This window comes from Acinetobacter sp. YH12254, assembly GCF_013417415.1.
Classification (GTDB): Bacteria; Pseudomonadota; Gammaproteobacteria; order Pseudomonadales; family Moraxellaceae; genus Acinetobacter; species Acinetobacter pseudolwoffii.
The window spans coordinates 229583-287253 of the sequence record NZ_VPEB01000001.1; the positions used below are offsets into that span (position 1 = coordinate 229583).

The 57671-nt window shown below is 45.3% G+C and carries 44 protein-coding genes (1 of these 44 cut by a window edge); 20 read left to right on the plus strand and 24 right to left on the minus strand.

What is annotated here, in order from left to right; all coding sequences use genetic code 11:
- Positions 1–52 precede the first annotated feature (52 nt).
- From rplK to rplL, 4 genes are all read left to right on the plus strand, one after another.
- Entirely contained in the window at positions 53–481 is a 429-nt protein-coding gene (gene rplK, locus FTV29_RS01075) for a 50S ribosomal protein L11 (RefSeq protein ID WP_004278614.1), read from the plus strand.
- A 3-nt stretch (positions 482–484) separates the two neighbouring features.
- Positions 485–1180: a 50S ribosomal protein L1 gene (gene rplA, locus FTV29_RS01080; protein ID WP_005095271.1), complete on the plus strand. Its 696-nt coding sequence runs from the start codon at positions 485–487 to the stop codon at positions 1178–1180.
- Between the two features lie 300 nt (positions 1181–1480).
- Positions 1481–1987, plus strand: coding sequence for a 50S ribosomal protein L10 (gene rplJ, locus FTV29_RS01085; protein ID WP_005095272.1), 507 nt, complete (start codon positions 1481–1483; stop codon positions 1985–1987).
- Positions 1988–2035: 48 nt separating this feature from the next.
- Positions 2036–2401 carry a 50S ribosomal protein L7/L12 gene (rplL, locus tag FTV29_RS01090; protein ID WP_005095274.1) on the plus strand — a complete coding sequence of 122 codons (366 nt, stop codon included), beginning with the start codon at positions 2036–2038 and terminating at the stop codon, positions 2399–2401.
- Positions 2402–2464: 63 nt separating this feature from the next.
- Here rplL and FTV29_RS01095 read toward each other — a convergent pair whose 3' ends face one another.
- Positions 2465–2716 (minus strand): hypothetical protein, encoded by a 252-nt coding sequence (locus tag FTV29_RS01095; RefSeq protein ID WP_034608820.1) that lies wholly within the window; start codon positions 2714–2716, stop codon positions 2465–2467.
- Between FTV29_RS01095 and rpoB the strand changes: the two genes are divergently transcribed.
- The 3 genes from rpoB to FTV29_RS01110 all read left to right on the plus strand — a co-directional run bounded on the left by rpoB (position 2710) and on the right by FTV29_RS01110 (position 11744).
- Positions 2710–6798, plus strand: a complete 4089-nt coding sequence (rpoB, locus tag FTV29_RS01100; RefSeq protein ID WP_005095277.1) for a DNA-directed RNA polymerase subunit beta — start codon at positions 2710–2712, stop codon at positions 6796–6798. The genes FTV29_RS01095 and rpoB overlap by 7 nt on opposite strands.
- Positions 6799–6975: 177 nt before the next feature.
- Positions 6976–11166, plus strand: coding sequence for a DNA-directed RNA polymerase subunit beta' (rpoC, locus tag FTV29_RS01105; protein WP_005173031.1), 4191 nt, complete (start codon positions 6976–6978; stop codon positions 11164–11166).
- 212 nt (positions 11167–11378) lie between these two features.
- The gene (locus FTV29_RS01110; protein ID WP_005095281.1) at positions 11379–11744 is read left to right on the plus strand and encodes a hypothetical protein; all 366 of its coding nucleotides are present in this window, start codon (positions 11379–11381) and stop codon (positions 11742–11744) included.
- Positions 11745–11801: 57 nt separating this feature from the next.
- Here FTV29_RS01110 and FTV29_RS01115 read toward each other — a convergent pair whose 3' ends face one another.
- Positions 11802–12296: a DUF4442 domain-containing protein gene (locus FTV29_RS01115; RefSeq protein ID WP_218208693.1), complete on the minus strand. Its 495-nt coding sequence runs from the start codon at positions 12294–12296 to the stop codon at positions 11802–11804.
- A gap of 117 nt (positions 12297–12413) precedes the next feature.
- On the opposite strand from FTV29_RS01115, the gene FTV29_RS01120 reads away from it, so the two are divergent.
- The 5 genes from FTV29_RS01120 (at position 12414) to htpG (ending at position 18320) form a co-directional block, all read left to right on the plus strand.
- Positions 12414–13295 carry an alpha/beta fold hydrolase gene (locus tag FTV29_RS01120; RefSeq protein ID WP_180071883.1) on the plus strand — a complete coding sequence of 294 codons (882 nt, stop codon included), beginning with the start codon at positions 12414–12416 and terminating at the stop codon, positions 13293–13295.
- 100 nt (positions 13296–13395) lie between these two features.
- Positions 13396–14760 carry a Na+/H+ antiporter family protein gene (locus tag FTV29_RS01125; protein WP_005173021.1) on the plus strand — a complete coding sequence of 455 codons (1365 nt, stop codon included), beginning with the start codon at positions 13396–13398 and terminating at the stop codon, positions 14758–14760.
- A gap of 331 nt (positions 14761–15091) precedes the next feature.
- The gene (locus FTV29_RS01130) at positions 15092–15715 is read left to right on the plus strand and encodes an OmpW family protein (RefSeq protein WP_180071884.1); all 624 of its coding nucleotides are present in this window, start codon (positions 15092–15094) and stop codon (positions 15713–15715) included.
- Between the two features lie 182 nt (positions 15716–15897).
- A complete protein-coding gene (locus tag FTV29_RS01135) occupies positions 15898–16242 on the plus strand; it encodes a lysozyme inhibitor LprI family protein (RefSeq protein WP_005095291.1) in 345 nt (114 codons plus the stop codon).
- A 158-nt stretch (positions 16243–16400) separates the two neighbouring features.
- A complete protein-coding gene (gene htpG / locus FTV29_RS01140; RefSeq protein WP_074383935.1) occupies positions 16401–18320 on the plus strand; it encodes a molecular chaperone HtpG in 1920 nt (639 codons plus the stop codon).
- A 428-nt stretch (positions 18321–18748) separates the two neighbouring features.
- On the opposite strand, the gene FTV29_RS01145 is transcribed toward htpG, so the two are convergent.
- From FTV29_RS01145 to FTV29_RS01160, 4 genes are all read right to left on the minus strand, one after another.
- Positions 18749–19870, minus strand: coding sequence for a hypothetical protein (locus FTV29_RS01145; protein WP_180000155.1), 1122 nt, complete (start codon positions 19868–19870; stop codon positions 18749–18751).
- A 92-nt stretch (positions 19871–19962) separates the two neighbouring features.
- Positions 19963–21357, minus strand: a complete 1395-nt coding sequence (locus FTV29_RS01150) for a hypothetical protein (protein ID WP_180074970.1) — start codon at positions 21355–21357, stop codon at positions 19963–19965.
- A gap of 9 nt (positions 21358–21366) precedes the next feature.
- The gene (locus tag FTV29_RS01155; protein ID WP_005095300.1) at positions 21367–21546 is read right to left on the minus strand and encodes a hypothetical protein; all 180 of its coding nucleotides are present in this window, start codon (positions 21544–21546) and stop codon (positions 21367–21369) included.
- A 267-nt stretch (positions 21547–21813) separates the two neighbouring features.
- Entirely contained in the window at positions 21814–21981 is a 168-nt protein-coding gene (locus tag FTV29_RS01160) for a hypothetical protein (protein ID WP_171063334.1), read from the minus strand.
- Between the two features lie 400 nt (positions 21982–22381).
- On the opposite strand from FTV29_RS01160, the gene FTV29_RS01165 reads away from it, so the two are divergent.
- Positions 22382–22582 (plus strand): dodecin family protein, encoded by a 201-nt coding sequence (locus tag FTV29_RS01165; protein WP_005095303.1) that lies wholly within the window; start codon positions 22382–22384, stop codon positions 22580–22582.
- 109 nt (positions 22583–22691) lie between these two features.
- On the opposite strand, the gene FTV29_RS01170 is transcribed toward FTV29_RS01165, so the two are convergent.
- The 4 genes from FTV29_RS01170 to ompR all read right to left on the minus strand — a co-directional run bounded on the left by FTV29_RS01170 (position 22692) and on the right by ompR (position 27780).
- Complete coding sequence (locus tag FTV29_RS01170) at positions 22692–23342, minus strand: DsbA family oxidoreductase (RefSeq protein ID WP_005095305.1); 651 nt, start codon at positions 23340–23342, stop codon at positions 22692–22694.
- Between the two features lie 229 nt (positions 23343–23571).
- Positions 23572–25089 (minus strand): acetyl-CoA hydrolase/transferase family protein, encoded by a 1518-nt coding sequence (locus tag FTV29_RS01175; RefSeq protein ID WP_005095307.1) that lies wholly within the window; start codon positions 25087–25089, stop codon positions 23572–23574.
- Positions 25090–25294: 205 nt separating this feature from the next.
- Positions 25295–26755, minus strand: coding sequence for an ATP-binding protein (locus tag FTV29_RS01180; RefSeq protein ID WP_180074971.1), 1461 nt, complete (start codon positions 26753–26755; stop codon positions 25295–25297).
- A gap of 260 nt (positions 26756–27015) precedes the next feature.
- Positions 27016–27780: a two-component system response regulator OmpR gene (gene ompR, locus FTV29_RS01185; protein ID WP_004278590.1), complete on the minus strand. Its 765-nt coding sequence runs from the start codon at positions 27778–27780 to the stop codon at positions 27016–27018.
- Positions 27781–28116: 336 nt separating this feature from the next.
- On the opposite strand from ompR, the gene FTV29_RS01190 reads away from it, so the two are divergent.
- On the plus strand, positions 28117–30471 hold the full coding sequence (locus FTV29_RS01190; RefSeq protein ID WP_180074972.1) for a Tex family protein: 2355 nt from the start codon (positions 28117–28119) through the stop codon (positions 30469–30471).
- Between the two features lie 54 nt (positions 30472–30525).
- On the opposite strand, the gene FTV29_RS01195 is transcribed toward FTV29_RS01190, so the two are convergent.
- The 7 genes from FTV29_RS01195 to FTV29_RS01225 all read right to left on the minus strand — a co-directional run bounded on the left by FTV29_RS01195 (position 30526) and on the right by FTV29_RS01225 (position 36686).
- Positions 30526–30843 carry a hypothetical protein gene (locus FTV29_RS01195; protein WP_005095313.1) on the minus strand — a complete coding sequence of 106 codons (318 nt, stop codon included), beginning with the start codon at positions 30841–30843 and terminating at the stop codon, positions 30526–30528.
- Between the two features lie 60 nt (positions 30844–30903).
- Positions 30904–31983: a patatin-like phospholipase family protein gene (locus FTV29_RS01200; RefSeq protein ID WP_159138683.1), complete on the minus strand. Its 1080-nt coding sequence runs from the start codon at positions 31981–31983 to the stop codon at positions 30904–30906.
- A gap of 90 nt (positions 31984–32073) precedes the next feature.
- On the minus strand, positions 32074–32496 hold the full coding sequence (locus tag FTV29_RS01205) for a hypothetical protein (protein ID WP_159138684.1): 423 nt from the start codon (positions 32494–32496) through the stop codon (positions 32074–32076).
- A 72-nt stretch (positions 32497–32568) separates the two neighbouring features.
- Positions 32569–34188 (minus strand): AarF/ABC1/UbiB kinase family protein, encoded by a 1620-nt coding sequence (locus tag FTV29_RS01210; RefSeq protein ID WP_005095319.1) that lies wholly within the window; start codon positions 34186–34188, stop codon positions 32569–32571.
- Between the two features lie 12 nt (positions 34189–34200).
- On the minus strand, positions 34201–34878 hold the full coding sequence (locus FTV29_RS01215) for an SCP2 domain-containing protein (RefSeq protein WP_159138685.1): 678 nt from the start codon (positions 34876–34878) through the stop codon (positions 34201–34203).
- A 12-nt stretch (positions 34879–34890) separates the two neighbouring features.
- Entirely contained in the window at positions 34891–35835 is a 945-nt protein-coding gene (gene ubiE, locus FTV29_RS01220) for a bifunctional demethylmenaquinone methyltransferase/2-methoxy-6-polyprenyl-1,4-benzoquinol methylase UbiE (protein WP_005095322.1), read from the minus strand.
- Between the two features lie 146 nt (positions 35836–35981).
- Positions 35982–36686, minus strand: a complete 705-nt coding sequence (locus FTV29_RS01225; protein WP_100329316.1) for a hypothetical protein — start codon at positions 36684–36686, stop codon at positions 35982–35984.
- A 205-nt stretch (positions 36687–36891) separates the two neighbouring features.
- On the opposite strand from FTV29_RS01225, the gene FTV29_RS01230 reads away from it, so the two are divergent.
- Positions 36892–38310: a phosphate--AMP phosphotransferase gene (locus FTV29_RS01230; RefSeq protein ID WP_159138701.1), complete on the plus strand. Its 1419-nt coding sequence runs from the start codon at positions 36892–36894 to the stop codon at positions 38308–38310.
- A gap of 53 nt (positions 38311–38363) precedes the next feature.
- Here the strand turns inward: FTV29_RS01230 and FTV29_RS01235 are convergent, their stop codons facing one another.
- Positions 38364–38864 (minus strand): hypothetical protein, encoded by a 501-nt coding sequence (locus FTV29_RS01235; RefSeq protein ID WP_005095328.1) that lies wholly within the window; start codon positions 38862–38864, stop codon positions 38364–38366.
- A gap of 175 nt (positions 38865–39039) precedes the next feature.
- Between FTV29_RS01235 and FTV29_RS01240 the strand changes: the two genes are divergently transcribed.
- The 5 genes from FTV29_RS01240 to pnp all read left to right on the plus strand — a co-directional run bounded on the left by FTV29_RS01240 (position 39040) and on the right by pnp (position 52238).
- Positions 39040–42744, plus strand: a complete 3705-nt coding sequence (locus tag FTV29_RS01240) for an exodeoxyribonuclease V subunit gamma (protein WP_159138686.1) — start codon at positions 39040–39042, stop codon at positions 42742–42744.
- Positions 42745–42748: 4 nt separating this feature from the next.
- Positions 42749–46870 (plus strand): UvrD-helicase domain-containing protein, encoded by a 4122-nt coding sequence (locus FTV29_RS01245; RefSeq protein WP_159138687.1) that lies wholly within the window; start codon positions 42749–42751, stop codon positions 46868–46870.
- A 71-nt stretch (positions 46871–46941) separates the two neighbouring features.
- Entirely contained in the window at positions 46942–48723 is a 1782-nt protein-coding gene (gene recD / locus FTV29_RS01250) for an exodeoxyribonuclease V subunit alpha (RefSeq protein ID WP_159138688.1), read from the plus strand.
- A gap of 898 nt (positions 48724–49621) precedes the next feature.
- Entirely contained in the window at positions 49622–49891 is a 270-nt protein-coding gene (gene rpsO, locus FTV29_RS01255; protein ID WP_004637724.1) for a 30S ribosomal protein S15, read from the plus strand.
- 259 nt (positions 49892–50150) lie between these two features.
- Entirely contained in the window at positions 50151–52238 is a 2088-nt protein-coding gene (gene pnp, locus FTV29_RS01260; RefSeq protein ID WP_171063368.1) for a polyribonucleotide nucleotidyltransferase, read from the plus strand.
- A gap of 197 nt (positions 52239–52435) precedes the next feature.
- On the opposite strand, the gene FTV29_RS01265 is transcribed toward pnp, so the two are convergent.
- From FTV29_RS01265 to FTV29_RS01290, 6 genes are all read right to left on the minus strand, one after another.
- Positions 52436–52699 carry a YdcH family protein gene (locus tag FTV29_RS01265; RefSeq protein ID WP_005095339.1) on the minus strand — a complete coding sequence of 88 codons (264 nt, stop codon included), beginning with the start codon at positions 52697–52699 and terminating at the stop codon, positions 52436–52438.
- Positions 52700–52787: 88 nt separating this feature from the next.
- Positions 52788–53120, minus strand: coding sequence for a chaperone modulator CbpM (locus tag FTV29_RS01270; RefSeq protein ID WP_005095341.1), 333 nt, complete (start codon positions 53118–53120; stop codon positions 52788–52790).
- 459 nt (positions 53121–53579) lie between these two features.
- Entirely contained in the window at positions 53580–54041 is a 462-nt protein-coding gene (locus FTV29_RS01275; protein ID WP_005095344.1) for a DUF2147 domain-containing protein, read from the minus strand.
- 323 nt (positions 54042–54364) lie between these two features.
- A complete protein-coding gene (locus FTV29_RS01280) occupies positions 54365–55240 on the minus strand; it encodes an Hsp33 family molecular chaperone HslO (RefSeq protein WP_005095347.1) in 876 nt (291 codons plus the stop codon).
- A 50-nt stretch (positions 55241–55290) separates the two neighbouring features.
- Entirely contained in the window at positions 55291–57144 is a 1854-nt protein-coding gene (locus FTV29_RS01285) for a cation:proton antiporter (protein WP_159138689.1), read from the minus strand.
- Positions 57145–57219: 75 nt separating this feature from the next.
- On the minus strand, positions 57220–57671 hold the final stretch of the coding sequence (locus FTV29_RS01290) for a primosomal protein N' (protein ID WP_180074973.1). It continues 1771 nt past the right edge of the window; 452 of the gene's 2223 nt are visible here — the last part of the coding sequence; its start codon lies off the right edge, out of view; it ends in the stop codon at positions 57220–57222.

The window sequence follows — 57671 nt, forward strand, 5'->3', positions numbered from 1 at the left end:
TTGAAATCATTGGGGAGCCTTCACCGGCGTTTGCACCCAGAGGTAATTTGAAATGGCTAAGAAGATTGACGGCTATATCAAGCTGCAAGTTCCAGCTGGTAAAGCGAATCCATCTCCACCGATTGGTCCTGCACTAGGTCAACGTGGTGTGAACATCATGGCATTCTGTAAAGAATTCAATGCTGCGACACAAAAAGTTGAAGCTGGTCTACCAATTCCAGTCGTGATCACTGTGTACAACGACAAGTCGTTCACATTCATCATGAAAACTCCACCTGCTGCTGTTCTTCTTAAGAAAGCTGCTGGTATCCAGAAGGGTTCAGCTGTACCTAACAAAACTAAAGTTGGTAAGTTGACTCGTGCTCAAATCGAAGAAATCGCGACTACTAAAGAACCAGATTTGACTGGTGCTGATTTAGACGCACGTGTACGTACCATTGCTGGTTCTGCGCGTTCTATGGGCTTGGAAGTGGAGCTTTAAGACATGGCTAAATTAACTAAACGTCAAAAAGCGATCGTAGCTGCTGTAGAAGCGCACAAAGTTTACACGCTAGAAGAAGCTGTTGCAGTTTTAGAGAGCCTTCCAGCTCCTAAATTCAAAGAATCTTTGGATATCGCGGTAAACCTAGGTGTTGATCCTCGTAAATCTGACCAAGTTGTTCGTGGCGCGACTACACTTCCTGCAGGTACGGGTAAAACTGTACGTGTAGCTGTATTCGCTCAAGGCGCTGCTGCTGAAGCTGCTAAAGCTGAAGGCGCAGACGTTGTTGGTTTCGATGATCTTGCTGAAAGCATCCAAGCGGGTAACCTTGACTTTGACGTTGTAATTGCTGCTCCAGATGCAATGCGCGTTGTAGGTAAACTTGGTACGATCCTTGGTCCACGTGGCTTAATGCCAAACCCTAAAGTGGGTACGGTAACTCCTGACGTAGCAACTGCAGTTAAAAATGCAAAAGCTGGTCAAGCACGTTACCGCGTAGACAAGGCGGGTATTATCCACGCTGCGATCGGTCAAGTAGGTTTCACTGCTGAAGCTGTTCGTTCAAACGTTGAAGCACTCGTTGCTGACTTGAAACGTTTAAAGCCTGCGACTTCTAAAGGCGTATACATTCAAAAGATCACTTTGAGCTCAACTATGGGTCCTGGTTTGATCGTTGATGTAGCAAACGTTTCTAAATAAGTCTCGACTTATACAGAATTTTAAAGCCCTGAGTAAGTTTTAAAGCACTGCTTTAAAACTTACGCAAGAAACGCTCCGTCGTATTTTGCAAACTTAGGCAAACTTTGAATTGATAAATGAAAATTTATCAGCGTCAAAGACCGCGGGCGAGGGGAGTTTTATGCTTCGCTCTTAATCGTCCAGCCTGCGTAGACGCGGTGGTGTGATTTGTTCATCCTCCGCGTGTTAGTCCAGTGATGGATTAACGAATTGGGAGTGTACTTCGCGTAAGTACATAAATCACCGTTAGGAGGTTTTACAATGGCTCTTCTTATCGAAGGCAAAAAACAGATCGTAGCTGAAGTAACTGAAGTTGCTTCTACTGCATTTGCCGCTGTTGTTGCTGACTATCAAGGTTTAACTGTTGAGCAATTAACTGCTCTTCGCGTTGAAGCTCGTAAACTAGGTGTTCACACACGTATCGTGCGTAACACTTTGGCTAAACGCGCTCTTCAAGATACTCAATTCAATATCTTGAACGACAACCTTGTTGGCCCAACAATCTTAGCTTTCTCGACTTCTGAAGACGACATGGGTGCTGCTGCACGTTTGTTCGAAGAATTCGCTAAAACTAATAAAGCATTTGAACTTAAAGCTGCTGCATTTGATGGCAAACTTTATCAAGGCGAAGAAGTTAGCGTTATCGCGAATCTTCCGAACCAAGAGAAAGCGCTTACTATGCTTGCAAACGTTCTTCAAGCTCCTATTTCGAAATTGGGCCGCTTACTTACAGCGCTTCAAGAGAAAAACGAGTCAGAAGCTGCTTAAGCTCAAACTTACACACACATCATTCAATACCCATTTGGAGTTAATCTCATGGCTTTAACAAACGAAGAAATCCTAAACGCAGTTGCTGAAAAAACTGTTCTTGAACTTGTTGAACTTATTTCTGCTTTCGAAGAGAAATTCAACGTTTCTGCTGCTGCTGTAGCTGTTGCTGCTGGTCCTGCTGCTGCTGCTGCTGAAGAGCAATCTGAATTCAATGTTGAATTGACTTCTTTTGGCGCAAACAAAGTTGCTGTAATTAAAGCAGTTCGTGAAGCAACTGGCCTTGGCTTGAAAGAAGCTAAAGACATGGTTGAAAGCGCTCCTACAGTTCTTAAAGAAGGCGTTTCTAAAGAAGAAGGCGAAGAACTTAAGAAGAAACTTGAAGAAGCTGGTGCTACAGTTACTCTTAAGTAATAGCTTAAGGGAGCCGGTTTTTTTATAATCAGCTCCAAAAATTGGCTGATGGCTCTTGGGTCATCAGCCTTTTTGCGTTACAATAATCGGCTCGATTTTTGTTTGCATGATATAAAAATCATACAAATTAAAAATAAACATAATGAACAAACGTTTACCAATATTTTTCAGTAAAAAAATATTGATAAGCGTTTTAATACCACTAAAAATTGCAGCATTTGTAAAGAGTGGTGGCCATATCGGCCAGCGTAATTCCTTCTGAGCCCGTTCTGCAGGCGGGCTTGGTTTACACTTTCCGAGGACTCCAGATGGCATACTCATATACCGAAAAGAAACGGATCCGTAAGAATTTTGGTAAATTGCCTAGCGTTATGGATGCTCCGTACCTGCTCGCGATTCAAGTCGACTCGTACAGAACGTTCTTACAAGATGGCAAATCACCAAAAAACCGCGAAGATATCGGTCTCCAAGCCGCATTTCGTTCAGTTTTTCCTATAGAAAGTTATTCTGGCAATGCTGCTTTAGAATTTGTTGAGTATAGTCTTGGTAAGCCTGAGTTTGATGTACGCGAATGTATTCTTCGTGGCTCAACTTATGCAGCACCAATGCGTGTAAAAATTCGTTTGATCCTGAAAGATCGTGAAACGAAGTCAATTAAAGACGTACGTGAACAAGAAGTCTATATGGGCGAAATGCCATTGATGACGGATAACGGGACCTTTGTAATTAATGGTACCGAGCGTGTAATCGTATCTCAATTACACCGTTCACCAGGCGTATTCTTTGACCACGATAAAGGTAAGACTCACTCAAGTGGTAAAGTCCTTTATTCAGCGCGTATCATTCCTTACCGTGGTTCATGGTTAGATTTTGAATTCGATGCCAAAGACCTGGTCTATGTACGTATTGACCGTCGTCGTAAATTACTTGCGACTGTGGTGCTGCGTGCGCTGGGTTATAGCAACGAAAACATTCTCAACATGTTCTACGAGAAAGTCCCTGTATATCTTGACATGGGTAGCTATCAAATTGACTTGGTGCCGGAACGTCTGCGCGGCGAAATGGCACAATTTGACATCTTGGATAAAGATGGCAAGGCAATCGTTGAACAAGGTAAACGTATTAACGCGCGTCATGTACGTCAGATGGAAGCTTCAGGTCTTGAAAAACTTGCAGTGCCTGATGAGTATTTGTATGAGCGTATCACGGCTGAAGACATCGCATTAAAAGATGGCGACGTGATTGCTGCAAATACCGTATTGAGCCATGAAGTCATGGTGAAAATTGCAGAAGGCGGCGTGAAGCAGTTTAATGTTCTGTTCACCAATGATATCGACCGTGGTTCATTCGTTGCAGATTCTCTACGTGCAGATACTACGACCACTCGTGAAGAAGCATTGGTCGAAATCTACAAAGTCATGCGTCCGGGCGAGCCACCAACCAAAGAAGCAGCTGAGAACCTGTTCAATAACCTGTTCTTCTCTTCTGAGCGTTATGACTTGTCTCCAGTCGGTCGTATGAAGTTCAACCGTCGTTTGGGTCGTCCTTATGAAGTGGGTACAGACCAGAAGTCGCGTGAAGTTGAAGGTATTCTCTCGAACGAAGATATCACTGATGTATTGAAAACATTAGTTGAAATCCGTAACGGTAAAGGTGAAGTCGACGATATCGATCACTTGGGTAACCGTCGTGTTCGTTCTGTGGGCGAAATGACAGAAAACCAATTCCGTGTCGGTCTGGTTCGTGTAGAACGTGCTGTTAAAGAACGTTTATCTCAAGCTGAAACAGACAACCTGTCTCCGCAAGATCTAATCAATGCGAAGCCTGTTGCTGCTGCAATCAAAGAATTCTTTGGTTCAAGCCAGTTGTCTCAGTTCATGGATCAAAACAACCCGTTGTCTGAAATCACGCACAAGCGTCGTGTATCAGCACTTGGTCCCGGTGGTTTGACGCGTGAACGTGCGGGCTTTGAAGTACGTGACGTACATCAAACGCATTACGGTCGTGTATGTCCAATTGAAACGCCGGAAGGTCCAAACATTGGTTTGATCAACTCGCTTTCTGTATATGCTAAAGCGAACAACTTCGGTTTCCTGGAAACGCCTTACCGTAAAGTAGTTGATGGCCGTGTAACCATGGACATTGAATACCTGTCTGCGATTGAAGAAGTGGGTACTGTGATTGCACAGGCCGATTCTGCAGTAGATGCTGATGGTAATTTATTAGAAGAAGTTGTATCTGTACGTCACCAAGGTGACTTCGTACGCATGCCGCCGGAAAAAGTAACGCATATGGATGTATCTGCTCAGCAGGTTGTATCTGTGGCTGCGTCACTGATTCCGTTCCTTGAACACGATGATGCCAACCGTGCATTGATGGGTTCAAACATGCAACGTCAGGCTGTTCCTACGTTAATCGCTGACAAACCACTCGTAGGTACGGGTATGGAAGCGAACGTAGCACATGACTCTGGTGTATGTGTGATCGCTCAGCGTGGTGGTCGTATCGAGTTTGTTGATGCATCTCGTGTAGTCATTCGTGTGAACGAAGAAGAGATGATCGCAGGTGAGGCAGGTGTAGATATCTATAACCTGATCAAATACACCCGTTCAAACCAAAACACCTGTATCAACCAGAAAGTTCTGGTGAACCTGGGTGATAAAGTGGGTCGTGGTGACGTATTAGCTGATGGTCCATCGACTGATGGCGGTGAGCTAGCGCTTGGTCAAAACATGCGCGTCGCATTCATGACCTGGAACGGTTACAACTACGAAGACTCGATCTTACTTTCAGAGCGTGTACTTCAAGAAGACCGTTTAACCTCGATTCATATCCAGGAATTGTCATGTGTCGCACGTGATACTAAGCTTGGTGCTGAAGAAATCACGGCCGATATCCCGAATGTGGGTGAAGCAGCGCTTTCTAAACTTGATGAATCAGGTATTGTTTACATCGGTGCTGAAGTAACAGCAGGTGATATTCTTGTTGGTAAAGTGACGCCTAAAGGTGAAACGCAGCTAACGCCGGAAGAAAAATTGCTTCGTGCAATCTTCGGTGAAAAAGCAGCTGACGTTAAAGATTCATCTTTACGCGTTCCATCTGGTACCAAAGGTACTGTGATTGATGTTCAAGTGTTTACACGTGATGGTCTTGAAAAAGACGAACGTGCTCAAGCAATTGAAAAAGCTCAGCTTGATGCTTACCGTAAAGACTTGAAAGAAGAGTTCAAGATCTTTGAAGAAGCAGCACGTGAACGTGTAATTCGTTTGTTGAACGGTCAAGAGTCGAATGGTGGCGGTACCACTAAACGTGGCGACAAACTGTCTGAAGACGTGTTGTCTGGTTTAGAGCTTGTTGATCTTCTTGAAATTCAACCGGTTGATGAAGCAATCGCTGAACGTCTAACGCAAATTCAAGTGTTCTTGAAAGAGAAGAGCTTCGAAATTGACGAGAAATTTGCTGAGAAAAAACGCAAACTTTCTACAGGCGATGAGCTGACCACTGGCGTATTGAAAGTAGTTAAAGTTTATCTTGCGGTAAAACGTCGCATCCAGCCGGGTGATAAGATGGCCGGTCGTCACGGTAACAAGGGTGTTGTATCAAACATCTTGCCGGTAGAAGACATGCCACACGATGCCAATGGTGTACCTGTTGATATCGTACTGAACCCGCTGGGCGTACCATCGCGTATGAACGTGGGTCAGATTCTTGAAACTCACTTAGGTATGGCTGCCAAAGGTCTTGGCGATCAAATCGACAAGATGATGAAAGAACAGCGTACTGTACTTGAGCTTCGTGATTTCCTGGACAAGATTTATAACAAAGTTGGTGGCGAGCAAGAAGATCTTGACAGTTTGACTGATGAAGAAATCTTGAAACTTTCTGGTAACTTGCGTGCTGGTGTGCCTTTGGCAACACCTGTATTCGATGGTGCTGAAGAAGGTCAGATCAAAGAATTGTTACAACTTGCAGGTCTATCAAGTACTGGTCAGACAGTATTATATGATGGTCGTACTGGTGAGCGTTTCGACCGTCCAGTAACTGTAGGTTATATGTACATGCTGAAACTGAACCACTTAGTTGATGACAAGATGCATGCGCGTTCAACTGGTTCTTATTCTCTAGTCACGCAACAGCCGCTGGGTGGTAAAGCACAATTCGGTGGTCAGCGTTTCGGTGAGATGGAAGTCTGGGCACTAGAAGCTTACGGTGCAGCATATACGCTACAAGAAATGCTGACTGTGAAATCGGATGACGTTGAAGGCCGTACCCGTATCTACAAGAATATTGTAGATGGTAACCATTATATGGACCCGGGTATGCCTGAATCGTTCAACGTATTGACCAAAGAGATCCGTTCTTTAGGTATCAACATTGAACTGAAAAATGGTGACTAATTAGTTCCATTGAATCTCCCTTGCGAAGCAATGCTTCTCACCTCTTTAAGAAAGAGGGGAAAGTCCCTCTTTATAAAGGGGGATTTAGGGGGATTCTTGGGATTCCCAATTCAGTTAAAAACAATATTTGTGACCCAGTCGAGAAGTGAAAATCTCCTCGACACACGGAGAAAAAAATTGAAAGACTTGCTCGATATCATGCGCAAAAAGACGGATTCAGACGGTCATGCTCCTGTAGAGTTTGACCGCATCCGTATTGGTCTTGCGTCACCAGAAATGATTAAGTCATGGTCTCACGGTGAAGTTAAAAAGCCAGAAACCATTAACTATCGTACGTTCAAACCTGAACGTGATGGTTTATTCTGTGCCAAAATCTTTGGTCCAGTAAAAGATTACGAATGCTTGTGTGGTAAATACAAGCGTATGAAATACAAAGGCGTCATTTGTGAAAAATGTGGCGTTGAAGTAACAACTGCGAAAGTTCGTCGTGAACGTATGGGTCACATCGAGCTAGCTTCTCCAGTTGCACACATCTGGTTCTTGAAATCATTGCCGAGCCGTATCGGTCTATTATTAGACATGACGCTACGTGATATCGAACGCGTATTGTATTTCGAATCTTATGTGGTTACCGATCCCGGTATGACGCCATTTGAGAAATACCAGCTTCTGAACGATGAAGAATACTTCAATGCGTTGGAAGAGCATGGTGATGAATTCACAGCGAAAATGGGTGCAGAAGCGGTTCAAGACTTGTTGAAAGACATCGATCTTGAAGCTGAAATTGCGCGTCTTCGTGAAGAAATTCCTGTGACAACTTCAGAAACCAAGCTGAAAAAAGCCTCTAAGCGTTTGAAGTTGATGGAAGCATTCAACGATTCGAACAACAAGCCAGAATGGATGGTGTTGACTGTACTTCCAGTTCTGCCACCAGACCTTCGTCCGTTGGTACCACTTGAAGGTGGTCGTTTCGCGACTTCTGACTTGAACGATCTTTACCGTCGTGTGATTAACCGTAACAACCGTTTAAAACGTCTTCTTGACCTTGCAGCGCCAGACATCATCGTACGTAACGAAAAACGTATGTTGCAAGAGTCTGTCGATGCATTGTTGGACAACGGTCGTCGTGGTCGTGCAATTACCGGTTCGAACAAGCGTCCGCTTAAATCTTTGGCAGATATGATCAAAGGTAAGCAAGGTCGTTTCCGTCAGAACTTATTGGGTAAACGTGTCGATTACTCAGGTCGTTCGGTCATTACCGTTGGTCCAAACCTGCGTTTGCACCAATGTGGTCTTCCGAAGAAAATGGCACTTGAACTGTTCAAGCCATTCATTTTCGCGAAACTACAGGCATCTGGTCAAGCAACCACCATTAAAGCTGCGAAGAAAATGGTTGAGCGCGAGACGCCAGAAGTTTGGGACGTTCTTGCTCACGTGATCCGTCAACATCCAGTGATGTTGAACCGTGCGCCAACACTTCACCGTCTAGGTCTTCAAGCATTTGAACCGATCCTGATTGAAGGTAAGGCGATCCGTCTACACCCACTCGTGTGTGCTGCGTTTAACGCCGACTTCGATGGTGACCAAATGGCGGTACACGTACCATTAACACTTGAAGCGCAGTTAGAAGCGCGTGCGTTAATGATGTCGACCAACAACATCTTGTCTCCAGCGAACGGTGAGCCAATCATCGTGCCGTCTCAGGACGTTGTCTTGGGCTTGTATTACATCACGCGTGATGCAATCAATGCCAAAGGTGAGGGCATGGTGTTCGCGGATACTCACGAAGTAAACCGTGCACTGGCAACAGGTCAGGTTGATCTACACGCTCGCGTTAAAGCACGTGTACACCAGACTGTCATCGATGAAGATGGCAACCGTGAACATCAAACCATTATTGTAGATACCACACCTGGTCGCTGCCTACTTTGGGAAGTTGTGCCTGAAGGTATGGATTTCCAGCAAATTAACGTTGAGATGACCAAGAAAAACATCTCTAAGTTAATTAACTCTTGCTACCGTAAATTGGGTCTGAAAGATACTGTTATCTTCGCTGACCAATTGATGTACCTAGGCTTCCGTCAGGCGACGCGTTCAGGTGTATCTGTCGGTATGGAAGACATGGTTATTCCACCACAAAAACAAGTCATTATTGGTAAAGCGGAAGCTGAAGTTCGTGAAATCGAACAACAGTTCGAACAAGGTTTCGTAACTGCCGGCGAACGTTATAACAAAGTGGTCGATATTTGGGCGCGTACCAATGACCAGGTTGCTAAAGCGATGATGGACAACTTGTCTTTCACGACTGTTAAAAACAAACAGGGTGAAGACGAGAAGCAAAAATCATTCAACTCGATCTACATGATGTCTGACTCGGGTGCCCGTGGTTCGGCAGCTCAGATTCGTCAGTTGGCGGGTATGCGTGGTTTGATGGCGAAGCCGGATGGCTCGATCATTGAAACGCCTATTAAAGCGAACTTCCGTGAAGGTTTGACTGTACTACAGTACTTCATCTCGACACACGGTGCGCGTAAAGGTTTGGCCGATACAGCACTGAAAACTGCGAACTCTGGTTACTTGACGCGTCGTCTGGTAGACGTTGCGCAAGACTTGGTGATTACCGAGCCAGATTGTGGCACCTTCGACGGTCTAGTAATGACACCATTCATTCAAGGTGGCGATGTCATCGAGAACTTGGGTGCACGAGTATTGGGTCGTGTGGTTGCTGAAGATGTGAAACGTGTCGGTACAGACGAAGTTCTGCTTCCACGTAATACTTTAATTGACGAGAAACTGGCAACGTTTATCGAAAGCCAAGGTGTCGACGAAATTAAAGTACGTTCGGTTGTAAACTGTGCGTCTACTTTCGGTGTATGTGCGAAATGTTACGGCCGTGACTTAGCGCGTGGTCATCAGGTGAACCCGGGTGAGTCTGTTGGTGTCATGGCAGCTCAATCGATTGGTGAACCAGGTACACAGTTAACTATGCGTACCTTCCACGTGGGTGGTGCTGCAAGCCGAACGTCTGCTGCAAACAGCGTACAAGTTCGTAACCAGGGTACAGTGCGTTTCCACAACGTGAAAACAGTACAACATGCCAAAGGTCACTTGGTATCGACTTCACGTTCAGGTGAAATCGGTATCGCGGATGATTTAGGTCGTGAGCGTGAGCGCTATAAACTGCCTTACGGTGCGTCTATCTTGCTAAAAGATGGCGAAGCTGTAGAAGCAGGCGGTATCGTGGCGACTTGGGATCCGCATACACATCCATTGGTAACAGAAGTTGCAGGTAAAGTGCGTTTCAGCCAGATCGCTGATGGCGTGACCGTGACTTCGAAAACTGATGATGCAACAGGTATGTCAACCATCGAAATCTTGCCAGTGACTTCACGTCCTGCGTCAGGTAAAGATTTGCGTCCTGCTGTAGTGTTAGACACAGTTGAAGGCACTGAACAGTTCTACTTCTTGCCACAAAACACCATTCTTTCTGTCCGTGATGGCGAAACGATTGGTGTCGGTGATGTCATCGGTCGTGTACCACAAGAATCTTCACGTACCCGTGATATTACCGGTGGTCTACCGCGTGTAGCTGACTTGTTCGAAGCACGTAAGCCGAAAGAGCATGCAATCCTTGCAGAAGTATCGGGCGTTGTGAGCTTCGGTAAAGAAACCAAAGGTAAGAACCGTCTGGTGATTACACCGGATGATGGCTCTGAGATTTACGAAGAGCTGATTCCGAAATGGCGTACCATTAACGTGTTCGAAGGCGAACATGTGAACCGTGGTGAAACCATTTCTGACGGCCCACAGAACCCGCATGACATTTTACGTCTGAAAGGTGAAGTGGCGCTGACCAACTACATCGTGAACGAAGTTCAGGACGTATACCGTCTGCAAGGTGTAAAAATCAACGACAAGCACATTGAAGTCATCGTACGTCAAATGCTGCGTAAAGTGGATATCACTGATGGTGGCGATACCAGCTTCATCAAAGGCGAACAAGTGGATTACATCCGTGTTGTACAGGAAAACCAAGCAGTTCTTGCACAAAACAAGTTCCCTGCGAAGTTTGAACGTCTGTTGATGGGTATTACCAAAGCGTCGCTTTCGACTGACTCGTTCATCTCTGCTGCATCGTTCCAGGAAACCACACGTGTGTTAACTGAAGCGGCTGTAACAGGTAAAGAAGATGACTTACGCGGTCTGAAAGAAAACGTGGTTGTAGGTCGTCTGATCCCAGCGGGTACAGGTTTGGCTTACCATCTCGAGCGTCGTCGTCAAGAAGCAGAAGCTGCAGAATTTGAACTGCACAATGACTTCTCTGATGTTGATCAAGCTTTAAGTCAAGCATTTAACGAAGAATTCTAATTCAAGTTAAAGCTAAAAAAGAGACGCCTTCGGGCGTCTTTTTTTGTCTTAAATACATAAAAATTAAAAGCTAATTAAAGGCTAAACAGCGGAATAATCCATTGATACTTACAAAACTCAGCAGGAATACCGAGAGAAGTAACACGCTCCATGTTTTAGTTTTATAAAATGAAGATAAGCTGAATTAAAGTATGAAAAGGAAGGCCAAAGTCATGAAAAAATTAATGGGTGTGATGGCAGTTGCAACTCTCTCCACCTTTATGCTGGCAGGTTGTGAAAGTATGTCTGCCAATGAGCAGCGTATCGGTGCTGCCGCCTTAGGTGGTGCAGTCGGTGGTGGTGTAGGTAATAGTGTCGGGGGTGGTCTTGGTTCTGCAGTCGGTGGTGGTGCAGGCGCAGCCGTGGGAAGTAAGTCCCAAGGTGGCTCAAACCGTAATGCGACCTATAGTGGTGTCGGCGGTGCTGTAGGCTCAGCTGTAGGTAAAAGCATATTCGGTGGGAATGCTGGTGCTGCGATTGGTGGTGCAATCGGTGGTGGCGCAGGTGCTGCGATCGAACAGGATAACCGCCGTCGTTAAGTCTACACTGACTTTAAATCGATTCAGATCTAAAAGCGCCCATGTGGCGCTTTTACCTTATCCAGTTTTTTGAATTTTTCCTTTGCTTTGTTTGCGCCGGATATAAACCGTTTTTTGTACTTCGGCAATTCGAACGCCAGCCTCATCATAGATATTGAGCTGGTAATGGCGATACACTGGCGCATTATCGGCTGCCAGATTGATAATCGTGGCAATTTCTTCAGCAGAAATCCGAATGTCCGCCACCACTGTGCCGCGACCCGGTGCCAAAAACTGAATGCTGGCGCCTTTATCCCAGACCAGATATTTCGGCCCCAAATGATGCATCAGCAATAACATGTAAAAGGGATCGACCATCGAATACAGGCTGCCACCAAAATGCACACCGACAATATTCTGGTTTTTACGGGTCAGCGGCATTTTGACCCGAACGTGATAATGATTAAAATCAATCTTATTAATTTCAATGCCTGCACCACGATAAGGGGCATAGCGGTTCAGAATAAATTTTGAAACCAGAGGCAGTTTTTGAATTTTCTGGAATAGGCTCATACTGACATTCTTTTTGCGGCTGTGATTATGCATACTAGAGCAACAAAAATGCGCTGGCATTGATCAATCATGCCGATTTATAAACTAAGTGGTCAATAATAAAAACAGGATCAAAAGATGGAAATGCACATGCAATGGGTCGATACCACGGATCAGCAGCGTCTCTGTGTCAAAACTTATGGACAACCAGAACAGCCGGCCTTGGTACTGGTTCATGGCTATCCTGATCATCAAGCGGTTTGGGAGCCAGTCATTGCTTATTTGAGTCAGGATTATTTTGTTGTGAGCTATGATGTACGTGGCGCAGGTGAGTCCAGTATTCCTCAAAAAATTTCGGATTACCGCCTGGCACGCTTAAGTCAGGATCTGGAAGAGGTAGTGAGTAAGGTATTGCCGAATCGTGGTTTTCATCTGGCAGCGCATGACTGGGGTTCAATTCAGTCTTGGGAATCTGTCACAGATTTAAGATTCAAAGGCCGAATTCTGTCTTATAGCACGCTGTCTGGCCCTTGTCTGGATCATGCTGCTTTCTGGATGCGCGAGCAGTTCAATCAAGACAAAGCAAAATTTTTAAAGCAAATGAGCAAGTCCTGGTATATCGCGGTATTTCAGTTGCCTTTACTAGCCCCCTTGGCCTGGAATTTTTTTAATCCGCAGCGCTGGGCCAAGATTGTCCGGCAATTAGAAAGACGGGACGATCTGCCGCTGAACCCGAAGATCGTCAAAGATGGCAAGTATGGGGTAAACCTGTATCGGGCCAATTTTTTACCGCGTTTGGCCCGACCACGGCAGCGCTTTGCCATCTGTCCGGTACAAGCGATTGTACTGAAATATGACCAGTTTGTCGGGCCTGATCTGGTCGATGAGATGGCAAAATGGGTCGATAATTTCTCTAAAGTGGAACTGGACGCCAATCACTGGGCAATTCTGAGCCAGCCAGAACAAGTGGCTCAATTAATTGATCACTTTATTCAGCGTCAATCTGCTGAAGTCGTCTAATCAGCCTCAGCACTGAACATGACTGCTGAAAGGAAAAGTGGCGGAATTTTTATCCGAATTTTCTGATAAAATAGCCGCTTTCTCTCTATTCCGATTCATTATGTTCGCAATTCTTGCTGCTATTGGAGTCATGTTCGGACTCTCATTGGCACGTGTACCTGTGGTTTTTGCCCTGGTCATTGGTGCTGTTACGGGTGGTTTACTGGCAGGTCTTGGCCTTCAGGGAACCTTGGACGCGTTTAACAATGGCTTGGGCGGCGGTGCCAAAATTGCCTTGGCTTACGGTATTTTAGGTGCATTTGCTTTGGCGTTGGCACGTTCAGGTTTGCCGGATTTGTTGGCGTATAAAATGATCAACACCTTAAAAGGTGAGGCTGATTTTAAAGCACAAAACCGGGTGAAATATCTGATCTTTTTTACAGTAGCCATTGCTGCGGTATTTTCCCAGAACGTGATTCCGGTACATATCGCCTTTATTCCAGTCCTGATTCCACCATTATTGACTGTATTTAACCATTTAAAGCTCGACCGTCGTTTGATTGCCTGTTTGCTGACATTTGGTCTGGTGGGAACCTATATGCTGATTCCAGTCGGTTTTGGTGCAATCTTCCTGAATGACATTCTGGGTCATAACATCAATACCTTTGGTAAGCCATACGGATTTGAAATTAGCTATGACCAGATTCCATCTGCGATGGCAATTCCAGTATTCGGGATGTTTGTAGGCTTATTGGTGGCGATCTTTATTAGCTATCGCAAACCACGTCAATATCAAGATATTCATGTCCAGGAACAGCAAAGTATTTCCGCTGAATTGGGTGTGGCTGAGCAGGTTAAACCGCAGATTGCCAAATTTACCATCTGGATGGCAGGTCTTGCAGTTATTGCCACATTGGCGGTACAGCTTTATTCAGACTCGATGATTCTGGCTGGTCTGGTCGGTGTCGCGATCCTGAGTTGTGCCGGGATCTTTAAATGGAAAGAAGCGGATGATGTGATCATTACCGGTATGCGCATGATGGCGCTAGTTGGCTTTATCATGATTGCGGCACAAGGCTTTGCCGCGGTGATTGAAGCGACTAATCAGGTACCAACCTTGGTTGAAGCATCAGTAAACTGGATTGGTAATAGTCAGGCACTGGCCGCATTTCTGATGCTGTTGATTGGTTTGCTGATCACATTGGGCATTGGTTCGTCTTTCTCGACTATTCCTATTCTGGCGATTATTTATGTTCCGCTGTGTATCCAGTTTGGTTTCAGCCCGGCTGCGACCATTGCCATTATCGGGACTGCGGCGGCTTTAGGCGATGCCGGCTCTCCAGCGTCAGATTCAACTCTAGGCCCAACATCCGGTCTGAATATGGATGGTCAGCATGACCATATGAAAGACAGTGTGGTTCCAACTTTCATTCATTTTAATATCCCGCTGATGATTTTTGGCTGGATTGCGGCGATGGTGCTGTAATTTAATTATACGGACTTGAGTGAATATTAAATTCACTCAAGGAGTATTTTAAATAGCTTTATAATATATATTTAAAATACATGTTTTAATAGTTTTAAATATAAAAATGAGTTTATTTCTTTAAATAACCTTATTTAAATCTGATTGGATTAGTTGGTATTAAAACCAACCAATTTAGTATATTTAAAATAAATAATATATAAAAACAATAACTTAAATAATATTTGTAATTTAGTTTTATAATCTCTATTGCATATTAAATCCCTCCACGTTTATCATTAAATTAATATTTAAATTCTTAATAAATAATCTTCCAGTGGGGTATTTTAAAATGTTAAAACAAGTTGCTATAATTGCATTAATGGGTCTTTCTGCATCTGCGATGGCAGGTCAATGGCAAGTGAAAGTCGGTGGTTCTGTATTGGCGCCACAGAATGACGACAACGGGACATTGAATATTGCTGGAAAAGCAGAAGTAAGTAATGAAATTGGTTTTACTCCATCTGTTGAGTATTTTTTTGAAAATTCACCTCTGTCAGTAGAAGTTCTTTTAGCAACGCCATTTACGCATGATGTTGCAACTGAAGCTTTTGGTGAGAAAACAGCTGAGTTTAAGCACTTACCACCAACGATTACTGCTAAATACAACTTTAAAAATTCAACTCGCTTTACTCCTTATGTCGGTATTGGTGCAACCGTAGTGGTTCCTTGGGATGAGGAAATTGCATTACCAGGTCATAAGCTTGATGCAGATGTCGCTTATGGTGTAGCCGGTCAGGTTGGTTTTAACTTCCAGCCAGCCGATGCTAAAAACTGGGGTGTATTTGCAGATGTTCGCTACGCTCAAGTTGAAACAGATCTTACTTTGACAACGCCTGATGGTACAAAAGTCGACTTGGGTGAATTAAAGGTAAATCCTTGGGTATATACAGTCGGCTATAGCTATAAATTCTAAGCTTTCATATTTCTGGATTGATTTTCCAAAGGCCTCATCTTGTATGAGGCTTTTTTTTCAAAATAACAACGATTTATAACCTATTGAAATTGAGCAGATTGGCAATGTTCAAATATATTAAAACGAATAAAGTAAATATTAATTGAATACGACTTAATAATTGAATAATAAGGAAGATCAGCATGAGATTTTTAATGAAGAGTATTGTGATCTTCTGCGGCCTGTTGGTCGCACCTGCCTATGCCGCAAGTTTTGATTGTCAGAAAGCTGAAACCGTGACCGAAAAAGCCATTTGTGAACATCGTCTGCTTAATGATGCCGATGTCAAAATGAGTACCAGCTATCATATCTTACGGCGTATGGTTCCCATGGGCACGCGTTCAGTGATACAGCGCGATCAGGTCAAATGGTTGCAGTTTCGCGACCAGTGTCTGGAATCGGTCTCTTGCCTGAACCAAGTCTATAATATGCGTCAACAGCAACTGGACTTGCAGTTTCAGCGCATTTATAAGCTTGGGCCTTATTAAGTCTGACAGTCGGTCTGGCAAAGATTAAAACCCTGCCAGATCAAGTGCTCAAAAATATCTTGTGAAAAAATATACCACTGACTATTGAAAATTGAGGAACTCACTCCATTCATATAGGCAACAGTATTGACCTGTATTTAAAATAAAAGGAGTGATTAATGAGTGAGTCTAACGCACAAAAACATAGTTTCCAGGCTGAAGTGGCTCAGTTACTACATCTCGTGACCCATTCGCTTTATTCAAACCCTGAAATTTTTCTGCGCGAACTGATTTCGAATGCCTCGGATGCTTGTGACAAATTGCGTTTTGAAGGGATCAATCATCCCGAATTTTATGAAAATGATCCGGATTTACGTGTTCGTGTCAGCCTTGATGCAGAGAATAAGACCATTACCATTTCAGATAACGGAATTGGTCTAAGCGAACAGGAAGCTATTGATAATTTAGGCACCATTGCCAAATCGGGCACCAAAGACTTTATGTCTAAACTGACCGGTGACCAGAAGGCCGATGCCCAGCTGATTGGCCAGTTTGGGGTCGGTTTCTATTCAGGTTTTATTGTGGCAGACAAGATCACGGTAGAATCACGTCGTGCCGGTGCAGATGCATCTGAAGGTGTACGCTGGATTAGTGGCGGTACTGGTGAATTTGAAGTTGAACAAATTCAAAAAGCAGGTCGTGGTACCGATATTATTCTGCATCTGCGTGACGATGCGCTGGACTATTTGCAAAGCCATAAGGTTAAGCAAATTATTAATAAATACTCAGACCACATCAGCCTGCCAATCCAGATGCAAAAAGAAGTCTGGCAGGAGGAAGAAGCGGCTGAAGGTGAAACACCGAAAGGTGGCCAGTATGTCAAGACTGATGAGTGGGAAGCGATTAACTCGGCCAGCGCACTCTGGACACGGAGCAAGTCTGAAATTACTGAAGAACAATATGTCGAGTTCTATAAAAACTTAAGCCATGATTTCACGGCGCCATTGGCTTGGGCGCATAACCGGGTGGAAGGCAGTACTGAATATACCCAGTTATTGTATATTCCAAGCAAAGCCCCACATGACATTTTCACCCGTGAATCAAAAGCCGGCATCAAGCTGTATGTGAAACGCGTCTTTATTATGGATGATGCGGATAATCTGATTCCGAATTACCTGCGCTTTGTACAAGGCGTGGTAGACAGTGCCGATTTACCACTGAACGTCAGCCGTGAGTTACTGCAAGAAAGCCGCGATGTGAAAACCATCCGTGACGGGAATGCCCGCCGTATCCTGACGATTCTGGATCATCTGGCCAAATCTGAAGATGAAAAAGATCAGGAAAAATTCAAGACTTTCCATCAGGAATTTGCTTCAGTGTTGAAAGAAGGCCTGGGTGAAGATTTTGCCAACCGTGAACGTATTTTGAAACTGCTGCGTTATGCAACCTCGAACAATGATGAAGTCAGCACGTCATTGGCAGACTATAAAGCAGGCATGAAAGATGGCCAGAAAGCCATCTATTATGTGACTGCAGACAGCCTGAATGCTGCAAAGAATTCACCGCAGCTGGAACTGTTCAAGAAGAAAGGCATTGAAGTTCTGCTCATGACCGAACGCGTAGATGAATGGGCGATGAACTTTGTGAATGAGTTCGATGGCACGCCGTTGCAAAACGTGTCTAAGGGTGCAGTTGATTTGGGCGATCTTCAGGATGCTGAAGAGAAAAAAGCACTTGAAGAAGCCGCAGCCCAGTTTAAACCGGTGGTCGAGAAGCTGACTGATTCACTCAAAGACAAGACCAAAGAAGTGCGCGTGACTACGCGTCTGGTCGATTCACCGGCCTGTCTGGTGACTGGAGAAGGGGAACTATCTCCACAATTAATCCGTATGCTAAAAGATGCAGGTCAGCCTGTACCGGATATGAAGCCGATTCTGGAAATCAACCCGGAACATCCTTTGGTGAAAAAACTGGATGGCTCAGCGCAGTTTGACGATCTGGCCAATGTGATCTTTGATCAGGCGGTGATTGCAGAAGGCGGATTACCAGAAAATCCTGCTGAGTATGTGAAGCGTATCAATAGCTTGTTGCTTGCTTAATACATGATGCTCTAAGCTAAAAAATCCCTCTACGGAGTAATGCCAGTCAGTTAAGGAATTGACTGGCATTTTCTTTTTCAAATTCATGATTATATCTGATAGATAGAAAAGTCATCCGCAACTGTTTAAGGCATGAGGTGTATTGCACTGCAAGATTTAAAAATGATTGTTTCTGCGACAAATTTACTAATCGATGGTGGTTGACGAGTTTTGCGGTGAGGAGTGTTGCTTCGCAAGATGCCTTCCTTGCGAAGCTTCGCTTCTCATTTGGGCGAAACCAAAGTAACAAATTATTTTTAAGTATTTGATTTATAAATTTAAGACTCCGTCGTGAACGACTAAAAAGTTAAAGAGTCTATTTCTAAACTCCTTAACTGATCAGCATTACCTCTACGGAGGGATTTTTTAGCTTTGCACCGCGCTTGAGTTTAAAACAATGCCTCTAAACGCACCAAAGCACCAACATAGTGATCACGATCTTCGCGATGATCATTCAGATAGTTGAGGTCGGTCTGGACAAAAAACCATTCACGTAAAAAAGGCTGTCTCCAGGACACATACGGTCCCCAGCGATTCAGACGCAGATCCTTGTCATTTAGATAACCGCCAGTATAAATACCATAGCTAAAACGGTTGTCCTGAAAAAACTGATGTTGCCTAAAGGTATAGTTGTCCCAGGTCAGATCATCATCTTGATCATCTGCATAGGTCAGACTGAGCTGATTGGAAAAAAATGCCTGATTGGGACGGGCATGGATCAGTTCCAGATTGGTACGCAAATAGTTTTCACTTTGAATCCCGTAGCGATAAATCTGTTCGGCATGAAAAAAGTAGTCATTTTCCAGTGTCCAATCTTTACTGGCTTTGACGCGCAGGTAAATATCATCTCCGGAGCGTAAACCCAGATCCAGATCGGTTTCAAAAGGAATCCGGTCTGACCATTCCGACCAGCGTAAGGCGAATGAGCTGTTATCCTGGCGTGCGCGCTTGGTATCGAGACGCTTATCTCCAGATGTTGCCGGATTTTCATTGGTAATCGCGACATTACTGTCTAATTCATTGTCCAGACTGTCATCACCGAAGACCAGACTCAGCTTTTGCTCTAAAGTGGGAAGTTTGATTCTGCCACGGATACGGGGCTTAATCTCATAACCCTCATATTCATCCCAGCGATTATCCAAAATGACACGCAGTGTGGCGGCAGCCGGCTGATCCGGATCAGTTTCACCAAACCAGTTATCAATTTTATGCGCAGTACGATCTGCCCATTCTCGGATGCCTTTCTGTTTCTGATCGGCCCATGAATGATTTTCCGTTTCTAACGTTGGCGGGACGATGGCGGTATTCGACTGCTCTGGAAGAATGGTTGGTGTTGCATCAATCAAACGCGGAATTTGATCCAGCAGTCCTGAACGTGCCGGCTCAACACTCTCCGAGTTTTTTTCCTGGTCTGAAGAAGCATCTTTTACTGAATTTGCCCAAGACATGCTACTGCTGATTCCCATGCCAAGAGAGAGCAGGAAGATCTGAGTAATTCGATTTATTTGCATGAGATATTTATTACTCTTGTATTCTTTTATTCAGCTGTAGTTTTCTTAAATATAGCGATAAAAAGCAAGTTAAAGCTACAAAATAACAGCAATTATTCAATGATTTGAGTCTGAATTGCCTGATAAAGCTCCATGACCTGAATGGGTTGCGACATCATTAAAATAATCGTGTGAATTTTTTGCCAGTTTAGCTGTTGATCACGTTGCAGCAAGATAGATGGATAGGCCAGTTCATCCTCTGCGAGAGACAGGCGTTTTTCACCATGAATCACGCGTATTCGCTGATGTTCTTGCAATAAGAGTATCGGTGTAGAGAAATCCGCAAGGGCTTCCTCAAATGAGATAAATTTTTGTTTCTGAATCGAATCTGCCGGAATATAAGGATAATAATCGGGTTGTGTCCAGACTATTTCTGCTTGTTGCAAATAGGCTTTTGACAACAGATGCAATTGCGTGAAACCTGTACTTAATTGAGGCCACGACAGCGATTTAATCGCAGCAGCCTGATACTGATGCTGACTCAACCAATGCTCAATACAATAGTGCGCCTGTAATTGACTTGATGCACCCAAAAGCATCAGATATTTAATAAACTGGCCTTGCAGATTCAGCTGCTCCACCAAATAAACTTGGCGTGCCTGCCAGTGATCTTCTGCGGCATAATACAGCACAATATCCAGATAGGCTGGATGCCCGACATCAGGCTCCAATTCTAAAGCACAAAGCCGCTGGAGATTGGTATCTTCCGGAGTCAAAGGCTGAACCTGTGCAATCACGTCTCCCAGTTGAATCTCGGTGGGAAAATCGATCACTTCTGGGACAATAATTTTTTCCTGCACAATCGCAGTTTCAGTGGGTAATGGATGATCTAGATACTCAGACGTGGCCTGTATCTGAATGTGTGGTTCATCTGAATGATTTAAGCTTAATGAGTTGATTTTTGCTTTTTGTCGGCCACGATGATATCGAGTCGTGGCCGCCGCTTTTAAGCTGGCTTCTGCTTCATTCAGGGATAAGGCCGGTACAGTCAATGGAGGAGCCGCTTGCAGACCGGTTGTCAATTGTTGCTGTGACAGCCAGATAGAACATTGTTGTAACTCATTCCATTCACTGTTTAGTGCAGGATGCTTCGGTGCCGGAATTAGCCAGACCTGCCAGCCACGCTCAGGATGATGTAGAACTGCCCAGCCTATATCTGGCTGGGTATACAGTGCCTTTTCCAGAGCTGGAATCTCGGTGAAATAACCACGAAAACTTAGATGATAGGGGGTACTGGCAGAAAATTGATAGGCAGCAAGTTCAGGCTGGGTCTGGGCTTTAAACGCTAAAATCTGATTTTTAAAAATAGGTTCATCACAAAGATTAAAGATATCACGAATTCTTTTTTTGAAACGGGCCACGTCGTACAGAGGTAGAGCCTGATGCTCCAGTTGCTGGATCAATTCATGTAATTCCTTGACTAAGTGTGCTTTTTTTAAAGCATTCATTTTATATCTCTAGATATGTTTTAGCGCTTTATCCAAAGTTTGGGCCAGCACCATATTCAGCGCCAACTCGATTAATTTGTATTCAGCAGAATGAGGATCTGTATGGCGTTCTGCCATTTCAATCAGAAAATCAATAGAAATGGACTGAGGTGAAATTTTGCCCTGCACCAATGCCTGAAGTCTGTTCATAACAATGCTTTTGTATTATCAGTATTTTTATATTGCTACAATTATATGCGTAGATCACATGAAATAGTGATTTATTTTAACTGTTTTATATTTATAAACTAGTAAATTTAATGACAAAAAAGCGATCAATATCAATGGAAAATAACAAAATATGAAATGATCGATAATTTTTAAAATACAGATTTTCTTCAGAGAGCAGCTAAATTAAATCGATATAAAAAAACAGGCTGAATCAATCAGCCTGTTTGCATAAAAACTTGTTGGGTATTAAGCAGTTTTTTCAGTTGCCGGCGTTGCAGTTTCTGTATTTACAGTTTCAGCAGGTGCTTTGCTTGCCGGAAAGTCTGGCAGATAAACCACTTGTGCCATTTGCGCTGATGCTTGAACAGAAAAAGCCATAACAGTTGCTGCGAAAGCAAATTTAAGAGCATTCATGGGACGACCTTTAATATCAGGGTGTTCAACAACTTGAACAGAGGGGAGAGTATTTAAACTTGATTCGGGTGAAATCATAGCAAATAAGGCTGAATAGAAAATGATAGATTCGGCAAAAGCAGCACCTAAAAATTAGAAAAATTATTCTACAAAACAATATATTAGTGTATTTGCTCTAGTCTGGGTTTCGGCTGTTTACGGGGCTTTTATGGTTGTTAGTCACAATGGAAATTTGAATATCATGAACTGCCAAAATAAGGTCAACAGATTTTCATCTGCTCAGATGAAAGCTTTGTTCAATCCATGTAAGTTTTTGCTGTCGCTTGTTTACGCGCTGCTGCAATCCTGTGGGAATGAACTAAGATGGATTTTCATTCATGTTTACAATGAGAGTTTCATTATGGCAATTGCAAAAGTGGTGGAAGTTAATTCAAGCAGTACGAAAAGCTTTGAAGATGCGATTCAAACCGGTATTCAAAAAGTCACAGAAACCATCAAAAATGTACAAGGTGCCTGGATCAATGAACAGAAGGTGGTCATCAAAGAAAATAAAATCACGGAATATCGTGTAAATTTAAAAATTAGTTTTCTGGTCGACTAAGTCAATGAGTGTAAATGACATGCAAAAAACATCCCCATCTGAAATGGGGATGTTTTTATAAATTTTCTGAGTTCGATTGCCTAGGCGTATTGCAACTCTCTGTTGAGTATTATTCAGCCGGATTTTCTGCTGCAGTCTCCAGCGCTTTCTCAAAAACCTGCAAGAACACGTCTTTAGGCTGCGCGCCTGCCAAGGCCACACGTTGATCAAAAACAAAGAAAGGTACACCAGTCACTTTGAGCTGATCCTGTGCCACTTCCTGATCAAATTTGACAAAATCGGAAAATTCATCAGAGTCCAGTAAGTCATCGACCTCGACCGGATTCAGGCCAATACGTGCTGCGACATCTTCCAGTGTTTCACGCTCTCCAATGGCCAAGCCTTGCGTCATATAGCTATAGAAGAAAGCTTCCTGTGCATCAGTACCCAAACCTTTGCTTTGCGCCAGATGAATAATACGATGCGCATTGAAAGTATTGCCTGAGTTGGCACCTTCCCAGTTAAATTCAATGCCTTCAGCTTTGGCCATCTCGGCAATATTACGCTGCATTTCTTCGACTTCAGCTACGCTACGACCATATTTTTGTGCCAGACGCTCAGAATTGGACACTTCCTGGCGCACTGGTGCTTCAGGGTCGAGCTGGTAACTGTGCCAATGCACTTCAAGTTCAATGCCTGCTTCTTGTGCAGCTGCTTCTAAACGTTTTTTACCAATATAGCAGAAGGGGCAAACCACATCTGACCAGATATCTACGCGCATGTCATGTCTCTAATTTACTCTTGTGTTTAAGTATGAGGGTGAAGAATCAGAATTTAAAGTCCTTGAGCATCAGAAGGGGATTTCTACAGCATATTGGCAGCATGAAGATTGGACGAGAATATGAATGATAGCCTGATGATTTTGTCCAGAGAGTCTGCTTATGGCTATTCAAGAAAGATAAAAATCCCATAAAAAAACGCCCCGTAGGGCGTTTTTCGAATGCAGTCAATTATGCAGTTTTTACTGCAGCTTCAACAGCCAGCATGTGACCATTTTCTTCGAAGTTTGAATGCCAAGACAGCGCTTCACGAAGCAGATGAGGCGTATGGCCGCCTTTTGCAGAAGCACGGTCAAAGTAATCATTCAGGGCATCACGATACATGGGGTGTGCACAGTGATCAATCACTGCACGGGCACGCTCACGTGGCGCTAAACCACGAAGATCTGCCAAACCTTGTTCAGTTACCAGAATATCTACATCGTGTTCCGCATGGTCGATATGTGAAGCAAAAGGCACTACAGAAGAGATGTCGCCACCTTTCGCAATAGATTTGGTCACGAAGATCGCCAGGTGCGCATTACGTGCGAAGTCACCTGAACCACCAATACCGTTCATCATTTTGGTACCGCAGACGTGAGTCGAGTTCACGTTACCGTAAATATCAAACTCAAGTGCCGTGTTGATACCGATAATACCTAAACGACGTACCAGTTCAGGATGGTTCGAAATTTCCTGTGGACGTAATACCAGTTTGTCTTTGTATTGTTCCAGGTTGTTAAATACTTTCTCGCCATATTTAGCAGACAGGGTAATCGAAGAACCTGAAGCAAACTTCATTTTGCCTGCATCAATCAACTCAAAGGTACAGTCTTGTAGTACTTCTGAGTACATGATCAAGTCTTCGAAGTTCGAATCTTTCAGACCGGTCAATACTGCGTTGGCAATTGAGCCAATCCCCGCCTGTAATGGACCTAAGTTTTTCGGTAGACGCTCTTCAGCCACTTCTTTTTCAAAGAAAGCGATCAAATGATTGGCGATGCTTTGCGTCTCATCATCTGGTGCAGTCACTGTAGATGGTGAGTCGTGCAAGTCATTGTTGAATACGATACCGACAATTTTTGCTGGATCAATATTGATCGCATGTGTCCCGATACGCTCATCCACTTGAGTCAAAGGAATCGCTTGACGCGTTGGACGGTATGACGGGATATAGATATCGTGTAAGCCTTCAAATGCCGGGCTTAAGTTGGTATTGATTTCTACAATTACTTTTTCAGCAAAGATTGCAAAGCTTGCAGAGTTACCTACAGATGTGGTTGGAATGATGCCGCCATCTTCAGTGATTGCAACCGCTTCAATGATCGCAACATCTGGTTTTTTCAGCTGTTGGTTACGCATTTGTTCAACAGTTTCAGACAAATGTTGGTCGATGAACATCACTTCGCCGTTGTTGATCGCCTTACGTAAAGTGTTGTCGACCTGGAACGGTAAACGACGTGCCAGTACGCCAGCTTCAGTCAGTTGTTTGTCTAGATCGTTTCCTAGTGATGCACCAGTAATTAACGTGATCTTTAATGGATTTGCTTTTGCTTGTTGAACTAAAGCTAAAGGAACCGCCTTCGCTTCACCCGCGCGAGTAAAGCCACTCATACCCACAGTCATGCCATCTTTGATGAATTCAGCCGCTTGTTCTGGACTGATGACTTTGTTGTGTAGGGAGGCTAAACGGATACGATCTAAAGACATTTTAACTCTCATTAATTCTTAAACTATGAGACGGATTGTACCGCTCAAAAAATGTATTGTGCATAGGTGTTAGGCTAAGGTCTAATTTTTTAGCTAAATGTAGGTATAATAAAAAATGATGATTTTTAAATTGTTGATTTAATGAAATATAAAATGAATTGTATAGAAAAACTAAAAAGTTGTTTGTTGGATTATTGATCACTTCTTAAAAGTGATCAGTCAAGGTTTGTCGGATTTTATCGAGTGTGGTGGCAGGGGGAGGCGTCTCTGTGCCAGCCTGATTTAAGGGCAATGAAATGATGGCTTCAAGTCCGCCTTCAGGACGATTATGAATACGCAACTGACCATGGTGAATATCGACAATCCGTTTGGCAATTGCCAGTCCCAAGCCGCTGCCTTGTACAGTCCGTGCAGAATTACCCCGTACAAAAGGCTGCATCAGGGCTTCAATCTGATCTTCCGGGATGCCTTCTCCATGGTCTGCAACACAAATCAACAGGTGCCCGTCTTCTACATGAGCAGACAGTTCAATCGGTTCTGAACCATAACGTTTCGAATTATTGATCAGATTACCAATCAGCCTTTTTAGCGACATGCTGCGTGCCTGAATGGTAGGGATGTCTTGTGGCGTAAAGCGGATATCGAGCGGTTTAAACTGCTTGACCAGTTCCTGGAGCAGCACATTGACATTGGTATCCTGCGGCTCTTCATCAGAACCATCACGCATATAGGAGATGAACTGATTCAGGATGGCATCCATATCTTCGACATCATAAATCAGGCCTTCTTTGAGAAAGTCTTCATCCGGCATCATTTCGGCACTCAGGCGAATCCGTGTTAGAGGCGTGCGCAAGTCATGTGAAATACCGGCCAGCATGATGCGGCGTTCGCGTTCAGTCTGATCTAGCGTATAAATCATCTGGTTAAAAGCATGATTGACCTGACGGATTTCCAGTGGACCATGATTGGTATCCAGATAGGGCGCCGAACCGATACGACTATAACTGTTGGCAGCATCCTGCAAACGGCGTAAAGGCCGGTTCAGCTGACGCACCAAGGTCAGGATAATAATGCCGACAATAATCGGCGTGCCCAGTAACCAGCCCAGAATCAGCTCATTACTATAATTGGCATAGGTTTTTAAAGGCTCTTGCACCCAGTGACCATTCATTTCAGGGGTCTGGATCCAGATGCGCGGGCTTGGTTTAAACTGGAAATAGACCGTGGCCTCTTCAATACGTAGTTCTTTGGCCAGCTTGGTTTCGATCTGCCGGGTAAAAAATTCTGCAATCACTTTTTCCCGGACAGTGGGATACTCTGCCGGATTGGTCACATATTCAATACCAACGCGGTTTTTTAACCAGGTATCAATATCGACTTCCTGCTGTTTATGATACAGGCGCAGATCGGGATTATTGAGAATTTCCAGTTCCATGGCCAGATAGCGCGCATGTTGCTGGATTTCAGGTAAAAATAAGGTACGCCAGAAGAACCACAAAGACATGAACAGGCTGAAACAGACCACAAAGACCACCAGAACTGTGGTACGCATGGCGGCAGAACGCGGTTTGATCTTGTCTAGAAAGCGTTCCCCACGGGTGCGTTTTTTTTCTGAGTAGGTAACAAAATCGGTAAATTTTTGTGGGTCGATGGGGTCGAGTTTCACACTGCGTCCTTTTGCTCAAAAGGGGAGGGTTCCCCTCGTAGTTGGATACACGTTAAGGTCATCCGCAACTGTTTGAGGCAGGACTCAAGATGGTCAATGATGTTTCTGCGAGAGAATTGCTTGAATGACGGAGGTTGTCGAGTTTTGCGGATGACAATGGTTTTGCTTACTTTTGTCGAAACAAAAGTAAGGCGAACCGCAGGTTAAACCCTATAAATGAGCTTAAACCATAAGACTCCGTCATGAATCAAGGTATTAATTTACTCCGCACCATCTGGAACAAACACATAACCCACACCCCAAACGGTCTGAATATAACGCGCACGCGCCGGATTTTCTTCAACCAGACGGCGTAAACGTGACACCTGAACATCAATCGAACGTTCCATGGCACCCCATTCACGACCACGTGCCAGATTCATCAGCTTGTCACGGGTGAGCGGTTCGCGTGGATGCTGAACCAGAGCTTTCAATACCGCAAACTCACCTGTGGTTAAAGTCACGACTTGACCTTCACGGGTCAATGTACGGGTTGATAAATCCAGTGACCAGGGGCCAAATGAGACCACTTCCATTTGCTGGCTCGGTGCACCCGGTACTTCACGCACTTGACGACGCAATACCGCACGAATACGCGCCAGCAATTCATTCGGATTAAACGGTTTAGGCAGGTAATCGTCCGCACCGGCTTCAAGCCCTGCAATACGGTCAGAATCGCTGCCGCGCGCGGTCAGCATAATAATGGGCGTATCGATATTGGATTGGCGTAAACGACGACAGATACTTAAACCGTCTTCGACCGGAAGCATAAAGTCGAGCACGATCAGAGAAAACAGTTCCCGCTGTAAAAGTCGATCCATCTGCGTGGCATCGTGTGCAGTTTTCACCACAAAGCCTTTATCTTCGAGAAAACGTTGCAATAGGGTACGCAGACGAACATCATCATCAACAACCAAGATGCGTTCGACTCGGTCTGTTTCGGTATGTACGGCATCGGCTTTTTCAGCAGGTACAACTAAACTCATGAGATGCTCCTTTATTCTTTATTGTCGTCATAAACAAAAAATGAAATATGCTTTGAGTATACGATTCATTGATATTAATTGACTATGCTCTAAAGCACCAAATATTGCAGTTAAAATCAAGACATAGATACCAAATATATACATCTAAATGGACAAAAAATATGATTTGGAGCAACATAAAAAGCAAAGTTCATGCAAACTATATTCAGAAAAGCTGAAAACTGTCGCACTTCATAATATAAAGTTGAGACAAATTAATAAAAACAATGGTGGATTTTATAGGCCCGGTCTTTATAATCATGCCATTTAGTACTTATCCTTGTGGGATCAAACACGATGACTGACTTAGTTCAGCAGTTGGCAAAAGAACTTGCCGTACGTCCAAACCAAGTTGAAGCTGCCATCAAGCTTATTGATGAAGGTGCCAGTGTTCCTTTTATTGCACGTTACCGTAAAGAAGTAACGCAAGGCTTAGACGATACGCAATTACGTCAACTCGATACGCGTCTATCATACTTGCGTGATTTGTATGAGCGCCGTGACAAGGTGATTGAATCACTCAAAGAACAAGATAAATTGTCTGATGATTTGTTGGCGCGTGTGAATGCAGCTGAAACCAAAAATGCATTAGAAGAAATTTACGCACCGTACCGTCCAAAACGTACCAGTAAATCATTTAAGGCCAAGGAAGCCGGTTTAGGCCCAATCGCTGAGAAAATTTTTGCTGAAGCGGTAGATCCAAGCGACGCATTGGCCGGTTTTAGCCATGACGATTATCCAGATACTGAAAGCCAGCTTGATGCGATCCAGCACATCCTGATTGATGACTGGGCACAAAATATCGCGCTGACCACTGAACTGAAAGCCACTTTTGCCAAAACTGCAGTGCTGAGAAGTTTGGTTGCTTCTGAAGAAAAGAAAGAAGTCGGTAAAAAATTCCGTGATTATTTCGATTTCTCTGAAAACCTGAACAAAGTGCCTTCACATCGTTTATTGGCGATGCTGCGTGGCCGTCAAGAAAACGTTCTGGGCCTGAAAGTGGATGGCGAAGATGCTGCACCATTGGCACGCATTGAGACTGAATACAATTTAGACACGATTCAGCCGCAAGCACGTCAGGATTTCTTGAAGCAAACCGCAAAACTGTTCTGGCTTGGCAAAGTGCGTCCAAGCATTGAACATTCATTGCTGACTGAAAAACGTCTGGCTGCTGAAACAGAAGCCATGAACGTATTTGCTGAAAACTTGCGTCATTTACTGCTTTCTGCTCCTGCAGGCGCGCGCACCACTCTGGGCGTTGACCCGGGTATCCGTACCGGTGTGAAACTGGCTGTGGTGAATGCATCGGGTGATGTGCTGGCGCACAGCACGATTTATCCATTTGCACCCAAAGATGATAAAGCAGGTTCATTGGCTGAACTGGCACGTTTATGCCGCGAGTTCAATGTTGACCTGATTGCAGTGGGTAATGGGACGGCAAGCCGTGAAACTGAAGCTTTAGTGGCTGAAATGATGGCTGCGAACAGCGATCTTAAACTGACGCGTGTATCTGTGTCTGAAGCAGGTGCCTCGGTATATTCAGCATCAGAACTGGCATCACAAGAACTGCCAGAGCTGGATGTGTCGATTCGTGGTGCAGTGTCAATTGCACGCCGTTTACAGGATCCATTGGCTGAGCTGGTAAAAATCGATCCGAAATCGATTGGTGTGGGTCAGTATCAACATGATGTGAATCAGACTGGTCTGGCGAAAACCCTTGAAGCAGTGGTAGAGGACTGTGTGAACTCGGTGGGTGTCGATGTCAACACGGCATCTGCGGCGATTTTGGGTTATATCGCAGGTCTGAATAAATCGATTGCACAGCAAATTGTGGAATTCCGTAAGGAAAATGGCCGTTTTGATAATCGCCAGTCCTTGAAGAAAGTGCCACGTTTAGGCGAGCGTACTTTTGAGCAGGCAGCAGGCTTCTTGCGTATTCAAGATGGTTCTGAGCCATTAGATGCATCTGCAGTGCATCCAGAATCTTATGCACTTGTATCTAAAATTGTTGAAGCGAAAGCGACGACAGTGAAAGATATCATTGGCAATACTGAAATCATTCGTCAGGTCAATGCTGAAGAATTTGCAGATGAGAAGTTCGGTCTGCCAACTATCAAAGATGTTTTAAGCGAACTGGAAAAACCGGGTCGTGACCCGCGTCCAGAATTCCGTACGGCGAAGTTCCGTGATGACATTACTGAAGTTGCGCAATTGTCTGAAGGCATGCAGCTTGAAGGTGTGGTGACCAATGTCACTAACTTCGGTGCATTTGTCGATGTCGGTGTGCATCAAGACGGTTTGGTACATATTTCTGAACTTGCCAATGAATTTGTCGCGGATCCGCATAAAGTGGTGAAACCGGGTCAAATCGTGCAAGTGCGGGTCTTGAATGTGGATGCTGAACGTAATCGTGTGAACTTATCGATGCGTCCTGAAGGTTCTGAAGCGCCGGCAAAAGCACCACGTCAGCCACGTCGTGAAAACAATGAACAGCGCGGTGAGCGTAAGCCTCAAGGCAAACGTCCACAGCAAGCGCGTCCGCAAGGTGAGCGTCCTCAGGGCAAGAAACCTCAAGTGGCTAAACCACAAGAGCAAAAAATTGGTGGTTTAGGCGCATTGTTATTACAAGCAGGGATTAAAGGTTCAAAGTAATCTTTAATTGCTAAAAGAAAACCTCCCATCGGGAGGTTTTTTTATATCTGATTTTTATGAATTGATCATCGGTACAATCCAGCTGGTAATAATCAGCAAAATACCCAGATGCCCCATTTTTCGTGTCACATAAACCAGTTTCGACGGTGGCTGTTCCAGTCGTTTGGCATATTCTTCCATGGTAATGCCTGCTTTGGTTTTACTGCTAAATAAAAACACGCCCAAGTCAATACAGATCAGAATCGTACCAATATCAGCGACCAGCTCCATCAGGACAAAATCTTGGTTATACAGCGACATGCTCACGCTATAAGTCAGATAGACGGCAAAGGCCAGACACAGGTATTGCAGGACCACTAAAAACTTCTGCATAAATCTCAACAGTTCACAAAATGAAGGCAATTATACAAATAATCGGGCACTCTCGGTCAATTACAAGCCTTTCATGACCTCAGCAAAATTTTGCTTCTCGACCAGTTCCAAAAATTCATCGCCTAAACGCTGACTTTCAGCAATACAGGCTTTCCATAATTTGATCCGCTCTGCCTGATCTAGGCCCTTCAGGGTAAAATCCTTACGATCCGGTAAGCGGCCTAAAGGCAAACTTTGCAGATAGTCCTGCGATGGAGAAAGCAACAAGGTGCGTGCCTGATTTTCCGGATTTGAGGTACGTTTAAATAACTTGTCAAACCAGCCGGGGGTAATGCTGTCAGTAAAATGTGGATAGAGCACAATGCCTTTGCTCTGAAAGGGCAGGTCAATGTGATAGTCAATCAGGCCACCATCGCGGTAATAACCCTGCGGTGCATCCGGAATATTGTTCACCGCTGCCATTACCCCGGGAATCGACGCCGAGGCCATCAGCCAGGACAATACACTCTGCTCGGTCAGGGCATGATAATGTGTAGTAAATCCATCTTCCGCGATTTGAAATTGTTCCCCCATATTCGGCTGGCTAATCACACGCTGCATAAAATGACGGCTGTGTTTACGTGCAACAGCAGTCGTTCCGACGATTCCGGCTACAGAAGCCAGTAAAGGCAGCGCTTTGTCACTCTGGAAAATGTGCTTGGCTTTAATTGAAATCACAGCGAGATGATAATCCGGATGATTGACCAGATCATTTTCCTTGCCTTGTACCAGGTCGAGTAGCATGCCGCGGCAAACTTCGCTGACCTCCTGGCGGGTCATTTTTTTATGGAAATAAAGGTTGGTATACAGCTCAGCTAAACGCTCGGTTCCCTGTTGAGCCCCATGTGCAGCCATACTGGCAAAACGCCAGCTACCAATCGAGGAACCAACGAGAGTACGCCGTTGTGGGGCACGTGGGAAAAACTCGCCAAAAATTGCCTGATCCAGACCCTGAATCCCGATTCCTTTTGGGCCACCTGCAGCACCGGGGATAATATCGACCTGTTCAGGTTGTAATCCTTGTTGCAGAATCAGCTCACGTGCCAGATGGCCAGCACGAATCGTCAGCGCAGGCGCCCGTTTTTGTAAAATCTGTACCATGATTCAACCCATACCAGCCAAGTGTGTGCTTATTTTAATCGATGCGTCTTTAGACCCAATGGCAAGATATGTCCTAAGGTGACTTGAGAGTCATGGCATCGGGTTGATGTAAGTGTGCATGAATTCTTTATTGCGTAAATTTAAAAAAGGTAGATTAAATGAAATAATCAAAAGCGTGGTTATAGGATAGCTTGGCCAGTAAAAAGCATGAATTAGAAAGAAACTACCTGCAATACCTATCCATATTTTTAAAGCTAGTATTAGCTGTGTTTGTCGTAGACAGAATAGAAATAACAACGGAAGCAGGTTAAAGCTGACAATGAGCCAGAAATAGTCACTATGAATCAGGAGGTAGAATGTGGTATTGGCAGCAGAGGACCATGCCAGCCAATGGGCTGTTTGGTTGATATAGAAAAAAATATCTATCCATGTTGGGAAGCTGTAAAGTAGTGCAGTGAGAAAGGTTTTTTGTCTATTCTGGCGATACAGTGCCCATAAAAAACTATATTTCATTTGGATATTCTTGTTTTATTTTTTCAATAATTTAAGCATAAAAAAGCCTGACGAATCAGGCTATTTAAAAAATTATTTCGCAATTCGCCAGACGGCAAGAACACTCGCTAGCACAATCAGAAGCACCGACACAAACCATGGTGAAATAATCGCAATCGACAGCAGAATGGCCATGATACTGCCAAACATCCAGCTACGTTTTTGCTGAAGTTCCATTTGCAGGCGCATGCTTTGCAGTTCATTGAGCTGTTTGGCATGCCAGGCTGACTGGTTTTTCAGACCGTTCAGGCTATCAATCATCAAGGTTGGTAGATCCTGTGCCCCTAATAGCAAATCCGGAATTTTTTGTCCCAGTTCTTTCAGGTTTTTCTGCGGATTCATTTGTGCCTTGATCCAGTCCGTCAGGATCGGTTTGGCCAGACTCCAGATATCCAGTTCCGGATACAGGTCGGTTCCCAAGCCTTCGACATGCACTAGTGTTTTGAGTAGCAGCATCAGTTGCGGTGGAATTTCCAGATGGAAACGACGGGCAATGTCCATCACTTCAATCAAAATACCGGCAAAATCCAGCTCATGCATTGGTTTAGAGACCATCGGCCCGACACTGCGGCGCATTTCACGAGCCAAAGCATCCTGATCGGTACCCGGTGGAATCCAGCCAGCTTGATGCACCACCTGAATCAGTTGCATGAAGTCGCTGTTCATGACCGCCAGCAGCATGCGTGCTACGGTCATCTGGTCGTGTTTGGACAGCTCACCCATAATCGCGCAGTCCAGCGCAATAAAGCGCGGATTGCTCGGATTGATGGTTTCGACAAAGACATTGCCCGGATGCATGTCGGCATGGAAGAAGTTATCGCGGAATACCTGGGTAAAGAAGATGGTCAGGCCTTTACGCGCCAGATCGGCACGATCCATGCCGAGTCGGTCAAAGGTCGCGATATCTGAAATCGGTACTCCGGTAATGCGCTCAGCCACCAGCACATCTTTGCTGTCCATATACACTTCCGGCACGTACATCATGCTCGAGCCGGTAAAGTGGTGGCGCATGCGGCGGGTATTGTCCGCTTCCAGGGTCAGGTCCAGCTCATTTAAAATGATCTGGCGGTAATCCTGAATGATTTCAGATAAATGTAAGGCACGCGCTGCTTCGAGACGTTTTTCCAGAAAGTCCCCCAGCCATTGCAGAATTTCAAAATCCTGCAAAATCTGCTGGCGAATATTCGGACGGGTCACCTTGACCACCACTTCACGGCCATCATGCAGGGCAGCGGTATGAACCTGTGCAATCGAGGCAGCAGCCAGAGGCTGGGTGTCAAAACGGGCAAACAGGGTATTCACATCGGCTTTCAGTGATTCCTGGATGCGCATCTTGGCCACGTCATTGTCAAAGGGCTTGACCTGATCTTGGAGCAAGACCAGTTGCTGTAACAGTTCAGGTGCAATCAGGTCGCGACGTGTAGAGAGTAACTGACCCATTTTAATGGCCAGCGGACCCATTTCCTCTAAAGCCAGTTTTAGCTTGAGCGGGTTTTTACGTTCACGACTGGACCAGGCCGCCGGATGCATGCGGATCAGAGACAGAATATGCCGGGCTTTTTCTGGTAATTCTTCCGCAGGAAACAACGTGTCGAGTCGATAGTGCGCGGCGATGCGCCAAAGTTCGAGTAAACGTGAAACATGCGGAATCATAAAGCGGCGTACCTAGTCTTGAGTAGAGTGATTTGAAGCATCGATCTGGGTATGAAGCTGCTGGATTTTCGCTTCAACCCGATCTAGATTTTGATTCAGGATCCGGGTGTCCTGATTCAGGTCATCCATTTGCCAGCGTGGGGCAAACAGACCGCTGTCTTCTTTTAGGGCATCTTCGGCAAAGAACAGCTGGCTTTGCAACGTGCGTTTCAGTTGCTGAGGGAGCAGTTGCAATTTGCCAATTTCATGTGCCAGTGCAGGGCCAATCCAGGGGCTTAAATGCGCCGCCAGATCCAGCTCGGCCTGTTGCATGATGCGCTGGATTTCCTGCAATAACTTGTAGTCACCTTGCAGTGGAATATTGCCGACTTCATCGGACAGCAGCAGCTTGAGTAATTCCACCACATTGCTGACCTGCAAGGTTGCAGTCGCTTCGGTGACTGTAGATGAGCCAGCATCAAATGGACGCTGTTCAAAGATTGAAGATGCTTCACTATGACCAGTCGCGGTCGGCTCCAGACGAAGCTTGTCTTTATCAAAAAACACATCGACCGAAAGCTGCGGCGAAGCAATCACCACCCGCAGCATTTTACCAGACAAGGCATTTAACTGGATGCGGGTAATCGCATCCAGATCAATGACATGGTGAATCACGCGTTCAACAGCACCGAGTGCCAGAATTGACCACATAGGGAATGAACCTTAAAGTTTAAAACCGCGGTGAACTGCAACAATCCCGCCAGTCAGGTTGTGATAGTCACAATTCTGGAAGCCGGCATTTTCCATCATGCCTTTTAAGGTGCGCTGGTCTGGATGCATACGAATCGATTCAGCCAGATATTTATAGCTTTCAGAATCATTGGCAATGATTTTACCCATGATTGGCAAGGCTGTGAATGAGTACAGATCGTAAAGCTTAGAGAATGGCTCAAATACCGGTTTAGAGAATTCCAGCACCAGTAAACGACCACCTGGCTTGAGTACGCGATACATCGATGCAAGTGCGGCATCTTTATCAGTCACGTTACGCAGACCGAAAGAAATCGTCAAAAGATCAAAACTGTTGTCTGCAAATGGTTCTAAGGTTTCAGCATTGGCCAGTACGAAATCGACATTGGTACAGCCGGCATCGATCAGACGGTCACGACCGACATTCAGCATCGATTCGTTAATATCAGACAGCACCACATGACCGGTCGGGCCCACTTCACGGCTAAACACTTTGGCCAGGTCACCGGTACCGCCGGCAATATCCAGCACCTGCTGGCCACGGCGTACACCGGACATATTGATTGCAAAACGTTTCCACAGACGGTGAATCCCGAAAGACATCAGGTCATTCATGATGTCGTATTTGCTGGCCACCGAATGGAACACTTCAGCCACTTTCTGGGCCTTTTCTTCGCTGTTTACGGTTTGATAACCAAAATGTGTGGTTGAACCCACGTTGCCGGTATTGGCACCGCGTGGCAGGTTATATTTCGGCACCGAGCCTGTGACTGGCGTATCAGTCAGGCGTTGTTCGAGGGATTGTTGCTGACCTTGCGGCGTACCTTGTGGAAGAGGTTCAGTTAAGAATGGGCTCACTTTGTCTGTCTGTTGTGCCGACTCAGGGGTAGGGGTAGGCGTTGTATTTTCATTCGACATTGGAGTCACTCCTAACATATCAATCGGGTTAATCTTGCATTGTCTGCATCATGACAGATTCTAAAGGCTTATTCAGCAATCATGATGCAATTGTTATGAATAATATACAGAAAAATGTGTGCTTGGCAGAAATACTGCGCTGCTATTTATTGAAATGGCAACGCATCGCCAGAATGCACTTTCTCAATAATCTGGCGTTCGGTTGCGGTAAATTCACGGACAAATTTTTCTGCCGATTTCAGCGGCTTCATGGCCAGGAAACCATCCTGCATAAACGCATACATCACTTGAAAGTTATATTTATTGGCCGCGCCTTTACACATCTTGAAGGCCGCATAGACCACGAAGGAGCGCATGTATTTATCCAGACTCATACCGAGCTGATCCAGCAAGGCCAGTTGTTTTAACCGTGCCTGACCCTGATCCAGTTTGAGATAGGTCAGGCGCATCATCTCATCGGTCAGTGTTTCATGCGGATGATAATCCTGTAATAACTGAATCGCGACCTGCTCATCCAGCTGTACCGCTAGAATCGCCAGTTCTACACCCAATGTCCCGGTTTTGATGGCATTTTCAGGAATCACTTTTTCTGCTTTATGGGCATATTTCATCAGCCGGGCAATCTGTGCTGCCAGTGCATCAAATTCGGCACCACCATAGAGACGGTTCAGGAAATATTCGGCCATCAACTGATTGGGTTTTTCCGCAAAATGCGCGCGATGAGTTCGCTGCATGCGAACTTTCTGCCAGGCCTGTACATCCTGTAAACGGCTCAGAATGTCCGGTTGGGTATGATAGCTCAGCTGATAATAATGCGCTAACAGATCATCGAGAACGGCAAGTTTGGACATGAGATTTCAATTATAGTTTGAGAATGCAAGAATCTTAGAGGCTGCCGGGCAATCCTGCTATGACAAATTGAACAGAGATCGGGCATTTGTCTGTCAATCTGTTGTTTAAATAGCCAATTTAATCGTGTGAAAAACGTTGCCAGAGCTATTTTTGCGCCAAAACTCATCGTTATACTGCAAACAGAATAAAACATCAGGGTTGAAGATACGCATGGAACAACCACAATTTCAGTTAATGGATGAAGATCAGTTATCGGTCGAGCTGATTGATGCTCAATATGATTTAAAAAAAACACGCGGCCAGAAAAATGCCAAAAGCCTGTTGATTCTGGTCAACGGGATTGAGCTGGCCGGTAAGGGTGAAGCGGTCAAGCAACTGCGTGAATGGGTCGATCCGCGCTATTTGCGCGTGAAAGCAGATGCACCGCAAGTGGCCGGGCCTAAACAGACTTTGTGGCAGCCTTATGCGCGCTTTATTCCGGCCGAAGGACAGATCATGGTCTTGTTTGGCAACTGGTACAGCGACCTGCTGAGCAGGGCTATGCAAGCTTCAGATCCGATCACTAATGCACAGTTCAATCATTATCTGCAAGAGATGCAAGCCTTTGAACAGGACCTGAAAAATAATCATGTCGATGTGGTCAAGGTCTGGTTTGACCTGTCCTGGAAAGCCCTGCAAAAACGGCTGGATGCCATGGATCCGAGTGAAGCGCACTGGCATCAGCTGCATGGTCTGGACTGGCGCGACAGAAAACAGTACGACACCTTGCAGCGCTTGCGTCAGCATTTTACCGAAGACTGGTTCATTATTGAGGGTGAAGATGAACAGCAGCGTGACCAGCAATTTGCCCAGCATATTCTGGGTGCTCTCAAGCATTGCCCCAATCATCCGGCCAGAGCCAGTGGACGATGGAAACAGGCCAAGATTCCCGAACTGTTAAAACATCCTGCCGAAACTCGAGCCAAGGCAGAGGATTACAAGCCGGAGCTGAAAAAATTAACAGCTAAGGTGGCCAAGGCGATGCGGTCCGATCCGCGGAATGTGGTGATTCTGTTTGAGGGCATGGATGCTGCTGGAAAGGGCGGCGCGATCAAGCGCATTGTGAAAAAACTGGATCCGCGTGAATATGAAATTCATACCATTGCCGCACCAGAAAAATATGAGCTGAGCCGTCCCTATTTATGGCGCTTCTGGACCAAACTGCAAAGCGATGATGATATCTGTATTTTTGACCGTTCCTGGTATGGGCGGGTGCTGGTAGAGCGGATAGAAGGTTTTGCCAGTGCCGCAGAATGGCAACGTGCGTATGCGGAAATTAACCGTTTTGAGCAAAGTCTGGTCAAGCATCAAACCGTGGTGATCAAACTGTGGCTGGCCATTTCCAAAGATGAACAGGCCGCACGTTTCAAGGCACGCGAAGATACACCGCATAAGCGTTTTAAAATTACTGAGGATGACTGGCGTAACCGGGAACGTTGGGAGGATTATCTGAAAGCGGCAGCCGACATGTTTGAACGTAGCTCGACCGATTATGCGCCTTGGCATATTATTGCGACCGATGATAAAAATACCGCACGGGTCGAGGTGTTAAAGGCCATTTTAAAACAGCTTCAGGCAGAATAATCTGCCTGAAGTAGCACGGGCTCAGCTGTTTAAAATATTGAGCTCAAATGTGCTTAACCTTGAGCGACCTGTTTTTGCTGGATATTTTTAGCCGCACGGTAGCATTCCTCGACATGGGCTTCGGCAATTTTTTTCATGACAAAATAGCCCAGACTGGCGGCAATCAATTGACCACCCAGGGGAATGAATTTTGTCACTTGCTTTGTGATCACTTTCGCTGCAACATTGTTCAAAGATTTTTTGACAGCAGTTCGCGCGACCACCAGACCAGAAAATTCTACGCCGCGTTTACGCAGCTCATTCCAGTGCACCTGACGGGTTTTGGGATCATAGACACTGATCTGATCAGGCGCCAGTCCGAAGCGGGCATTGATCTCGGGAATCAATTGCGACAAGATGCCGATGTCAATGACGACATCCATAAACGGCACTGGAATAATGGCGGCACCCGCAGAATAGTAGGCACGTTTTTTGGTGAGTTCCAGGCACTCGGCACGAATTTGTTCCAAATCTAAGCTTGGATCGATACGTTCAGGAATTTTATCTAATTTCATGGGCACTACCTAAGCTCTATGTTGTTTTTTTCTATGAAAGCATCATTAAGATGCTTTTTTCAAAGAAATTTTTCGACTGAAGTGTGATTTTAAAGTGTCATACAGCGCTCGAGATGTATAGTAACTAATCTTTATCATTTTGTAGTAAAACTAGTTCAGCAGTTCAGGGGAAACGATGGCAATCCATGTTATTCAGAGTCAACGCATTGATGTGCTTTTGGATAGTATGCTGCGTATTGTCAATCAAACTGCCCGGCATCCGTTTGAAGTGTTACAGCCCCGGCATTTTATTGTGCCGTCTCCGGCCGTAGAAAGCTGGTTGACTCAAAAAATTGCCGAGAAGAAAGGCATCAGTGCCAATAGCCAGTTCCATCACCGGATTCGTGCCTTTCAGTGGACGTCTTATCAGTGGGTGCTGAATGCGCCTAAAGAAGTCGAACAGGTTCGAGAAGCCAATATTCCGCGTATTATCATCAAATGGCGCGTGTTTCAGGCACTGCGTAAATGTATTCTGCCAGAACATATTCCCTTAGACGTCGATCATCCGCTGTATTCAATTGTAAAGCGGATTTACGACAGTGCCGACCGGCTGGAGCAGGGCACGGAAAAACAGCTGAAAAAACAGAGCATGCTGTACTGGGTGGCCGAGCAGGTATCGCGCCTGTTCAGCCATTATATGGATTATCGCGGTTATTGTGCACGTAACTGTCCACCGCAAAGCTGCAGCTGCCCGACCAACTGGCTAGAGGCCTGGGGACAGGATATTGCGCTGGATATCGAGCAGATGATTTATAGTCCCAAAGATGAAAATGGTCACGAAATGCAGGTGGCCGATTTCGTCAAAATTCAGGCGCGTGAGCTGGAAGCCTGGCAACGCTGGTTGTGGCAGCATGTATTTCAGGATGATTATGCCAAAATTCTGGAGATTGAGCGCCTGTATTGGGAACGGCTGGAGAATCCGGAAACCCGAAGCGAAGCCCTGAAACGCTTGCCGGCACAGATAGTGGTATTTAGCCTGCTGGAACTTCCGCCCAGCCAGCTGGATTTTTTACGCCGTCTAGGGCAATACATAGACATTTATATCTTTCATTTTAACCCCTCGCAGGAATACTGGGCCGACAGTGTCGATCCGGACTGGAAAGCCAGATTTGATTTACAGCGCGAAGAGCGCTTTATTCAGCGCTTTGAAAAAACTCGCCAACGTAAACCGAATGATGCTGAACTGAAAGAATTTCGAATCAAGCAGCTTAACTTTAATGCCGAAGATCGTGAATCGCGGCATCCGCTGTTGACCCGATTTGGCAAGCAGGCGCGGGATCATTTCTCTTTACTCTCCAAACTGTCTTCGGGAGAAGAAGGTCTCTGGGCCGATGTTTTTGTCGATGACTATCAGGACAAGCTGCTGGCAAAAATCCAGTCAGATATTTTATATTTACTCGAACCTGAACAGCATCAATATGCTTTAAGTCCGGCCGATGATTCGGTGCAGATTCATGTCTGTCATTCCTCGTTGCGTCAGCTGGAAGTACTCAAAGAACAGCTCATTCACTGGCTGGCACAAGGCACGGAACAGCAGCCACGGCAACCGAGCGACATTCTGGTGCTGAGTCCGAATCTGAAAGAACTGGAACCGGCGATTCGCAGTGTCTTTGCCCCGCCACCACGTGAGCGTGAGATCGGCAGCCAACGGTTGCAGAAAGATAACCTGTATTTACCGATCCAGATTGCCGGGGTGTCGCGTCTGGATGTTAGCAATGCCTGGCGCGCGGTACTGGGCCGGATCCAGTGGGTACGTCGCCGTTTCAGTATTGAGGACTTTGCCGACTGGCTCAGCCTGAATGCCACCCAGCAACGTTATGCTCTGGACTATAGTCAGGTAGAACGGATGTTGCAGTTGCTGACGGAGGCTGGCTTCAAGCGCGGTCTGGACCAGCAGCATTTACAGCAAAGCCTGAGCGTAGGCGATGATGATTACCGTTTTAGTTTTAAATTCGCGCTAGACCGTCTGGCTTTGGGCCTGGCCATTCCTGAACATACAATGTTTGAGGATACCTTGAGTTATGCCAAGGTTCTGACCAGTGATTTCCCGTTGATTTCAACCCTGATCCAGATTTATCAGGATCTGGTGCAGCGCCGTGACTGGCTGACTTTGCATGAGACCGGACAGCGCACGCCGGTGAAAACCTGGCTGAAATATTTGCGCGCCGATCTGAATGAATTTCGTGATGCCGGGGTGGAATCGCTCAAAACTGTGGCCGAGATTATCGACAAGCAGATGCGGATGCTGACCCTGGCCGATTATCATGAGCAGGATGATTCACATGCCAGTCAGGAGCTGGTGGCACTGAGTTTGCCTTTGCCTTATGTGCTGGAAGAAATTCAGAATACGCTAGAAATGCAGCTGGATCAGGCTGAACCAACCGGACAGATCACTTTTAGCCAGATTGGCCAGATCCGGCCGCTCCCTTATCAGCTGGTGGTGATGCTAAATCTGGATAGTGGTAAGTTTCCGAGCCGGAATCAGCAGGTGCCGTTTGATTTGATGCGCAGCCTGAAGCCGCAACTCGGTGATCGTTCGCGTCTGGATGATGAGCAGGGTGCTTTTCTGGATGCCTTGCTATTGGCGCAGGATAATTTATGGCTGTTTTATAATGGCTTTGATCTGGACGATGGCGAGGCTCGCGATCCATCCACTGCCTTGCAGGAACTGATTCAGCATATCGCATTCATCTGTCAGTCGGAACAGCCGGATGCCGAGGTCGATTCTGTGGTGGAAATCAATGGTCTGTCAGTGGCTAAACATATCCAGCAGCTTTATCATGTACATCCCTTGCAGCCTTTTGATCCAGCCGGATTTGCAGATGTGCAAACACCGCGTTATCGGGATCAGTGGTTTGCGGTGGCAGAATATATCCGCAGCGCCGAAGGCAAGCGCAGCAGCTGGATCAATGCGCATTATCCGGCAGTTGAACAAAAAGAACTGCGGGTGCTAAAAGGCGATGAGTGGATTCGGGACATGATTTTCCCGGCGCGTTTATTTCTGAAAAGTGTCGGAATTTCCACAATTCGCTATGCAGATTTGCCGAGTTCCCGTGAGCCCTTGTTATTAAACAAGCTGGAACAATATCAGGTGCGGGATTTTCTATTACAACAAGATCAGCAGATTGAGCCGAGCTTGATGCTAGACCGTTTGCCAGTAGGCAAAACCCAGCAAGCCACCTGGCTCAGCAGTCAGCAGGAACAGCAGTTGTTGCAAGAACGTTTGCTACAGCTCGGCAAAGAACTGACGCCGGTGACCCAGCAATCCTTGCAATTTAGTCCTGAACTGATCATTCATATCAGCGTACCACAAGCCTCGCACAGCAGTTACTGGTTAAGTCTGCAATCCTCTTCGGCCTCGGAAAAACGCCGTGCCCAGATCTGGCTGGAATATCTGTTATGGCTGGCTTACTTAAATGATGATGCACGCTCACCAGAACTGGAACGTATTGTGATTTTCAGTAATAAGACCCTGAAATTTTCCGGCTTGAGTTCAACTAAAGCGCGAGAATATTTACAGTTCTGGTTCAAAGCCTGGGAAATTGGTCAACAGCAGCCGCTGGTGTTGCCAGCGGAATTGTTGATGAAAAAAGAGTGGCAGTGGGCCGAAAATGAACAGGGCAAAATGACCATTGTGGAAATGCCGGAACTGCTAAAAGCCTGGAATAATAGCTATGAAAGTGCCAAGCCTTTGGCTTCGGATGAATCCAGCCTGTTGCATCAGGACTGGCAGTTTATTTTGCAGGATCAGGACCCGGATCTGGCCTTGCAGCGCTGCTGTCATGATTTCGCCCATGCTCTGTATGCGCCGATTCACCAACATCTGGAATGGGTGAAATAGCAATATGACCGTGTTAAAGCAGCAGATGCAAAAAGCCATTTCTACCAATCCGATTCAGGACATGACGTTCCGGGGCTTACACTGGATTGAGGCCTCGGCAGGCACCGGCAAGACCTATACTTTATCCAGTTTGATGGTGCGGATTTTTCTGGATCAGTATTATCCGCATCAGGTGATTGCAACCACCTTCACCCGCAAGGCAACGGCCGAACTGAAAAACCGGGTACGGCTGCGGGTCGAAGAAACTTTGGCCTATATCCAGCGTCATCAGCAGCTCAATTCTGTGGAAATTGCAGCGAAGATTCAGAGCGAAACTGATCCTTTATTTCAGCAGGTATTGAAAGATTATGGCACACGGATGGACTATGCCCGTCGCCGCTTGCGTCTGGTACTGAACCAGCTGGATGAACTGTTTGTCGGGACGCTGGACAGCTTTAGCCAGAAACTGTTACGTGAATTTGCTTTTGAAAGTGGCAAGATTGAACGTGCAGAACTGACCGAAGATCAGGATTTATATATCCAGCAACTGATTCATGATGTGCTGCGTGACTGGATTCAGCAGCAGCCCCAATATATGGTCAATCATTTGTATGTGCAGAATCTGCTGAAACCGGTCGAGCATTATACCGGGCTGGTTCGGGATGCCCTGAATTTTAGCAAGCAGCAATTCCAGAAGGTCGAGCCGGCTGAATGTGATTTAGGTAAATTAGAAGCCTGTATTACCCAATTATTGAATATTCATGAGCATGATCTCGAAGTCATGCGGCGCTATTGTCAGGAAAGTCCGAAGTATTTTCACAAGAGTTTTTTGACCAAGTTAACCGACGTTTGTGAAAACTTTATGACCTGGAGTGCAGCCCTGCAAACTCAGGGTGGCATGAGTTTCTTTGATGCAGAATTGCAACCGATTTTACTGAATCTGTGCCATTTACGCCGTAAAAAAACTGATTTCCAGCCGACCACTCAGGTTTTTAACAAGAGCTGTCCGGAAGCGGAGCAGCAGCTGATTTTGCAACACAGCCTGATCGTGGCAATTGATGTACTGTGTGAGGTCAAACAGGATCTGGATGAGCAGTTGAAGCAGCTCACGACCTATCTGGAATTTCATATTATTCAAAGTGTGCAGACTCGTTTGCCACAAACCCTGCAACAGCAGGGTGAAACGACTTTTTCCCAGCAAATCCGCACACTGGCGGAAGCACTGCAAGGACAGCAGGGTCAGCGCTTTGCCCAGTTTGTACAGGCACGTTATCCGCTGATTCTGGTGGATGAATTTCAGGACACCAATCAGGATCAGGATGACCTGCTGGCCAAGATCTGGCGGGATGCCAGCCGGGTTCAATCCGGCTGCATGATTATGGTCGGCGATCCGAAACAGGCGATTTATGGTTTCCGTGGTGGCGACATGCTGACCTATAACAAGGCACATGCTGACGTGCGGCAGAAGCAGGGCCGCGAATATACCCTGATGCAGAACCATCGTTCGGTCAAAGCGCTGGTCGAAGTGGTCGATGCTTTATTTCAATGCCAGATGGATTTTGGTGAACAGGTGCAGTACACCCTGATTCAGGCCGGTAGTCGGCCACATCCGGATCTCATCGATAGCGCTGTCTGCAATCCGCAGCCCTTACGCTGGATTCAGTTAGGTGAGTCGGATGTAGAAGCCGATCAGGTGGCCTGGAAAATCCGTGCACTCCTCAATCAGTCTGCTCAACAGCAGTTATATTTTCAGCAGCAGAACAGTATTCAAAGCCTGAAAGCCGATGATATTGCAGTACTGGGGTTTGGACATTTTGCCCTGGAACAGGTCAAGCAGCGCCTACAGCGTATGGGTATTCCTTGTTATAAAGAGTCCAAACAAAGTGTTTTTGCCAGTGCTATTGCGCAGGATGTCGCGGCCGTCTTGACTGCAATCATGGATCCTTTTAATGAATCCAAGGTCAAACGTGCCTTACTGACCCGCCTGCTGGGCTTCAACCTGAAAAAACTGATTGAGTTACAGGCGCAGAGTGAAGGGCTCAGTCGCTATATTGCCGATCTGGATGCAATTCGGGAAATGTGGTTCGAAAAAGGTTTTCTCACGGCATGGAATTATGCCTTAAACCTGTTTCAGGTCTGGACTCATCTGGTGGCCAGTCAAAGTCTGGATAATGAACGGGTGGTTGTGAATTTGCGTCATCTGACTGAAATTCTGAGCCAGCAAAGTGAATATTATCAGGGTGCCCAAAAACTCTATCACTGGTATTTGCGTCAGTTACAGTCCCCTTCAGGCAAAGACAGTGAAAAAGAACGCAAGCTGTCTGGTGATCATGGGGTACAGCTGATGACCATCCATGCCTCTAAAGGGCTGGAATTTAAAGTGGTATTTTTATTGGGCGCAGATGCTGCTTTTGATGTAAATAAAGGCAACTTGAACTTTTCATTAAGTGGCACACTGTCTGAAAGTATTTTAGAACAATCCCGGGTGATTGCAGTCAATCATAAGCATTTGCACGAGCAGGCGATTTTACAGAATGCAGCGCGTAATGCAGCGGAAAATCACCGGCTTTGGTATGTGGCGCTGACCCGTGCCAGTCATCGGGTGTATGCCATGTTACAAGACCACGCTGCACAATCCGATTCGGGCTTGGCGTTCTGGCGTGGCCAGGGCGATGCCATCTTCGAACATGCTTTATCTCTGGTCGAGCAGCCGCTGTCTCAGGAACCGGCACGTCTGGTCGAGCAGTCACACCATCATAAGATCGACATGCTGGCGCAACCTTTGCCAGAGCGACAGTTCTATCCACGCACCAAAACCAGTTTTACCGCATTGTCGCAACACCAGTCACATGCGCCAGTTTTGCAGGATGATCTGGTCAATGCACAGGAACACCCGGATAGTGCAGCGGATGAAATCAATCTGAATGCTTTAGCAGATCAGCCGGCTGTCACACCGTTGGACTGGATCAAGCTGAATTTCCCCAAAGGTACGGTGGCCGGGACTTTCTTGCACAGTATTTTTGAACATATCAATTTTCAGGACAGCAGTTACTGGAATCTGGAAATTCGCCGTCGTTTTAAAAATACTGCACCGCAAATCTGGCAAGAACTGAAAGAAAAATTTGAACAGGCCTTCCAGTTGCGTACTGTGCTGGAGCAGACCTTTGCGCCGCATTATCAGGCCGCAGCGGTGAATCTGCGTACCCTGTTTCAAGCCGCAGCGCAGGCAAATTTCAAAGCAGATGAGTTGCAACAGAGTATACAACGCGTTTTGTCCAGCCTGAACTATAAATTGCTGAGTGGCATTCGCCTGCATGATCAGAGCGAAGCTTATCGTCAACAATGGCGACAGTTATTTCAATCGGCACAGCAAGACCGATCAGCCTTGGTGGTTTTTTTAAGCCAGTTTGAGCGTTATTTCACCGAGCTGGATGATGACAGCTTTATCCAGTTTTTTGAACAGGAAGTAGCCCAACTCGCACGCTCTACAAGCACTGAATCGCTGGATGTGGACAGTCTTTTCCAGACTGCTTTTGAGGGATTGCTGGACGAAATTACAGAAGATATTTTGCTGAACCTGATGCATGACTGGGTACATGAAATTCTGGCCACTCCGATCCAGGCAGATTTTGCGTTGGCACAGCTGGAGGCTAAACAGTATCTGTCAGAATTCCCTTTTTATCTGTCTTTGACCGATGCCCCTTTGCAGATTCGGCAAATCCATCAGCTTTTTCTCGAACATGACATGGTCATGAGCGATTTTAATGAGGCCAAATCGGCGCGATATCTGACCGGTTCCATCGATCTGGTGTATTTCGATGGCCAGCGCTACCATATTGCCGATTATAAAAGTAACTTCCTCGGACCTGATCAGCAGCACTATAGTGCTGAGGCGATTCAGCAGAATATGAGCCAGTCCAGTTACTGGTTGCAGGCCGCTCTGTATCTGGTGGCGCTGCATCGGTACCTGAGTGCCAATATGCAGACTTATTCGATCACACAGCATCTGGGCGGCGCAACCTATCTGTATTTGCGCGGGATGAATGGACAGGCGCAGCAAGGAGCTTATCATTGGCAACCGGACTCTGAATTCATAGAAAAACTGGATCAAATATTGGGCTATTTTGAGCAGAAAAAATCAGCATGATTTTACTGTTTTATAAAATATGTATAGATTAAACATGAAATTATCCTGTGGATAACTTTGAGGATAACTGTGTGGAAAATGAGCAGAATCACGTGTCACAGCAACATTCCGATTTAATGGCCTGGATTGACTATCTGTGTCAGCTTCCATTCAGTACAGCTGCATTTGATCCGGCAGCAAAATTATTGATCGAGCAACTGCTTGAAGCGATGCAAGCGGGAGATAGCTGTATCGAAGTTAATCCTCAGCAGGTTGCCTTATTGCATAATCTGGTTTTAGACCGCCGTCAACAGAGTGCAGGAATTGCACCATTTATTTGTGCAGATCAGCATTTATATCTGTACCGCTACTGGCAACTGGAACAGGCGGTAGCCTCACATATTGCTCGGATTAAAGCCCAACCGGTGGCCGCTATTGATTTATCCGAACGTGATCGCAATTTATTGTCAGATCCACAGCAGAAACTGGCACTGGAAATGGTTGCGCGGCAGGCGCTGAATATTATTACCGGCGGTCCGGGTACCGGTAAAACCTATACCTTGGCGCATATGATTGCGGTCCTGCATGAAGCCTTGCCAAATATCCGGATTGCCATGGCAGCACCTACCGGAAAGGCCGCACAGCGCATGAAAGAAGCACTGCAAAAAGCCTTGCACAGTGAAGCGTTACAACAGTTTGAGCTAGAAGCATTAAAACAGTTGCAACCGGTGACCCTGCATCGCTTATTGGGTCTAGGTACTCGCGGACAGCCACGCTTTCATGCCAAACAGCCTTTGCCCTATGATGTGATCGTGGTCGATGAAGCCTCGATGCTGGATTTAAACCTATCCCAGATGTTGCTAGCCGCCGTACCGCCTCATGCACGGCTGATTTTACTCGGTGATGCAGACCAGCTGGCCTCTGTGGATGTCGGAACGGTACTGGCAGATTTACAGCAAGTGGTGACTCTGGAGGATAACCGGGTCAATTTAATCACCACGCGACGTTTTGCGACTGGAGCCAGGATTGGTGCAATGGCGGAGTTTATCCAGCAGAATCATGAGTCTTCTCACGTCTTGCAGAAATTTGAGCAGCAGATTGTGCCGGCTAGTGAGTTACAGGCGATCGATTTGAATCAGGTTGAAATCGACCAGTTGCAGCTGCAATACCTGCTCGCTGGCGCCGAACAGACCGCGCATAGTTTGAATCAGTATTATGATCAGCTGATGTATGGTTATCAGGCTTATGTACAGGCCATAAAAACAGAACGAAACTCAGCTGATTTTGAGCAGTACGTACAACAGGTGGTCAAAACTTTTGATGATTACCGGATTTTAACCGCAATCCGTTCTGGTGATCTGGGTCTGCTCAAGATCAACCTGCAGATTGAGCAACGCTTTTTAGCAGCGCAAGGCCAATTGAAACAGGGCGACTGGTATGTTGGACGCCCTGTCATGATGAGCTATAACGACTATCAGTTGGGTCTGTCCAATGGTGATATTGGCATTTGTTTTTTACGTGAGCAGTCTGGTCAGCGTCAGTTTGAAGTGTATTTCCCAAGTCTGGAAAAATGGGTATTGGCGACCCGTTTACCTAAAAGTATTGAAACCGCTTTTGCGCTGACTATTCACAAATCTCAAGGTTCAGAATTTTCCCATACGGCAGTGGTGCTGGATCAATATGCAAAAAATCTATTGAGCAAAGAGTTGATTTATACCGCGATTACTCGAGCCAAAAAAGTGGTCAGTTTATTGGTGGATTGTGATGCTTTTATACAAGCACTTTGTGTCAGAACCACCCGAAAAAGTGGTTTGAGCCAAAAAATCATTGAACAATCCAGTAATTTAATTGGCAAAAATAATCAAATCTTGTAGGTAAAAGCTTACAAGGATTCAGGAAATTGACGCATAGAGCTTTTGCTCAGTTTTTGAGAAGATTGGTTCTACAAAATAACTCAACACGGAAAGTTGAGCATAATCGTATAATTATAAAAAGAATGTCAGTAGACAGCGAACTTACAGTGAGGTAAGTAAAAAGAGGAAACTTACAGCCGCTAAGCCTTGTAGTTTTGGGAGAGACTACAAGGCTTTTTTATATTTAATTAATTTATATTTCAAAATACTAGATATTTACCTTAATTCTAAAGTTGGATATTGTTGTGGAATGGCTGGATTTAAGCGAATTAGGTTAAATAAAGTGGTATTAATGTAATATTATGCAACTTTTAGGCTAGTTATTGTACGAAATAGCTTACAGCAAGATACGCTAAATGCCTCTACTTGTCTTTGTAGAATATGGCAAAATCTACCACACAAGGAAGGTGATTTTTCAACAGGATGTTTGAAAATAATAACAAGCGTAAAACGCTATAAAAAACACAATAAATAATAATGATAAGAGAAAGAACTACAGCGCCAAAAAGCCCGACTAAACTCGGGCTTTTTTTTATCTATTTTTTATTCAGACAGACGACGGTACATTAAAACAATAGAAAAAGCGTTCTAATTGCTTAGGTCGATTTCTCTATTTAAGTGGTCTAGATGATCTCGCTTAAAACAGTACAGATCTTGAATAACTCAGGATCAATGGACAACAGCTTCGCTTTAAATAAATCACCGATTGAAAACATTTAAAAGTGCTGATCTATTTTTGCAATTTGGCGCATTTTCCCTTAAAATATGCAACTTGCTGTAGTGATGCACGGCAGTCAAAGTTTTGAATTCTCATTACATTGATTTTTATCAAAATATATAAGCATCTCGGAGAAATCGAATGGCTTTAACTAACGCAGATCGCGCAGAGATCATTGCTAAATTCGCACGCGCTGAAAACGACACTGGTTCACCAGAAGTTCAAGTAGCTCTTTTGACTGCTCAAATCAATGACTTACAAGGTCACTTCAAAGAGCACAAACACGACCACCATAGCCGTCGCGGTCTAATCCGTATGGTTAACCAACGTCGTAAGCTGCTTGACTACCTAAATGGTAAAGACCACGGTCGTTATGTAGCATTGATCGGTGCTTTAGGTTTACGTCGTTAATTCGATTTAAACTTTATTTTCGGGTTATTGCATGCTTTGTGCTTTATTGCTGAAAACTAAAGTCGGTTTAGCTTTTGGCTAGGCCAGTGGAAGGGGCGAATGTTTCGCTCCTTCTTTGTGTTTAAAAATAGTATTTAATCTGGTGAGGTCGGCTTCTAAGCTTTGTCATTTGTTCGTCTATATGGTCGTGAATGCCAAACCTTAGGGGTCTCCACTAGAATAATTGTTCACAAGAACTAGGAAAAAATAAAACATGTCGATGTTTAATATTATTCGTAAAGAATTCCAATTCGGTCAACACAACGTGATTCTTGAAACAGGTCGCGTTGCACGTCAAGCAAACACTGTTGTGATTACCATGGGCGGCGTACAGGTTCTTGTTGCTGTTGTAGCGCAACCTAAAGCAAAAGCCGGTCAAGACTTCTTCCCATTGACTGTTAACTACCAAGAAAAGCAATATGCTGCAGGCCGTATCCCGGGTGGTTATGGTAAGCGTGAAGGCCGTCAGTCTGAAGCTGAAACTTTAATTTCACGTCTGATCGACCGTCCAATTCGTCCATTGTTCCCAGAAGGTTACTTCAACGAAATTCAAGTGACTGCAACAGTAATTTCATCTGACAAAACCATGGATGCTGACATTGCTGCAATGCTGGGTACTTCTGCTGCATTGTCGATTGCAGGTACGCCTTTCCGTGGTCCAATCGGCGGCGCTCGCGTTGGTTTGATCAACGGTGAATACATCCTGAACCCGAACCACGAACAGTTAAAAGAGTCTGATCTTGATCTGGTTGTTGCAGGTACTGAAGCTGCAGTATTGATGGTTGAATCTGAAGCGAAAGAACTTTCAGAAGACCAAATGCTGGGCGCTGTATTGTTCGGTCATGACGAAATGCAAATCGCGATTCAAGCGATCAAAGAATTTGCTGCAGCAGCTGGCGCAGTTGAGTCAACTTGGGTTGCTCCAAGCAAAAATGAAGCGCTTCTTGGTCAATTAAAAGATGCATTCGAAGCGAAAATCTCTGAAGCCTACACAATTGCTGTGAAACAAGACCGTTATGCGGCGCTTGATGCACTTCACGCAGAAGCAGTGGCACAGTTCGTTCCTGAAGAAGATGAAACAGGTATTGCTGACGAAGTAAACGAACTCTTCGAAGATCTTAAATACCGCACGGTTCGTGACAACATCTTGTCTGGTAAGCCACGTATTGATGGTCGTGATACTAAAACTGTTCGTGCAATCGATGTACAAGTGGGCGTATTAGGTCGTGCTCATGGTTCTGCATTGTTCACACGTGGTGAAACTCAGGCATTGGTTACAACAACTTTGGGTAATACCCGTGATGCGTTGATGGTTGATACTCTTGCAGGTACTAAAACTGACAACTTCATGCTTCACTACAACTTCCCTGCATACTCTGTAGGTGAAACTGGTCGTGAATCTGGTCCTAAGCGTCGTGAAATCGGTCACGGTCGTCTAGCGCGCCGTGGTGTTCAAGCGGTTCTTCCTGCAGCTGACCGCTTCCCGTACGTGATCCGTATCGTATCTGACATCACAGAATCGAACGGTTCATCTTCAATGGCTTCTGTATGTGGTGCTTCTCTATCACTTATGGATGCAGGTGTGCCACTTAAAGCACCAGTTGCGGGTATTGCAATGGGTCTAGTGAAAGAAGGCGAGCGTTTCGCAGTTCTTTCTGACATCCTGGGTGATGAAGATCATCTTGGCGACATGGACTTTAAAGTCGCAGGTTCTGCAAACGGTATTACTGCACTGCAAATGGACATCAAGATCGAAGGGATTACTGAAGAGATCATGGAGTCTGCATTGAACCAGGCTTATGCCGGTCGTATGCACATTCTTAATGAGATGAACCAAGTAATTTCACGCGCTCGTCCTGAAATTTCGATGCATGCACCAACATTCCAAGTGATCAACATCAACCCGGACAAAATCCGTGATGTAATCGGTAAAGGCGGCGCGACGATTCGTGCGATTACTGAAGAAACGAAAGCTGCAATCGATATCGAAGATAACGGTACAGTTCGCGTATTCGGTGAAACTAAAGCGGCAGCAGCTGCTGCAGTTGCGAAGATTCAAGCATTAACTGCTGAGATCGAACCAGGTACAATTTACGTGGGTAAAGTGATTCGTATCGTTGAATTCGGTGCGTTCGTGAATATTCTTCCGGGTACTGATGGTTTACTTCATATCTCTCAAATCTCGAACGAACGCATTGCGAACGTTGCAGATGTATTGAAAGAAGGTCAAGAAGTGAAGGTACAGGTTGCAGACGTTGACAACCGTGGCCGTATCAAATTGACCATGAAAGACATCGAACAAGTTTAATCATCTGAATATTCCCATGAGTTAGCTCATGGGAATGAAATATCAAAAGCCCTGAGCTTGATCAAAGTGCTTACTTTGGCTGTTCAGGGCTTTTTTTATGCTTCGGAAAATCTCCGCACATCTGGCCAAAATGTTTGAATCGCCCACAGGCTGTCAACGATTGTCGCACGATCTGAGTCTGTATTAAGCAGTTGATCTTAGGTCAGGGGATCGGCTTCAGAACTTTTTAGCAGACGATAAATTTCATCTTTCAATTTTAGCTTTTTACGCTTGATCGCTTCAATATCATTGTTGATATGATTGACCGGGTCGAGTTCAAGCTGACTAATTTTCCTGTCCAGCTCATTATGTTCCTCAAATAATTTGGCAAAGTATGGATTTTCCTCGCGAAGTTGCACAATCAAGTCGCGGTATTCGGGAAACATGTATTTCATTTTTTTATTACAATCTTTGGTTTTCATAGCGCTTTTTATACTCTAATCATCAAATTAAAAATAAATATGCCCTGACCTGCAGCGAAAGATGCAGATAGACAGAGCATCAAAGGACTTACTTAAAATGCAAATGTTTGACCTCGCGGCGTAACTCCTGCACTTCATCGATGAGGTCCAGCATCATCGCGACTGCGGTAAATGACGCATCAAAATCGCGTTGCAGGCGATAGGCGCGTTGTGCACGCGAAATATCCTCACCGAGGAAAGTGCTGGCTGGCGTGACAGGAGAACGATCGGGCAGAATTCCATGTTCAATCAATTGCATGACCCATTCCGGACTTTGTCCGCATGCTTCTGCGAAGTGGATGAGGTCAAATGAGTGATCGTCCATAATTTCTGACGGGGTATAGTCCTGTGAAAAGCTTTCTTGGTACTGAATTGTAGTCATGGCTCTACTCCTTAAACAGCCAAGTGTGCAAAATTGAGAGAATGAAAAGGTACTGAAGTAAAACGCTTTCTATTCTTCGGATATGCAGACTCAGAGTGATGACTCAAATGATCACGAGAAAAAAATCGGTATGTTCCGGTATTCAATGCATCAGGAACGCGCGAATAAGAGAAGGTGAAAGTGAACGCTGTTTTTATAGTTTTATGTTTTATTGACCGAGTGTGTTCAAACACTTTCCTGTGTTGAATATACGCTGCCCTATGAGGACAGCAAAGCAGACCTGATGACAGAATTAAACAAGGCTGAAGATTGATCATCATAAATGGATAAAAAATAACCGTCTTCGATCCATTATTATGACTTTAGCTGCGCCAAAACAGTTTTTATTTGTACCTTATTGTTTCAAAACATGACAAAGAAAAAGCCCCTGATACAGAGGCTTTGAAAATCTTTCTGAAATTAATGTTTTATCCAGGTTACACTGCGGCCAATTACTGAGACACCGACATAACCACGCAAGGTTAGACGTTTGCCATTGGCACTTAGGCGTGCTTTGCCTTTGTAAATTTTGCCACTGATCGGATCAAGCACTTTGCCGTCATGGTATTCACGTGGCTTTTTCGGATCTGCTTTAAAATCCCAGATAAACGGCAGGCCTATAAACGGTTTATCTTTGAGCTGACCTGGACATTTATGACAGATACCCATTTTCTCTGCGCCAGGCAAGCTACGTGTTGCGACAATTATTCCTTCATAGCTACCATCCGCTTTCTTACGAACTTCTACATCCGCACGAGAATAGCCTGATTGATCATCAATGGTTTTCCATTTACCCACTAACGGATCTTCATAGGCAAAGGCCAAGCTAGAAACCGCAGCCAAACTTATCCCCATCACTAGAGTGTTCAATAATTTTTTCATAACATACCTGTTAAATTTGATACTGTATTCATTTTAGAATTATTACTCTAATTTATTTTAAAAGCATAATTAAATCAATACTATAAAATGTGATTGTATTCTCATAATTTTTTTAAAACGATGATTATTTGGTCTTTGTTAATGTGAATAGTCTTATAATTTAAATGGGATTTTGAGGTGGGGTTTATCTGAGGATCTGATTCAGTGAATAGGCAGGTTTTCTACTGGAGGTAAATATGCTCTGTTGAGCTTCGTCATGTAAATTTTAAAACATAAAAAAGCACTCCTGAGGAATGCTTTTTTAAACTCATGCTTAGCACCGTTTAGCTTAGATGTTCACCACATAGACCTAAGGCCTCTTCGGCTGTAAAGGTATATTGGCTATTACAGAACTGACAATCCATTTTGATCGGATTCTGGAATTCCAGTGTTTCACGTATTGATTCTACGCCAATCTGTTGTAAGGCCACTGCACAGCGCTCTTTAGAGCAGGTGCAGCCAAATTTCAAGGCTTCAGTTTCTGGCAAGCGCACTTCTTCTTCATTATATAAACGGTAAAGAATGTCAGTGGCTTGCAGGCCGATTAGTTCTTCAGTTTTCAAGGTTTCAGTGAGCATGGTCAGACGCGGCCATAAATCTTCATCAACACGGCGCTGTTCTTCTTCACTATTCCGTGGCAATAGCTGAATCAGTAAACCACCGGCGCGCTGATGGTCGCTTGCCAGTACAATGCGCGTTGGAATCTGTGCAGACAGGTCATAATACTGCATGAGGCAGCCAGCCAGATTTTCTTTGTCCAGCGGCACAATACCTTGATAACGCTCACCAAATTCTGGTTCGATATTGATAAACAGCACTGGAGAAACCAGTGACTTTAAGATGGTGCTGCTATCTTCACCCACCAGAAAGTGCGGATCTTCTTCATAGTCCGCCAAAGCGCGAACTTCACCCAAGTGGTTGCATTCAGCCATTGCCCATTTAAATGTGCCTGATGCCTGAATTTGCAGGCTGATACGCCCTTTAATCTTCAAGGTGCTGGCAAGCAGTGCAGTCGCAGTGAGCATTTCACCCAACAGAATCTTGACCGCAGGTGCATAGTCACGTTGCGCTAAAATGGTTTGTAAAGCTTCTTCAAGATGCACCACTTCACCACGAACAGGGCTATCTTCAATAAAAAAGCGTTGGCGTAAATCAGACATAAAATTCTCCATAACCCTGCTTTAATGGTGTCATTATTGTAAAACACAAGTTATGACAGATCATCTCTTAACGCATCAATTCCTGCGCCGTTTGTATCCTGTTGCGGCTGTGTATCTGTTTTTTGAACTTTGTTGCGTTGATCCTGCGCAAACAGATGTTCGAGTTCTGCCAAGCTACTGCGGTGATGTTCATAACTTGCGTGTTGATCCGAATCTAGATGGTATTGACTGTTGAGTAATTTTTCATCATGTGCGCGGAAGTATTCAATCTGTTGCTGACTTTCTTCCGGAGCAGTATTCAACTGGCTTAACAAAGCCTGACTCATTTCCAGTGCTGAAAAGTAGTTTTCACGCCAGATTTTTTCTACACCTAAATCCTGTAACAGATGCACATGATGACGATCACGTGCGCGTACCCATAAACAAGTTTCAGGATAATTCAGCCGGATATACCGCACGATCAGCATCGAATCTTCAATATCATCAATGGCAATAATCACTTGCTGGGCCATCGCAATTCCTGCATGTGCCAAAGTTTCTGGCTCTGTCGCATCGGCCTGATAGAAAGGAATTTGATACTGCGCAAGCAGTTCAGTGGCTGGCACATTGCTGTCCATGACACTAAATGCATGCTGTTGTTGCAGTAAAATCCGGGCAATAATTTGTCCAAAGCGGCCAAATCCAATCAGCAAAATAGGGGGGCTGGCTTGAGGACTGGAATCGGTTTCAAAGGTCGCAGCCAGATGATTGTTTTGATCCAGACGCGGTAAAACCTGACTGTGTAATAACCAGTAAAATGCCGGGCTAAGTAATAATGAGAAACTCACCATCCAGAGCAAGGGAGACAGCAGATTAGCTGCAATGATCTGGTCGGATACCGCAATCACCAGCGCCAGCAAGGCAAACTCGCCACCTTGTGCCAGGCTGGCTGCCAGCAAGCTACTGTTGCGCCAGCTATTTTGATGATAACGTGCCAAGGCCAAAGTCATGGCAAATTTGACCAAGATTAAAGTGAAAGTGCCACCTAAAATGATCCAGAGGAAATTCAACAGATCGGGCAGTTGCAGTGACATACCCAGACTCATAAAAGCTAAGCCAATCAATAAGCCCTGAAAAGGCCGAATGGTGCTTTCTACCGCGGGCCGGAAATCTGAATCTGCCAGTAAAATCCCGGCAAATAAAGCGCCAAGAAACAGATTCAGTCCAAGCGTATTCATCAAGAGCAGCAGTGCCAAAGTTACCGCAATCGCCACAATCGTGTGCAGTTCGTGACTGCCACTTTTAGCAATCCAGCGATATAGTGGCTGCATCAGATAGCGATTACACAGGAACAAGCCGGTAAAAGTGGTGATCATTGCGGCAAAATAAGCCACTCCGTGTTCGGTCGAGGGAATTCCGCTAAATAAAGGAATGGCGGCAATCACAGGAATGGCCAGCAGGGCATGCAGCAGCAGGATTGAATAGGTCTGTTGACCATAGCTGGTGGCAAACTGTTCCTGATTGTGGAGTTGTTGAATCACCAAGGTCATGGCTGATAGACTGCCAGCAAGTCCAATCACAATACTGGCCAGCAGGCTTTGTTGTAGAAAAATCCAGGCCAGCAGGCTAAAAATCAAGGTGCTCATTAGTACCTGCAAAGCAGCCGTCATCCACAGAGATTGACTGATCTGGGCGATGCGTTGTGGTCTGAGTTGCAGCCCGATCCAGAACAGCAGTGCCAACAGGCTGACGTTCATGAAACTGTTCATCAGGTCTGGAGTCTGAATCAGATGCAAAATACCGGGACTTAAGATCAGTCCTGTTAACAGATAGCCCAGTACGCTTGGTAGTCTGAGCCTTTTACTCAGTGGCACTATTAAAAGTGCGACCACCAAAACCAGTGTTATTTGTAACAGTATCGACATTTTCCTGTCCTAAATTTTATGCTTGATCCAGACGTTGATGCGTATGTCCCGGACATGGACTCAGATGCAATTCTCTTAGCTGAGTTCTTGCGGGTCAATGTCCAGCGTCAGCTTCATGCTGGAAGGTTTGTCCTGCAGCATATTCTGCCACCAGCTGCGCACATAGTAATGCAAACGTGGACGATCTGCTGACAAAAGCACCATATGCGACTGATAGCGCCCAGCCTTACGTTCCATCGGCGCAGGAATGGGCCCCCAGATGTCCAGCGCCAGATCAGGATATTGCCTGAGGAATGCCGCATGTTTCTGTAAGAATTCGGTGTTTTGTGCCTGATCCTTGGATTCGCAGCGAATCAGGATGGCATAACGATAAGGCGGCATCTGGGCAATTTGCCGTTCCTTTAAGGTCTGCTGGGCAAACACACGATAATTTTCATTGACCAAGGTATTCAGCAGGGCATGATCCGGTCTGAGCGTCTGCAAATAGACATCGCCTTTGTGTTCACCACGTCCAGCCCGGCCTGCGA

Coding starts and splice junctions, on each gene's coding strand:
- FTV29_RS01190 (WP_180074972.1), top strand. CDS start 28,117: ATGACTGACTTAGTTCAGCAGTTGGCAAAAGAACTTGCCGTACGTCCA.
- FTV29_RS01120 (WP_180071883.1), top strand. CDS start 12,414: ATGGAAATGCACATGCAATGGGTCGATACCACGGATCAGCAGCGTCTC.
- FTV29_RS01205 (WP_159138684.1), bottom strand. CDS start 32,496: ATGAAATATAGTTTTTTATGGGCACTGTATCGCCAGAATAGACAAAAA.
- rplL (WP_005095274.1), top strand. CDS start 2,036: ATGGCTTTAACAAACGAAGAAATCCTAAACGCAGTTGCTGAAAAAACT.
- FTV29_RS01210 (WP_005095319.1), bottom strand. CDS start 34,188: ATGATTCCGCATGTTTCACGTTTACTCGAACTTTGGCGCATCGCCGCG.
- FTV29_RS01265 (WP_005095339.1), bottom strand. CDS start 52,699: ATGAAAACCAAAGATTGTAATAAAAAAATGAAATACATGTTTCCCGAA.
- FTV29_RS01245 (WP_159138687.1), top strand. CDS start 42,749: ATGACCGTGTTAAAGCAGCAGATGCAAAAAGCCATTTCTACCAATCCG.
- htpG (WP_074383935.1), top strand. CDS start 16,401: ATGAGTGAGTCTAACGCACAAAAACATAGTTTCCAGGCTGAAGTGGCT.
- ompR (WP_004278590.1), bottom strand. CDS start 27,780: ATGAGTTTAGTTGTACCTGCTGAAAAAGCCGATGCCGTACATACCGAA.
- FTV29_RS01115 (WP_218208693.1), bottom strand. CDS start 12,296: ATGAGCCTATTCCAGAAAATTCAAAAACTGCCTCTGGTTTCAAAATTT.
- FTV29_RS01150 (WP_180074970.1), bottom strand. CDS start 21,357: ATGAATGCTTTAAAAAAAGCACACTTAGTCAAGGAATTACATGAATTG.
- rpoB (WP_005095277.1), top strand. CDS start 2,710: ATGGCATACTCATATACCGAAAAGAAACGGATCCGTAAGAATTTTGGT.
- FTV29_RS01195 (WP_005095313.1), bottom strand. CDS start 30,843: ATGCAGAAGTTTTTAGTGGTCCTGCAATACCTGTGTCTGGCCTTTGCC.
- FTV29_RS01200 (WP_159138683.1), bottom strand. CDS start 31,983: ATGGTACAGATTTTACAAAAACGGGCGCCTGCGCTGACGATTCGTGCT.
- FTV29_RS01160 (WP_171063334.1), bottom strand. CDS start 21,981: ATGAATGCTCTTAAATTTGCTTTCGCAGCAACTGTTATGGCTTTTTCT.
- FTV29_RS01280 (WP_005095347.1), bottom strand. CDS start 55,240: ATGTCTGATTTACGCCAACGCTTTTTTATTGAAGATAGCCCTGTTCGT.
- FTV29_RS01235 (WP_005095328.1), bottom strand. CDS start 38,864: ATGAAATTAGATAAAATTCCTGAACGTATCGATCCAAGCTTAGATTTG.
- rplK (WP_004278614.1), top strand. CDS start 53: ATGGCTAAGAAGATTGACGGCTATATCAAGCTGCAAGTTCCAGCTGGT.
- FTV29_RS01225 (WP_100329316.1), bottom strand. CDS start 36,686: ATGTCCAAACTTGCCGTTCTCGATGATCTGTTAGCGCATTATTATCAG.
- FTV29_RS01175 (WP_005095307.1), bottom strand. CDS start 25,089: ATGTCTTTAGATCGTATCCGTTTAGCCTCCCTACACAACAAAGTCATC.
- FTV29_RS01125 (WP_005173021.1), top strand. CDS start 13,396: ATGTTCGCAATTCTTGCTGCTATTGGAGTCATGTTCGGACTCTCATTG.
- FTV29_RS01095 (WP_034608820.1), bottom strand. CDS start 2,716: ATGCCATCTGGAGTCCTCGGAAAGTGTAAACCAAGCCCGCCTGCAGAA.
- FTV29_RS01240 (WP_159138686.1), top strand. CDS start 39,040: ATGGCAATCCATGTTATTCAGAGTCAACGCATTGATGTGCTTTTGGAT.
- rplA (WP_005095271.1), top strand. CDS start 485: ATGGCTAAATTAACTAAACGTCAAAAAGCGATCGTAGCTGCTGTAGAA.
- rplJ (WP_005095272.1), top strand. CDS start 1,481: ATGGCTCTTCTTATCGAAGGCAAAAAACAGATCGTAGCTGAAGTAACT.
- pnp (WP_171063368.1), top strand. CDS start 50,151: ATGTTTAATATTATTCGTAAAGAATTCCAATTCGGTCAACACAACGTG.
- FTV29_RS01145 (WP_180000155.1), bottom strand. CDS start 19,870: ATGCAAATAAATCGAATTACTCAGATCTTCCTGCTCTCTCTTGGCATG.
- FTV29_RS01135 (WP_005095291.1), top strand. CDS start 15,898: ATGAGATTTTTAATGAAGAGTATTGTGATCTTCTGCGGCCTGTTGGTC.
- FTV29_RS01155 (WP_005095300.1), bottom strand. CDS start 21,546: ATGAACAGACTTCAGGCATTGGTGCAGGGCAAAATTTCACCTCAGTCC.
- ubiE (WP_005095322.1), bottom strand. CDS start 35,835: ATGTCGAATGAAAATACAACGCCTACCCCTACCCCTGAGTCGGCACAA.
- FTV29_RS01285 (WP_159138689.1), bottom strand. CDS start 57,144: ATGTCGATACTGTTACAAATAACACTGGTTTTGGTGGTCGCACTTTTA.
- FTV29_RS01170 (WP_005095305.1), bottom strand. CDS start 23,342: ATGCGCGTAGATATCTGGTCAGATGTGGTTTGCCCCTTCTGCTATATT.
- FTV29_RS01270 (WP_005095341.1), bottom strand. CDS start 53,120: ATGACTACAATTCAGTACCAAGAAAGCTTTTCACAGGACTATACCCCG.
- FTV29_RS01165 (WP_005095303.1), top strand. CDS start 22,382: ATGGCAATTGCAAAAGTGGTGGAAGTTAATTCAAGCAGTACGAAAAGC.
- FTV29_RS01110 (WP_005095281.1), top strand. CDS start 11,379: ATGAAAAAATTAATGGGTGTGATGGCAGTTGCAACTCTCTCCACCTTT.
- FTV29_RS01275 (WP_005095344.1), bottom strand. CDS start 54,041: ATGAAAAAATTATTGAACACTCTAGTGATGGGGATAAGTTTGGCTGCG.
- rpsO (WP_004637724.1), top strand. CDS start 49,622: ATGGCTTTAACTAACGCAGATCGCGCAGAGATCATTGCTAAATTCGCA.
- FTV29_RS01130 (WP_180071884.1), top strand. CDS start 15,092: ATGTTAAAACAAGTTGCTATAATTGCATTAATGGGTCTTTCTGCATCT.
- FTV29_RS01215 (WP_159138685.1), bottom strand. CDS start 34,878: ATGTGGTCAATTCTGGCACTCGGTGCTGTTGAACGCGTGATTCACCAT.